The following is a 50,329-nucleotide window of genomic DNA, read 5'->3' on the forward strand; positions in this document are numbered from 1 at the left end:
CTCCCCCTCCCCCCCCACCTCCTCCCTCTCCCGCACTCCAAGAACCCAGCGCGCCTGTAGAACAGAGCACCACACCCAAAGAACCCAACGCTTTGAGTAAAAGGACGCGTGGAATCCGCATTGTCAAGCGCACCGATCAAGAGGAAGCGGCGTTGGCTAGGGCAGCGGCATTAGCCTCTATGATGAAAGAGGCGGGCGAGAAAAAGGCTAAAAAACCCTCTAAACCTAAGAGTGTGGCTAAACCCAGCGCGAAAAACCGCGCCCAAAGATTGGATTTCTCCCAAAATCGCGATTTTAACGATCTCTATGAGGACGAACAAGACGAAATCGTGCTATTTGACTTCCATGCCCAAGATTTAGAGATCAAAGAAGAAGCCCCCCAAAAAGCCCTTACAGATAGACTCAAAATCCAGCGTAAGACCCCATGGGTCAATGAGGGGGGGATTAGGCGTTCTAGCCGTAAAAAGCGCGTGTATCGTAGCGATAACACACAAAAAAGCGTGCAAAGCACCATTAGCATTTCTGAAGAGGTGCGGGTTTATGAATTTGCCCAAAGCGCAAACCTCAATCTAGCCGATGTGATCAAAACCCTCTTTAATTTGGGCATGATGGTAACCAAGAACGACTTTTTGGATCGCGATGCCATTGAGATTTTAGCCGAAGAGTTCAAGCTAGAGGTGCAGATTGAAAGCGCGCAGGTGTTTGTGGAGGAGGCTCAAGAGGAGGAGAACCAAGTTTTGATCGAACGCCCCCCTGTAGTAACCATTATGGGGCATGTTGATCATGGCAAAACCTCCTTGCTAGATAAAATCCGCAACCAGCGCGTAGCTGGGAGTGAAGCTGGGGGGATCACCCAGCACATCGGGGCTTACATGGTGCAAAAGGGGGATAAGTGGATTTCCTTTATTGACACCCCCGGGCATGAAGCCTTTAAGCAGATGCGCGAACGAGGAGCTAAGGTTACTGATATTGCCATCATTGTGATCGCCGCTGATGATGGAGTCAAGCCCCAAACCATTGAAGCGCTCAAACAGGCTAAAGATGCCGGGGTGCAAATCATCGTAGCGATGAATAAAATGGACAAAGAAAACGCCAATGTGGATAAACTCAAGGCTGAGTGTGCGGAGTTAGGCTTTAGCCCACGCGATTGGGGCGGGGAGTTCGAATTTATCCCCATTTCGGCTAAGACTGGAGAAGGCATTGACACCCTATTAGAAACGATCTTGATTCAAGCTGAGATCATGGAGCTTAAAGCCTCTAAAGAGGGGAGCGCGCGCGCGGTGGTGTTGGAGGGGAGTGTAGAAAAGGGGCGCGGGGCGGTAGCAACGCTGATTGTGCAACAAGGAACGCTTAGAGTGGGCGATTCGGTGGTGGCTGACATCGCCTTTGGTAAAATTAGAACCATGACAGACGATCAGGGCGTGGGTGTGAAAGAATTAAAACCCTCCCAAGTTGCGCTCATCACGGGTTTAAGCGAAGTGCCCATGGCAGGCTCCACCTTGATCGCGGTGGAAAATGAAAACACCGCTAGGAGTTTGGCGCATAAAAAGGCGACCTATTTACGCCAAAAAGCCTTGAGCAAGAGCACCAAGGTGCATATTGATGAGCTTGCCTCTATGGTGGCAACTAAAGAGATCACCCAGATTCCTATCGTGCTCAAAGCCGACACTCAGGGCAGTTTGGAGGCGATCAAGCACAGCCTGCTAGGCTTGAATAATGAGGAAGTGGGTATCCAAATCATTGGCGCGGGTGTGGGGGGGATTAGCGAAAACGATCTAGCTTTAGTAGCCAATAGTGCGCACGCGCTCGTGTTAGGCTTTAATATCCGCCCCACAGGCAATGTGCGCACGCGCGCAAAAGAATTGCGCGTGGAGATCAAAACCTATAGCGTGATCTACGCGCTTTTAGATGACATGAAGGCTCTAATGGGTGGTTTGATGAGTCCGGTGATCCATGAAGAAGACACAGGACAAGCCCAAGTGCGTGAAACCTTTGTGATCCCCAAAGTGGGCACGATCGCTGGGTGCATGGTGGTTGATGGGGTGATTAACAAGGGCATTAAGGTGCGCTTGATTAGAGAGGGCGTGGTGGTGCATGTAGGTAAAATCGTGTCTTTGAAACGCTTTAAAGATGACGCTCAAGAGGTGTCTAAGGGGTATGAGTGTGGGATCATGCTCGATCATTACAACGATGTGCGCGTGGGCGATGTCTTTGAGAGTTTTAAAGAAGTCCAACAAACAAGGATTCTCTAATGGAAAATATCCATGCCAAACGCCTAGATGCAGGCTTACTAGAGTATATACAGGAGGCTTTAAGCGCGCTGGGCGATCCTAGATTGCAAAATCTCACGCTCACGCGCGCGCATTGCTCTAAGGGCAAGCACCACGCGCATGTTTATTTAGACGGGCATTTGCTAGAAACACAGGAGAGGACCTCCATTTTCAAAGCCCTAAAGAAAGCCACGCCCCTACTCAGAGCGCATGTCTTGCAGGTGAGTGGGTGGTTTAAATGCCCCCAGTTGAGTTTTCATATTGATGAGTCCTTAGAGCAGGAGGCGCGCATGGAACGCCTCTTTGCGCGCATCGCCCAACCCAAATGCTAGAGAATTTAGAACCCCTCTTGGAGCGCACTTTACAGGGTATGGGTTGTGCGCTCTACGATGTCGCCCTTTTGAAGGAAAACCAACGCGACATTTTACGCATCAGCATTAAAGCCCTGCAAGGTCCCACGACCCTAGACACCTGCCAAGAGGCTAGCCTACTCATCTCCCCCTTGCTAGATGTGCATGCCAATATGCCCGGCTCTTACTGCCTAGAAGTGAGTTCTATGGGCTTAGAGCGCACTTTGAGCAAGCTTAGGCATTTTGCGCTCTCTATTGGGGATTTAGTGGAGGTGCGCACTGTGCAGAACGAACGCTTTAGGGGGGTGGTTGGGACACTAGAGGGCGAGGTCATTGTCTTTGAAACTCAGGGCGCATTAAAACGCGTGCCCCTAGCGCACATCAAAAAAGCTAAAACCATCTTTGAATTTGGGAAAGCCAATAGCTAGATGGGGTGTAGGGTGGATTTGGCAATCTAGTTTGACTCTGCTGTGCCTAAACACTCTTGCAAAATGGCTTGTTGTTGTGCTTGCAGGTTTGGACTTTGTGCCTGCAAAAGGGCGATTTTAGATTCTAGTGCCTCCACCACGGCTAGGATCTGCTCTTGGGCTTTTAAGGGCGGGAGGGGGATTTTAAGGTTTCTAAAATCCTCAGTGTTGAGGCTAGGGTAAGAGGCTTTAGGCATCTTTTCCTCCATTTGGCGCATTAAATCGCTTGAAAACATAAAAAGGGCGTATAAAAAGGGTGTTTTTAGGCTCTCTTTGCCTTGTAAAATGGCAAAGCCGGTAGAAAAGAGCGTAGTTGGCATGCTCTCTTTGATGTAGGCAAAGCCTTTTAAATTAGGGCGTACGCTTGAAATGGCTAGGCTATTGGCGGGGGCTATGCGGCGTGCTCTTGTGGGGAGTTGGTTGCCCGCTATGGGGGGGTTTAGGCGGATTTTGCCCGTGCCCTTTTCCACACAATCTATATCAATGTAGTGGTATGCTTGGCTCTCAAGGCTGGGGGTATTCTAGCCGTATTCTCCTGCGCGCTTCTGAGCTTGAGCGCGCTTAAGTTTTTTGCGTCCTCTATGGTCTGGTTAGTGGTCTTGCCCTTGTTCATCGCGCGCGCTAGAGAATAGATGTATTGGTTAATGGAGTTATCTGTCTGGGCTAGCTCTGGGTCAATGCCTACCACTCCCCCGGTTTTTTGATTAAGCCACCTTTTAAAGCCATTCCACTTCCCGCTATTGTCCTGCACCTTGTGGATAATATCATCCCCGCGTTCTAGCCCCTGCAAACTCTCGTGAACCGCCCCTCCCTAAAGGGAGGAGCTTCCTAACTAACAGAAACTAGCGTTTCTTAAGCTCGAAAGGCTTTGCTGTTTATAGTCCGCAAGGCTAGTTTCAGTTCCCAAAAGACTTACAGAAGTGTGCACTTACATCTCCGCCCTAAAGGACGGAGTTTTACGCGCGTTCAGATAAAATCACCCTAGTTAATAGCGGGAGTGTGGGGAGTTGTTTTTACCACCCCTATCCCTTTGTGGCATCTGATCATTGCATGGTTATTTGGCTAAAAGAAAGAGAGCTTAACCGCCAAAGACTCCTAGAAGGAAATTTTTATCTGCGCATTGATCCAAAAGGGCATATCGCCTACGATCACATGGAAAATTTTATTAGAGCCCTAGAAAAACAACAGATTGAAAAAGTTAAAACGATGTGGGAGCAGAGATTAAAAGCGTACGAGAATGTGGTGAGTGGGGCGCATTAGAGCAGATTAAGGCTTAACACTGCCTACAAAACAGCCTATCCATTGCCTAATGCCCTTCATCGTGATAAAACCATCCTTTTTTACTCAAGGGTTTTAACAAGCTTTGGCACAGCCTGCTAGCAGAACCCAAGCCCTTAATTTGCTTTTGCTCATCTAAATACAAGCAGGGCACACCCTGCATGCTCACCATAATATAATTTTGCAAATACGCCTTCAGGGTGGCTACATCGTATCTTTCACTCCTAAATATCTGGGCGCACTGGCTTTGGGTGCTTTTACGCAAATACTCCGGGCGCAAACACGCCCCGGGGTATTTGGAGAAGAAAGTCAAGCTATTGTACAAAACAGAGGTGTTGTAGAGATCGTCATTGCGATCGATGTCCAAAATCCCCTGATCTTCTAAAAACTGGGCAACTCGCCTTAAGGCAAAGAAATTTACCGGGCGTAGGGGCTTTTGTTGGTCCATCATGGTAGCAATACCCTCTTTAGAGAGATCAAGGGCTTGATTGTCATTTGTAGAGCCTAAAAAATGCATATCCAAATTTTTATCCAAAGAAAAGATAAAAATATGATCTCTCTGGTCGTTTTGTTGGTGGGGCGCGGTGCGGGCTACTTTGAGCGCGTTGAGTAGATTGTAGCCTAGATGGGGGTTAGGCTTGCCCATGATGAAGTCGTAAATCAAGGAGATAATGTCAAAGTCTTGGTAAATGGTGTAGGCGATACGCCCATCATAGATATTTCCGGACACTGAACGATCGTTGGCAACACCTTGCATTCTTTTGCCCAAACCCTCGCAACCCCCAGCGCATTGAAATTCTTGAATGCGCGCTAGAGTATGCACATACCACCACGCATCTAACCCCTGTGTGTGGGCACGCATGAGTGGCTGGTAGAGAAAATTCAGAGCGCGCATGAAATTTTGGGCGATTTCTTGTGTGGGGACGGGGGGGCTTTTTTGGCAATTATCCTTAGAACCCCCCTCTAAGAGGGCAAAGAGGAGCGACATCGCTTGTTGTTGGATACGCTTTAATAACGCCTTTTCTTTGTCATTGTTGGGTTTAAAATTAGCCAGTAAGGGCAGAGATTCTAGCGCGCTTTGGGCTTGTTGTTCTAGCTGAGGTAACACGCCTTGTAAAAAGTACGCGCGATCGCGCTTACAGATGGAGTCTTGTTGGTACGCCTTTTGTAAAGTCTCTTCTAGGCGCGTGCGCATCGTCTCTAGGGATTGTAAAAATAGGGGGGGCAGGGCGATCTCTTTGGGAGGAGAGTAGAGTGCCCATGCTTGCAGGGCTTTACAGAGGGGAGTTTTAGGCTTAAAGCCGCGTAATTGATCCTTAGTGTGCAGATACAAACAGGGGCTATTGCCAACGCTTAAGAGTCTAAAATTTGTGAGATAATCGCGATACGCCGAGGGGCTAAAACTTTGGGAGTTAAAGATTTGTTGGCAATTTTGCACGCTGGCTGGGCTTAAATATTGGGGAGCAAAGCAGGGGGTGAGGTTGGTGCGCAACCACCATGCAGAGAGGTTTTCGGGGTGTTTTAGGGTATCTACATAGTAATCTTTGCTGTAAAAAAAGGCTTCTGCGCGTTTTGTATAGTGCAAATCCCATAACTTAAAGGCTTGCTGTTGGTTAGCCGGAAGGCTCTTATACCACACATCCGCATGAAACCAATCAAGCCCAAAACTTCTGTTATGCGTTACAAAGTCCATCGCCAAATCAGCGCTTTTAAAGTCCTCTAGCCATAAGCTAGGGGGGATATCAGGGGGCAAAGTGCAATAATCTTGAGTAGCACAGGGGTTGATGGCGTGGAATTGGGAGTCTTTAAGATTTTTCAAATAAAAGCTAGGATCAAGCCCCTGTTTAAAGGCTTGGATTAGGGGGGTGTAGATAAAATCTAACAAGCGCGCATACTTTTGAGCTAGTAGGGGGGCAGGGGCTATGCCCTCCAAGAGAGCTAAGAGGTGCCAACTCTCATAATCTAGCAAGTAAGCCCACTTAGAGCCTGTCAAAGAGGCTAGGGGGGTGGCTTGTAAAATGGCGTTAAAATATGCTTTGGCAGTGGGCAACCACTCTTGAATATCATCGCGTGTGGACGCGGTATTTGTTAAAAAATCTTGGGCGTTTTGAAAAGCCATGACCAAGTCTTTAGACACAGGCGCGCCCATGTTAGGGGGGTGGGCTTGCAACACACGGCACAGGGGGTTTTTGGAGCGAAAAGTTTGGATCGTGTTTTGGGGGGTGAGATAAAGGCAGGGTTGGTTATTAAAGCCTATGAGTCGCACACGGCGCAAATACTCTTGTAATTTGGCATTGGGGCGCGCTAGCACCCCTTGACAAGCCACCTTAACCTCCTTAGATAAAGCCATGCCAAAACAAATATGGGGGAAATTCTTAAGGGTTTGCTCTAGGGGTTGGCTTGCACTAAGGAGTTTAGCCACACCATAAACACGCCAAAGCACGCTAATATAATACAGATTCAAAGCCCTAATAAAACCTAAATCCAAGTTTAAGGGCTTATAAATCTCCTTAACATAGGCTTTGGAACTGTAAGCCCCTAGATCACTAGCAAAAGCAATGGTAGGAAAAAGATAGGAATTTGTGCTAAAGTGCAAGGCTTTTAACTGGGCAGCGGCTAAAGGATTTGTAGAAGGGCTAATGTCATAATTTCTGTCATTTCTGAGCTCAAGGGGTGTGTCATCAAGCGCTCTTTCCAAAAAGTGCAAGTAAGCACGAATATCTAGCCCTCGTTTAGCACTTTGGATCAAGAGCGCATACACAAGCTCCAGACTTGTAGAATAATCTTGTAAAAATTCTTCTTTTTTAAGCGCATAGGGGGTAAAGGAATCAAATTGCTTATCCACAGTGTCATAGTCCGGGGGTCTGCGATCGCCATAACAATCTACATCTGGAATCTTGGCGCGCACTAAAGAGAGGGCATGCAAGATTTCAAAGTTTCTAATGCGCGCAGCTAGGGGTTTGGGCAAGTTAGCTTGAATCTGTTTGATAGTGGGGAGCGTGTCTACCATTTGCGTAGCCAATTTGATCCAAGTGTTGGCATGGTGCTTGATCATCTCTATAGAATTGTAATCAGGGTCTGTGCCACCATCACAGCGGGCATTTTCAGAGGCTTTTCTATGGGCATTTAGCATGGAGTCATAGAGATTTTGCAGGGCGTTGTAAAAGGCATCTTTATTTAAGGATAATGGCGCGCTTTTGTGGGGCGTGTGCTGGGCGCGCGCGATGAAATAAAAACTAAGCACAAAGGTTGCCAAGAAAGCTGGGATTACAAACCAAGTCCAAGAATGTTTTTTCATCGGTTATAAAGTGTCCTTTTTATATGGCTTGGGGGAGAGAAATTAGGGGGTCGTGTTTGCAGGGCTTGACAGAGGGGGTTTTTAGAGTTAAAAGCGCGTAATTGCTCTTTGCCGTGCAGATACAAGCAAGGACTACCATCCACGCTTAAGAGTCTCATGCTTTTTAAATAGTCGCGGATTTTAAGCGTGTTAAAACTTTGCTTCTCTAGGATTAGCTGGCAGTTTTGCACGCTAGCTGGGCTTAAATATTTAGGGGTAAAGCAGGGGGTGGGGTTGGCACGCAAACGATCTAGCGAAATTTTTTCTGGGTGTAATAGCGTGTCTGTGTAAAAGTCTTTGTTGTCAAAAAACGCCTCAATGCGTCTTTTATAGTGCAAATCCCATAGCGGGGCCTCTTTAGGAGTCCATCGTTTTGCTAAATCTCTATTGGCTAAAACCCCTCGCTCGTAATCCATTATTGAAAAATCCCACTCTACAAATGGCTTATTAAAAACATCATACTCATATCTTTTTACAAGGCTACTGCCCAATTTAGTGCTTCTAAAATCTTCAAGCCACGCACTCTCTGGGGTATTATCAGGGCGTGTGCAGAGTTTTTCTTGTGCGCAGGGGTAGGTGGCATTACGAGCGGATTTTTTAAGGTCTTGTAAATACACACTAGGACTTAAGCCTTGCTTAACGGCTTTAATTAAGGGGGTGTAGAAAAAATCAAGCAGGTGGAGGTAATGGTATGCCAACACAGGGATGGAAGTGTTGGCGGGGGGGTATCTATCATCAATACCAGAAAAAGAGCTCACAGAGCCTCTCAAAAGGGCTAAAAGATGGAGGCGTTCGTAACTAAGCACATGATGCCACTCAGCACCTCGCAGAGAGGCTAGGGGGGTGGCTTGCAAAATGGCTTTTAGGCGTTTTTTAAGGGGTTTGGGGTCATGGGGGGGCGTATCTAGCATGTATATTAAGGTATCTTGAGCCTCTTGAAAGGCTTGGATCAAATCAGAGGACACGGGCGCGCCTATTTTTGGAGGATGTGCCTGCAGGGTTTGACAAAGGGGGTTTTTAGAGGGAAAAGTTTGGATCGTGTTTTGGGGGGTGAGATAGAGGCAGGGTTGATCATTAAAAGCGATGAGGCGGGTATACCGGAAGTGGTCGTAGAAATGTGCATCGGGGTGCTTTAATAAGGCTTGGCATGCAGGAATGTCTTCTTTAGAGGCATGGAAGCAAGCAAAGAGATTAAGAGGAGCAGGAGGTTGAGAGGCACTCAGCGTGCGCACACCATACAACCATGTATTAAAGCGGTAAGCGTAATATTTTCTCCAAAGGTATATATCTTGCAGACTCAAGCCTAAAGTTTTTTTGACCTGTTTGTAGAGGGCCATTTCTTCTCGAACATCCAACTCAATCTCATCTCCGTATGTATTTAAGAGGAAATTATCTAAACCCGCTCTTAGGGTTTTAAGGCGCAAATAGTAGGCGAGGAGTCTTTGGCTAAGATTTCCTTTAATTCCTTGAGCTTGGCGGAGTCTTCTTTTGAAGAGAAGCGCAGTTGTGAGAGTAGGGTGTATTGGTAAGTGTATGTGCCGAATAATGTGGGTGATTTATATGCAGTTCCCCAAGTTAAAGTATGCAAAAAAGATTCTAAGGGCAAGCCCTGTTTAGAGGCGTTGAGTAAAAGGGAGTAGAAAAATTCTAGGTTTTGTTGCAAGACTTTTAAGAGTTTTTGCTCTTCAAGGGGCTTTGGAGGGGGCACTTCGTCGTGCCAAAACACATTCGCACAATTTACCCAATTATTAATCTTAGCGCGCACCAATCCAAAGGCGTGCAAAGCCTCAAAGCTCCTAATTTGGTTATAAAGTGAGAGGCTTTTTAAGCGTGCCATAAAAGGCACATGATCTATCATTTGGGTAGCTAGGCTAATCCATGTTTTGTAATGCCGTGCTACTGCCTTTGAAGCCATCAAAGATTGATCCGTTTGGCTTGGATCACACTCCGCTTTAATGGCAGCTTGCAAGGCACTCTCTTGGGCATTTACGAGCGAATCATAGAGGTCTTTAGCCGCCTTGAAAAAGGCTTGCTCTTGGGGATTTGTAGGCGTGTGTGGCGCGCCCAAGCCAAAACTAGGTACAAAGAAGAATAAGAAAATAGAGATTATAACCCAAGAATGTTTTTTCATCTGTTTTGATACCACCTATACACTTGCTCAATGCCCTCTTTGAGGGGGATACTTGCCCTCCAACCTAAGCGTGCGATTTTACGCACATCACTACACTTTAACAAAGTCCCATCGGGCTTAGAGGTGTCAAAAACCAACGCCCCCTTAAAGCCCACAATCTCTTTAATCAAGTTGGCTAAATCTCTAATGCTAATATCCTCCCCCGTGCCAATATTCGTATGATTGAGCGTAGTAGTGGCTTGTTGGTGTTGCAAGAGAAAGACACATCCCCGGGCTAAATCTTGCACATGCAAAAACTCGCGTCTGGGCGCACCACTGCCCCAAATGCGCACCCCCTGCGCGCTCACCCCGTGTTGTTCTAAAATGCTCAAGGCTTTTTGCTGGCTAGACACTTGCAAATCTTGCAACACTAAATCTAGGCGGTTGTGCTCTAGCAAATGGGCTAGATGCATTTTTCTTAAAAGGGCGGGCAGGACATGGGAGTTTTGCAAGTCAAAGTTATCATACTCTCCGTATAAATTGGTGGGCATCGCAGAAATAAAATGCGTGCCATATTGGGCGTTGTAGGCTTCGCACATCTTAAGCCCAGCGATCTTAGCGATGGCATAGGGCTCGTTGGTGGGCTCTAGGGGGCTAGTGAGTAGGGCTTGCTCTTTAATGGGCTGGGGGCATTCTTTAGGGTAAATGCAAGTAGAACCTAAAAAGAGGAGCTTTTTCACCCCGTATTTATGGGCATAGTGAATCGTGTTGGTTTGGATGGCTAAGTTTTGGTAAATAAACTCCGCGCGTAGGTGTTATTGGCTAAAATCCCCCCCACTTTAGCCGCCGCTAAAATGACAATGTCGGGGCGTTCTATCTCAAAAAAATGTTCGACCGCATTTTGCTGTGTTAAATCTAATTCAGAATGGGTTTTTAAAATTAAGTTGTCAAAACCTTGTTCTTGCAAACACGCTACAATCGCGCCCCCCACCAAGCCCCTATGCCCGGCTATGTAAATTTTATCGCCCTTTTGCATGCACTCTCCTAGTCTTTAGCAACTATGATAGCAGGGCAGGGCGGGCATGTCAAGGCGGGGATAGCACCCTCATCATGCGCCCTATTTTTTTTGAGCAGGGGCTTAGAGTTTTAGCGTTTTAAGCGCGACACCAACGGGGGAGGGTTGTTGGGGCGGGGCGACTTAAGGTTCTCACGCCTTAGATACTTTTCCTAAAACGCCTCACTTTATACCAAGCTGGATAGTATTTAAAGCTAGAGCAATCCCTAAACATGTCATCTAAACCACACTGGACACTAGACACACTCCAAACGCTTAAGTCTTGGTTAAAATTTTCACATTCTTTAAACATGAAAGTCATATCCACGACTCCAGACACATCCCAGTTGTGCAAGGGTTGATCAAAATCCTCACAACCCAAAAACATATGGCGCATATTTGTAACATTAGACACATCCCAACTATTCAAGGGTTGGTTAAAAAGTCCGCATTTTTTAAACATCCAACCCATATGCCTAACCCTAGACACATTCCAACTAGAAATGTCGTGGTTAAACAAAATTGCCCGACAAAACATGCCCCTCATGTTAGTTACATGAGAAGTGTCCCAAGTTTCTAACCCTTCAAAGTTCCTTCGCATAAAAGCGGGTACTTGCTCCCCTGCCTTCCCAGTTGAATGCGAAAACACGAAACTTAAATCCGTAATCTTGCTAATGTCAATCTCCCCTAAATGGATACTCTCATCAGCGACTAATTTTTTAAGCTCCTCCTTGCTTTGGGGGACATATTTTTTAGCTCTCTTGGAGATAGCAAAATTTTGGGGTGCGGACTGGCTGGGCTGGGATTGTAGCCCCTCTAGCACACCCTCTAAACCTGTAATACTACTTTGCAAGCCCTCTAGCACCTCTAAGACCTCTTGGGCATTGGCGGGTTTTTCTAGCGCGCTTAAAGGTGCGCTAATTTTAGCTTGGGCGTGTTTGAGCTTAGTTACAAGTTTTTCTAGCTCTAAGTCATCCTCTTTTAAGCGCGCATAATGCTCTCTTAAAGTCCTTAGCACACCGCTTAAACTTTCAGCAAACGCGCTAAAGCTAGCATGCAGTTCCTCCGCTTCTTGTTGCACTTCTAAGCCCTCTTCTAAGGCACTCTTGCCCAAACGCATCGCCCGTTTAAGTTTTTTAATCTCTTGTTCTAATGTTTCTAGTGCTCGTTGCATAAAAACCTCCTAGTTAAAGTGGAGGTTCATTGTAACATAGTCAATATGTTTCTCTTTTGGGCTGGAAAACCAAGGTCGGCATATTCTTTATAGCTAAGCTAGGGGCTTTAGCGCGCAAGCCCCCAAAGAATCTATGATGCGATCACAAAGCGTGATCGCGCGCGTTTTGTGCGGGCTATGAGGTGTTGCACGCCCGCCCTTTTCATCAATCGTTGTGGTTTTTTAAATCGATCCACTCTTCTTTGCTTTCATCATTCCCACCCCCACAGAGTTTGTAGACACCATAGGTGAGAGCACCCGCCAACACGGGCGCAACAGCCACCGCACCCAGCCCAATAGCCATATCTCCACCCACAACAGAGCTTATAGCCGCTAAACCACTCGTGATGCCCGCATCAGACAAACCAGCCACCGCACCGCCTGCAGCCACTGCCCCCACAGCTCCAGCAGCCCCAGCCGCTGCACCCACTCCTGCTACAACCACACCCTTTTCATCTTTGTTTTCGTTGTTTTCAGTCATTGCTATCCTTTCTTCTAGATTTTTGAGAGGGCATTATGCCTAACTTATGCCTAACTTATGCTTAACTTATGCCTAACTTATGCCTAACTTATGCCTAACTTATGCTTAACTTATGCTTAACTTATGCTTAACTTATGCTTAACTTATGCTTAACTTATGCGCTACCGCGCATAAGTATTACTAAATGCTACCAAATATTCCTTAAGACTTTTTAAACAAGATCAATTCGTAAGAGGTTTTTTCAAGGCGTTTGACCTCTGGTTTCACCGGAGCATTTTTTTGCATGTGGGTTTGGAGTTCTTCATTGAGGCGATCGAGTTCATCTAGGCGATCTTTGAGACGCAAGATAATATCCACCCCGGCTAAATTCACACCCATGTCCCTAGTGAGGCGCAAAATCGTCTTGATCTTGTCCACATCTCTTTGGGAGTAGAGACGCATTTTCCCATCGGTGCGCTTGGGTTCTAATAAACCCTCCTTTTCGTATTGGCGTAGAGTCTGGGGGTGCACCCCTAAAATCTTAGCCACCACACTGATCAAGTAAAGGGGTGCGTCATAATCTAGCATCATCAATCCCTTAGGGCAATTGTTCTTGTAGCACTTGTTTGCATTGCGCGCTCATGTGATCGGTATGGGGCAAGACCACATTGGCTTTCAAATACAAATCCCCCATGCCATTGCTCTTGCGATTCTTCACTCCAAGTTCTTTAAGGCGGAATTTTTGTGCGTTCTTGGTGTTGGGCGGGATTTTAAGACTCACCTCCTTATAAAGGGTTTGCACCTCCATTTTGCCCCCAAAGAGCGCGATTTTCAAGGGCACATCAAAGGATTTGATGAGATCATCGCCCTCTCTAGTGTATTCATTGTCCTCTAAAACATGCACTCTTAAGAGCACATCGCCACGCATACCCCCCTGTTGGTGTCCACGCCCACGCGCGCGCAACACCTCACCCTCTTTGATCCCAGCGGGAATCTTGAGATCAAAGCTATCATCATGGCTTAATTGCACTTCACGCTTACCCCCTAAAACCGCTTCTTTAAAACTAATTTGGATATCCACCTGAATGTCTAAATCCACTCTAGGGCTAAACCCCCCTGCAAAATTCGCGCCAAAGGCACTCCCAAAGCCCCCCCCCAAAGCCATACCCCCCGCTCCCAAAAATCTGGGAGAGAATGTCATCAAAATTCCCCCCCCTTGCGCGCGCAAAATCGCTAAAATTCTGCCCCCCAAACATGCTATCGCCCAAGCGATCGTATTGCGCGCGTTTTTGGCTATCGCTCAAGATTTCATAAGCGGCGTTGATCTCCTTGAACTTCTCCTCAGCTTCCTTACCCTTATTGAGATCGGGATGGTATTTGCGTGCCAGACGGCGGTAAGACTTCTTGATCTCCTCTGGACTAGCCCCCTCGCTCACTTCTAAGGTTTCATACAAACTCTTTCCCATAGTGTTCCTTTGTCTAAAATTAGTGCATTATAGCATAAAACTTTAGTCTTATTGTATCAATTTTATTTAGACTCATGACTTGTTACTTGCTCTAAACTGGCTAACGCAAAATTAAGCTTATTGCGCTAGAATCCAAGCCTATACCACTAATAAGAGTCCTACATGGGGTCGTTAAAGCACTGACATTTTTCTTAGCCCTCTTTGGATACGCGCAAGCTTATGTCTTAGAGAGCTCGGGTTCTTTTATCGCCATTGGTTTTTACCGCCTGCCCTCCGATATTTCCAAGAGCATGCGCCCTAAAAAGATGAGCTTGATGGAAACGATCTTGGGCGTTTTGGTTTCCGGGAAAATCTCTCCCACCTTGCAGAATATCGCCATTTACGAGGCGCGTTCCATGCACTTAGGGCAGTATGAAAACTTCATAAAGAAGTGCCAAAAACATGTCCAAATAGAATTGCCCCAACTAGGGAGCCACAATAATTCCTATGCCTCAGGTCCCTACCATGTCAATTTCCACTGGAAGTTTTAAGGCGCGCAACTCTTGGTGATAACCCCCCCGCCTAGCACGCGATCTCGATCGTAGATGACTAGGGCTTGTCCGGGGGCTACGCCATAGACGGGTGCGCTGAAACGCGCGCAAATGGTGTCCTGCTTGAGGCTGATGCGCGCGCTGGTGGGGTTGCTCCTGTAGCGCACCTTGACTAAATAATCGCCCTCTTGAAAATTAGGGGGCAGGGACATGTTACGCGCTTCTAGGGTGTAAACCGCTAGGGCTTGTCTATCCCCCACAATGATCTCATTTTGCTGGGCGTTGATTCCCACGACAAAATGGGGTTCATGCGCGCCTCTGATAGAAAAGCCCTTGCGCTTGCCAATAGTGTAGTGCATATAACCCTTGTGCGTGCCCACTACAGCCCCCTCAAGATTACGCACCAAACCCTCTTGATCCACCTTAATGTGCTGTTTTAGCGTGTCAATGTAGTTAGTCTCAACAAAGCAGATCTCTTGGGATTCCTTGTAAGTTTGCAAACTCCCTAAAAAGGGCATTTTCTCTAAAGCCAAGGGCTTGACCTCAGATTTAAGCAAATCGCCTAGAGGGAAGAGGAGGCGATCAATAGCCCTTTGGGGCAGGGCGTAGAGAAAGTAACTTTGATCTTTGCTGGTGTCTTTGGCTTCTTTGAGGCGCAACACCCCATTGAACTCCTCTAAGCGCGCGTAATGCCCGGTGGCGATCTTTTCACAGCCCCTCTCTAAGGCAAAATCTAGGGCTAGTCCAAATTTCATCAGAGGGTTACACAGCGCACAGGGATTAGGGGTTTGACCTTGTTTGTAACCCTCTATAAAGGCATCGTAAACGCTTTTTTTAAAGGCGGCTTGCAAATCCACCACTTCAAAGGGGATTTTCAAAAACCTTGCCACCTCTTGGCAATTCTTGATATACAAGGCGTGTTTGTCCTCTTTGGCATGCAATTTAAGATAAATGCCTAGCAATTCATGCCCGGCCTCTTGCAAGAGATAGGCACTATAAGAACTATCCACCCCCCCACTCATCAAAACCGCGACTTTCATTTAGCTTCTTTGCACTTAGGATGCAAAAACCTAGTGTGTTTTCTTTTAAAAAAGCCTTAAACTCCAAAGACACGATCAAAGATACGCCCGACATTTCTCAAATAGTAATCTGTTTCAAAACAGGCTTTAAGTAGCGCGCGATCCACCTGCGCCAAACGCGCATCGCTTAGAAGTTGCGTGAGAAAATCAGCCTGCAAACCCTCTTGCAAACGCGCCCACACCCACATAGCGTTCTCTTGCACGATCGCATAGCTCTGTGCCTTGCTAAAGCCCAATTTTGGCAATTCCAACAAAACGCGCTGGGAGAAAACCAACCCCCCCGTGCGCTCCAAATTCTTACGCATATTCTCCGGATACACAAGCAGATTTTTTAGCAAGGTCGCAAGACGGTGCAAGAGAAAATCTAGGGTGATAAACATGTCTGGGAAGACAAAGCGTTCTACAGAGCTGTGGCTAATATCTCTCTCATGCCAAAGGGCGACATTTTCCATCATCGGGATCGCATAAGCGCGAATCATCCTAGCTAACCCGGTGATGTTCTCACTCAAGACTGGGTTGCGTTTGTGGGGCATGGCTGAAGAACCCTTTTGCCCTGCACTAAAAGCCTCTTCGGCTTCGTAAACCTCAGTGCGCTGGTAGTGGCGGACATTGATCGCGATTTTCTCACATGTGCTCACCAGCAAAGCCACTGCATTGCACAAGCGCGCATGCTTTTCTCTTGGGATCACCTGATTGCTCACACGCGCCACGCCCAAGCCCAATTCTTGGCAAACTAATTCTTCTAACTCAAAGGGGCTATGCGCCATGTTTCCCATCGCCCCACTCACCATTCCCACGCACACCTCTTTAGCCGCTTCTTGCAAGGCTTGCCAATGGGCGTGTATATCCTCATACCACAACGCCCACACCAGTCCAAAGCTAGTAGGTTCGCCATGCACCCCATGGCTACGCCCCACCATCACCACTTCTTTAAACTCTAAAGCGCGCGCTTTGAGCACATCTAACAAAACGCGCAAATCCTCAAAGATAATTCCCAAACTCTCTTGGATCAATAAAGCTAGTGCCGTGTCAATGCAATCGCTAGAGGTGATCCCATAGTGGAAAAAGCGTTCGGCATCGCCCAAGCTCTTGCTGACAGCTTGGATAAAGGCGATCACATCGTGCCTAGTTCGCTTCTCAAAGGTGTGTATGTCCTCTAGGCTGAAGTTAGCCTGTTCTATTTGGGCTAAGGTTTTTGCGTCCAATAGCCCCAAGGTGTGCCATGCTCTAGCCACCGCCTGTTCTACGCGCAAGTAGGTTTCAAATTTATGCGACTCGCCCCAAAGGCGCGCCATTGGCTCTCGCGCGTAACGATCTAGCATTAAACCTTGGCCTCTTCTCTGCGTTGCAGGTATTCCCACCTCGCATCCACATCTTTTTGCAATTCCTCAATGATGTGCTCGTTTTCCTTTTTAAATAGGTGAGCAAAGCGTTTTTGGGGACCCAGATAATCGCGCACGGGCAAGATATTGCGCGGACGGTAGGTGATCTTGAGTTCTTGACCGTGGAAAATTTCAAACAGAGGAAAAATGAGGCAATCCACGGCTAAGTCTGTCATCTCAATGGCTAGACTGGAGTGGTATTTCCACTCAGTAGGGCAAGGGCTCAAAGCGTTGATAAAGCATGGTCCCTCAGTGTCTAAGGCGGTTTTGATCTTCTTGTTCATGTCCTTCCACTTGTTGGGGGCTAGCTGGGCGGCATAGGGGATTCCATGGGCAGCCATAATGAGAGTTAGATCTTTTTTGCGCTCTTTCTTACCAAAGCTCACTTTGCCTGCGGGAGTGGTGCTTGTGCTAGCCCCCATAGGCGTGCTCCCACTTCTTTGTCCGCCCGTGTTGGCGTAATTCTCGTTGTCTAGGCAGATGTAGGTCATGTCATGCCCGCGTTCCATGCAACCGCTGATGAACTGGAAACCAATATCATAAGACGCGCCATCGCCCCCAAAAGCGACAAATTTAGGTCGCTGCCCGGTGTATTTGCCCTTGCGCGCCAGAGCCTTATACATGCTCTCCACCCCGCTTAACGCGGTTGAGCCATTTTCAAAACCCACATGAATCCAAGGCACATCCCATGAAGTGTGGGGATAAACAGCCGAGCACACTTCTAAACAGCCCGTGGAATTGCCTAGCACAATGGGTCCTTCTAGGGCGTTTAACACTTCGCGCACAATAATGCCATGCCCACAGCCCGGACACAAGAGATGGGAGCCTTCAAACTTCTCTGCTGACTGGCTGAAACTCTTGAGCGTTTTGACTTCTTTAACCATGTGTTGCCTTTAAAAATAGGATAGTTGGGGACCATTTAGCCCGATGAATTGTTGGGTGGGGTGGGTCAAAACCCCTTTTTTAGCATCTTGCACCAGCGACTCAAAGATGCTCTCTAAATCTGCTTGGGTTACATCCCTACCCCCTAAGCCATAGATGTAATTGCTCAACACCGGGCGTTTGGACCCAGGGGCTTGGTACAAGCTAGCGGCGATTTCGTTGAAAAGCGCGCCAAGCGCTCCAGAGGGCGAACTCTTGTCCATCACGGCGATCGCCTTGGCGTTTTTCAAGGCGTTGGCGATGGCTTCAAAGGGGAAGGGACGCAAGACATGGGTGCTAACCACCCCGGCCTTAATGCCTTTTTCGCGCGCTCTTGTAGCCGCTACAATGGCTGACTCGTAAGTTGTGCCTAGCGCGAAGATCAAAACCTCCGCGTCCAAAGTTTGGAAAGTTTCTACTAGGTGGTATTGTCTCCCGGTGATCTTGGCAAAGTCGTTGAAAATGCCCTCTAAGATCGTGCTAGAGTGCATGATGGCATGGTGCAACTTGGCTTTATGTTCGAAATGCCACTCCTCTTCTGCCTGCGCGCCAAAGCTTACGGGTTTGTCAAAATCCAGCAGAGGGTGCACACTCACATAGTCACCTACGAATTTATAAGCCACCCGGTCGCTTAAAGGGCGCACATTTTGCACGGTGTGCGAAGAGAGGAAACCATCTTGGTGCACCATCACGGGCACGCGCACCTCTGTGTGTTCGGCAAGCCTGAAAGCCATTAGGGTGAAGTCATAGACCTCTTGGGGGTTGCATGTGCACAGGCTAATCCAGCCACTATCCCTACCTAGATACATGTCTGAGTGATCGCAGTGGATATTGAGTGGGGAAGCTAGCGCGCGGTTGGCTACATTGAGCACGATGGGCAGGCGCATCCCAGAGGCTTGGTAAAGCACTTCCACCATCAAGGCAAAACCCTGCGAACTGGTGGCGGTGCTAACCCGCCCCCCCGCTGCTGCTGCGCCCACACACGCGCTCATGGCGGCATGTTCGGATTCCACAAGGACAAATTCCCCTTCAATGTAGTCATTGTCCTTGAAAGACCCGTAATTTTGGATAATAGGCGTGGAGGGGGTGATCGGGTAAGCAGCCACGACATCCACTTGGGCTTGTCTTAGCGCGTGCGCGCTAGCTGTGCATCCATCCCAAGCTTCCACTTCGTTGAGCGTGTAACTAGAAGCCATTGTAACCCCCTTCTGTGCGGTAACTTTTCTTTTTAAGCCCCTCGGCTTTTTGGGGCCACTTGGTGAGCGCTTCTTCTAGGGGCTCTAAATTGTCAAACATCAGCAAAGATTTGGGGTTGGTGGGGCACACATCCACACACACCCCGCAACCCTTGCAGTGTTCGTAATCCACCCCGCTCATCTTGCCCTCGCGCGACAAAATGGATGCATCAGGACAGTAAACCCAACAGTTGAAACAGTTGATGCAGACATCTTTGTTGTGCACGGGTTTTTCCACCCGCCAATGCGAAACGCTGGCGGTAAAAGAACTCTCAGGCGTGTAAGTGCGCTCGTTATTGTGTTTGCCCAACTCGTCCTGCCCTTGTTTCTCAAAGGGGAAGAGCACCGCCCCAATCTCGAATTCTTGCCAATTTTTCATGGATTTCCTTTCTCTACTGGACTTGCTCGTAGGCTTGATCGATGGCTAACATGTTCGCATCGATCAAAGCTTGGGGCATTTTCTTACCCAAAACAGCCTTGAAGGTATTTTTAAAAAGCTCCAATTCCAACATGTTGGAAACTTTCATCAACGCCCCTAACATGGGGGTATTAGGAATGGGGCGCTTGATCGTATCCATGGCGATTTTAATGCAATTGAGAGTGTAGAGTTTTTTGTCTGCCAAATTGGGCTTTTTTTCAAACAGCTCTTCTTTGCTAAGGTGGGTGGTAACGATGTAGGTGGTGTCGGGTTTTTCATTCTCAGTGATGTCAGTGATGAAAGTCAACCCCGGGTCGATCACAAGCACATAATCAGGGCGCATGAACTTTTCGTGATTCAAAATAGGCTCTGAATCGATGCGGTTGTAAGCCGTCATAGCCGCCCCGCGTTTAGCCGAACCATAGAACGCAAAACCCTGCACTTCTTTACCCGTAGTGGTGAGGACATCAGCTAGACCCTTAGCGCCTGTAACCGCGCCCTGCCCGGCTCTAGCATGCCATCTAATTTCTAACATTACATTCTCCTTGTCGCATTATCATGTGATAAGTGCATTATACAGGATTTTTTGTAAACCACGATACACGCGACCCACCCGCGCCCCTTATACCAATGAGATCAATAGCAAGTTAACAAAAATGCCAAATTTTGCTTGGAATGCTTAAGGTGGAGTGTAAGCGCGCGTTTTTATGCTACAATAGTATTACTAAGAACGCTTATTAACGCTTTTTTAGTGTTTAACTCCTTCATAAAGGTGGGTTGTGATTAAGATTTTGATGATAGAAGATGACATTGAATTAGCCGAGATCCTGAGTGAGTTTTTTCTCCAGCATGGGGTGGAAGTGGTGAATTACGATGAACCCTATACGGGTATTAGCGCGGCTAACACCCAGCCCTACGATCTCTTGCTCTTGGATTTGACCTTGCCTAATTTAGACGGCTTGGAAGTGTGTAAAAAGATCTCCAAGCAAAAGGGCATCCCCATCATCATCTCTTCAGCGCGCAATGACATCGAGGACAAGATCAAGGCTTTAGAATACGGGGCTGATGACTACATCCCCAAGCCCTACGACCCTAAGGAGCTCTTGGCGCGTATCCAATCTCTCTTGCGCCGTTACAATAAGAAATCCCCCCAAGAGGACACCCAAACCCCCCCCAAAAGTGCCCTATTTAAAATCGACAAGGACGCGCGGGAGGTTTACATGCACAATAAAAGATTGGATCTCACGCGCGCAGAGTATGAGATTTTAACTTTGCTCATTAGCAAGCGGGGCTATGTGTTCTCTAGGGAGTCTATTGCCATCGAATCCGAATCGATTAACCCAGAAAGCTCCAATAAAAGCATTGATGTGATCATTGGGCGTTTGCGTGCCAAAATTGAAAAAGACCCTAAAAAGCCCCAACACATCATCTCTGTCCGGGGGGTGGGCTATAAATTAGAATACTAGCCCGCATGCCCTTGTCAATTTTTAGCAAGATCGTTTCTCTCTTTATTGTGTCCTTGGCGAGCTTTGGGGCGTTTTCTTATTATTTTATCCGCTCCCAAATTGACCATGAAAATTTCCAAACCCAGATTCGCCACCAGCAGTTTGTAACCACCATCAACCAAGTGCTAGCCGACAAGCACAACCGCTATTCTGCAGAAGTCTATTTGCACGAATTGGGCTTTAAGGAAATTAGCGCTGAAGAACTCAAAGAAGTGCTAGCCTTACAGAAAAATAAAAATGAGATTGAGCGCAGTGAAAACCCCTTGGCGAGCATCATCAAGGTGGGTAATAAGATCTTCATTTCCCTAAAAAGCAATGGGGACATCGTGCTGTTCAAGGAGATTCAAAAGACTTCTTACCACAACTACTACTTTGCGATTTTCATTGGGGGATTTTTGATCGTGATGATCTTTGTCTTCATGATTCGTGGGTTTATCCCTATCAACGAATTGCGTAAAAAAGTGCACCTGTTTTCTAAGGGCGAGATGGATATTGAGTGCAAGATCGACCAACAAGATGAGATTGGGGATTTAGCCGCCGCTTTTGACTCCGCGATCAAAAAGATCAAGGGTTTAAATGAGTCGCGCATTTTATTTTTGCGCGCGATCATGCACGAGTTACGCACCCCCATTACAAAGGGCATTATTGTAGCAGAGATGGTGGACAACCCCTTGCAAAAAGAACGCTTATTACGGACTTTCCAAAGATTAAACGCGTTGATCGAACAATTCGCGCGCATTGAACAACTCTCTTCTAAGAACTACAAGATCGCCAAAGACATGTTTATGATGGACCAACTCTTGGAACGCGTGGAGAACATGCTCTTATTAGAACACAATAATACCTCCATCCACGCCGATGTACCAAATTGCGCTTTCCACACCGATTTTGATCTCTTCGCGTTGGTGCTAAAAAATCTCTTAGACAACGCGCTCAAATACAGCCCCAACAAACAAGCCCATGTCAAGATCACAGGCAAAGACCTTGTGGTTTCCAACCAAGGTCAACCCATGCGCGCCGATCTCACCCATTACTTCAAACCCTATTTCCAACAAGAGAGTCAAAGTGATGGGCATGGCTTTGGGTTGGGGATGTATATCATCAAAACCGCCCTAGACACTTTGGGCTTTAGACTCACCTACGCGCACAGCGAGGGGGTGAATTTTTTCAGCATTGAAGATTGTGTTCTCAAGGAATTCAAATCCATATTTTCCACTAAAGATAGTTAAAGGATTGGTATGTTTAAACGCTTTAGACGCTTACGCGCCCACGAGGTTTTGCGCGATTTGGTGCGCGAAACCCGCCTACACCCCCAAGATTTTATTACACCCCTCTTTGTGCGTGAGGGGCAGGGGATTGAACGCCCCATTGCTTCCATGCCCGGAATCGCCCAGATGAGTATAGATGTGCTCTTGAAAGAATGCGCGTTATTGCAAACTCTAGGCTTGCAAGCCGTGTTGCTATTTGGGATTCCCAGCCATAAGGACGCGCAAGGTAGTGCGGCTTTGGATGAGAGGCACCTCATCGCCCAAGCCACGCGCGCGATCAAGGAGAAATACCCCAACATGTGCGTGATCGCAGATTTGTGTTGCTGTGAATACACCGATCATGGGCATTGTGGGGTGCTCAAAGAGCGCCAAGTAGACAATGACGCGACTTTAGAACTACTTAGCCAACAGGCTTTAGTCTTAGCCCAAAGCGGGGTAGACATGCTCGCCCCTAGTGCGATGATGGATGGGATGGTGGTGCACATCAGGCATGCCCTAGATAGCCATGGCTTTAGCATGCTACCTATTATGAGCTATTCTAGCAAGTTTGCTAGCCACTACTATGCCCCCTTTAGAGATGCAGCCGCTAGCGCGCCCAGCTTTGGGGATCGCAAGGGCTACCAAATGGATTACGCCAACCGCCGAGAGGCGATTTTAGAAAGTGTCAATGACGCTTCAGAGGGCGCAGACATTCTCATGGTCAAACCCGCCCTAGCTTACCTAGACATTGTGCGCGCGATCAAGGAACGCACTTTATTACCTCTTGCTCTCTACAATGTCAGTGGGGAATATGCCATGTTTAAGCTCGCCCAAGCCCACCATTTGATGGACTATCCCAGTGTGCTCTTAGAAACCATGATCGCTTTTAAGCGCGCAGGCGCGGACATCATCATCAGCTACCACGCTAAAGAAGTCGCACAACTCTTACTAAAGGAACACCATGGGACGCGCCTTTGAATACCGCCGTGCAGCTAAGGAAAAACGCTGGGACAAGATGAGCAAGATCTTCCCTAAACTTGCTAAAGCCATCACTTTAGCGGCTAAAGGCGGGAGCGATCCAGCCAGCAACGCTAAATTACGCACCGCTATTCTAAACGCCAAAGCCCAGAACATGCCCAAAGATAATATTGACGCAGCCATCAAGCGCGCCAGCGCTAAAGAGGGACAACTTGTGGAGGTGAGCTATGAAGGTAAGGCAAATTATGGGGTTTTGCTTTTCATGGAATGCATGACAGACAACCCCACTAGAACGATTGCCAACTTGAAAAGTTATTTTAACAAGAGCCCGGGGGCTAGCATTGTGCCCAATGGCTCGCTAGAATTTATGTTCATGCGCAAAAGTGTGCTCGAGAGCGCGTTAGATGAGTTGCAAGCTTTGAAACTCAGTATAGAGGATGTAGAATTGACTCTCATTGATTATGGTTTAGAGAGCTTAGAGGTGGATCAAGATCGCCTATTTGCCATTGGGGATTACCAAGATTTCAAACAACTTGGCGAGGGTTTTGAAGCCTTGCAATTACCCATTTATAAAGCCTCTTTACAACGCCTCCCCACCACGCCTATTAGCCTGAGCCCCCAAGCCCTCATAGAGATAGAAAAACTCCTGGATCGCATTGAAGAAGATGAAGATGTGATCGCTCTTTACAGCAATATTGGGGGATAGCGTGCGCTCGATTTTAAGCCCAATTTGAGGATGAGAATGCTTGAATTTGTCTATATCAAACACCAAAGTCGCCTAGATGTGCCCTTGCATGATCACATTGAGGTGTTAGACCAAGTGGGCGATGGGGTGGAGTGCGTGGTGGCTAATGTGCCCTTGCAGGGGGCTAAGAGGGTGGCTAGAGAGGTTAATTTTTTGCTAGAAAATAGCACCCAAGACCCCTTAGACTTAGCCAGTAGCCTCTCTTTGCTCTACGAGGCGCACGGCTTGCAATTTGACTTTGATTCGACTAAGAGGACTTATGAGGGGGAGGTGGTTGAGTTTTTTAGTTATGACTCTAATATTTGCCAATACCACCAACGGCGCGTAGAATGCTGTGGGAAGTGTAGCGAAGTCTGCCCCACTGAGGCGATCACTAAGTTAGACCCCCAGATCGCCCAAGAAAAGGGCATAGAATGTGCAGATAACCGCCATTTGGTGATTAACCACCAAGCTTGTATTGATTGTGGCAAGTGTATTAGCGTGTGTCCTAGTGGGAGTCTGCGTTATTCTAGCTTTAGCTTGGAGTGCGTCCAAGAGGTGGCTAAACTCTATAGGGGCTATATCCCCCTACTCTTAGATCACAAAGCAGAGCTACCCACTATCCCACTTAAAAAAGAAATCTTGCCCCTCTGTCTTAACCTCAACACTTTAGAACAAGTCGCCCTACTCACACTTTTGCAAGAGAGTGGCGCGCAGGTGGTGATCTATGCCCCCCAAGAGTTAGGTATTGGCACTCTGCAGAGTATTGCCCTACTCAATGGCATTTATGCCCAACTCCACCAACAAGAAGCGATCTTGTTAGCTAGCGATCTTGAGAGTTTGCAAGGGTGTTTGCAGCGCGCCCAACGCCTAGAATCCACCCACTTCACCCCCCCCAGCATCCCAGCACACACCAAGCGCGATCTCTTTGCCCAACGCTTAAAACACGCCATAGCTCAAGGGGATTATGGGCGCGTGCCCTCAGCAAGCTTTATTCGTTACGGGCACATAGAGATCAACTCTAATTGCACCTTATGTCTCTCTTGTGTGGGGGCGTGCAACACCAACGCGCTGAGTGTAGATGGCAATACCTATACCCTGCTTTTTAATCCCAGTCTTTGCACCACTTGCGGGTATTGCGAGGCGACCTGCCCTGAAAAGGATTGTTTGCATTTGGAGCGCGATGGGATCGCCCTAAACCCCTCTTATTTTGCGCCCAAAATCATGGCACAAGATAGCCTATTTGGCTGTAAAATGTGTGGTAAGCCCATTGGGACCACTAAAAGCGTGCAAAAGATCGCCCAAATGATGACCCCTAGATTTCAAGGCGATGCGCGCAGGATCGCTACGCTGTATGCCTGCCCGGATTGCAAGGTCAAAATCATGCTAGAAGACATGCTAGACATCAATTCTATTTTAAAATGAATATAGATTCCAATCTCACCTATGCGCGCGCGCTCTATTACCGCCTATGGCATTACATGGTGGTGTTTGTGCATGATGAAAGCGTGTTTAGTGAGTTAAAAGCTTTGGTCAATCACTTAAAAGATTTCCCCTTTGATCCCAGCACAGCGCACAGCTGGGAAGAGTTGCATGCCTTTTTGGAACAAGGACTAGAAGCCTTTAAAGAGGAGCAAAACGCCCTACTCTTTGCCCCCGGGGAGGGTTTTATCCCTATGAGCGCGTCTTATTATTTAGAGGGACAAGACAATGGCAAGAAACGCCTAGAGGCGATCGCGCTTTTAAAGCAATCAGGCTTGCGCATTGAGAGCCACACGATCACAAGCCCCGTGGCTGAGGACGATCTAGCCTTTTTAACCTTGATGATGAATGCCTTTTTACAGCAGTTGTTAGAGGATCAGAGCTTTTTTAGCCTGCATGAAAAACTCTTTAAAGACTTTTTCCACCTCTTTAGCGATGCTTTTATAAAAGCCATTGCTAGCCATGAAAAAAGCGCGTGTTATCTAAACTTCGCTACAATCTTAGGTGCATTTATCCAGCATGAAAGGTTGTTTTTCAACCTGGTTTAGGAGGTTGTATGGAGAACAGACGCGAGGCACTCAAAAAGCTAGGCGTATTAGGAGCGGGGGCATTAGCCGGGCAAAGCCTGCTAGCAACCATGCCAGAAAGACACTTCCCGGACACGGACAAGGGTAGCAATGGCGTGGTGGTGGGCAAGAGCAATAAAAAAGAGATACTTTATCACAAAACCCCCGCTTGGGAGATTTTTTATAAAAGCGTGTGGTAATTTGAGAAAGGAAGTAACATGGGAAAATTAAGTCGGCGCTCTTTTTTAAAAATGGGCGCAATCGGGGCAGGGGCAGGGGCAAGCCTTGCCTTTGCCAACACCAAAGTGAGTAAAAAAGAAAACACCATTGACCCCAATGAGGGGGTCAAAAGGGTTAAAACCATTTGTAGCATTTGCTCAGCTGGGTGTGGAATCATCGCTGAGGTTAAAGACGGGGTGTGGATTCGCCAAGATGTCGCTCAAGATCACCCCATTAGCGCGGGTAGCCACTGCTGTAAGGGCGTGGATCAAATTGACTTAGTCAAGTCTAAAATGCGTCTTAAATACCCGCTCAAAAGAGAGGGGGGCAAGTGGAAACGCATTAGCTACGATCAAGCCATCGATGAGATCAGCCAAAAAATGCTCAAAATGCGCGAGCAATACGGACCAGATAGCATGATGTTTATGGGGAGTGCTAAAATGAACTCCCAGCAAGCCTATTATTGGCGCAAATTTGCCGCCTTTTATGGGACAAACAACATAGACCATGTAGCCCGCATTTGACACAGCACCACAGTCGCCGGTGTGGCGAATACATGGGGGTATGGTGCGATGACAAACCACTTTGGGGACATTGTCGGGCATTCTAAAGCGATTTTGATGATTGGGCTTAATACGGCGGTGAGTAACCCCATTGGCTTTAAGCACTTTTTGCAGGCAAAGGATCGCAATAACGCTAAGTTGATTGTGATCGATCCAGTCTTTACCAAGAGTGCGGCTAAGGCAGATATTTATGTGCGCATCCGCTCGGGCACCGATATTGCCTTTATTTATGGCATGTTGCATTTGATCTTTAAGCATGGCTGGGAGGATAAGGAGGTTATTAAAACTCAAGCTTACGGGATTGAGGAAGTTAAAAAAGAGGCACTCAAATACACCCCCGAAGTGGTGGAGGACATCACGGGCGTGCCCGCAGATTTGCTCATCCAAACCACGCGCGTATTTGCTACAGCTAAGCCCGCCACTTTGGCGTGGGCACTAGGGATCACCCAGCATAGCACGGGCAGTGGCAACACGCGCATGCTCTCTATTTTGCAGTTGGTGCTAGGCAATATGGGCAAAAAGGGCGGGGGTTGTAATATCGTGCGCGGGCATGACAATGTGCAAGGCTCAACAGACATGTGCTGTTTGGCGGATAATTTGCCCGGCTATTATGGGCTAAGCGAGCCTAGTTGGCGTTATTATGCCAAATGCTGGGGGGTGAGCTTTGAGAGTTTGCAAAAACGCTTTTTTGCCCCTGAATGGATGCACAAAAAGGGCTTTAGTATCTCGCTTTGGCATGAGGGCGTGTTGCAAGAGGCTAAAACCCACTCTAGCGCGCCCATTAAAGGCTTGTGGGTGCAGGGCAATGGGGTGAGCTCCCTAGCGCACAATGTCAAAATGGCAGAGGCGATTGAAAAGCTGGATTTAATGGTGATTGCTGAACCTTTCTTAAATGAGGGGGCGATTTTAACCGACAAGCAGGATAATTTGTATGTCCTCCCCATCGCTACCCAATTTGAATGCGAGGGAATCGTGGTGGCGACTAATCGGGCTGCGCAGTGGCGATCCCAAGTGGTCAAACCCTTGTATGAAGCCAAGCAAGATCACGAGTTGATGTTTGAAATGGCTAAAAAGTTTGGCTTTTATGAGGAATACACCAAAGCCCTGCTTTGTGATTTTGATAAAAATGGGGAATTGGTGCAGGTGCGAAAAAGTTTTAGCTGGCCCGAAGATGCCACTAGAGAGATCGCGCGCACGGTGAAAGTGATAGGTCTTGGGGGTTGGACTCCCGAGCGGCTCAAAGCCCAACAAGAAAACTGGCACATGTTTGATTACATCAGCCAAGAGGGCTATGGTCCGATGAAGGGGCAGTATTATGGCTTGCCCTGGCCAGCTTGGACTGCAGAGCACCCGGGCACGCCCATTTTATATGATATTAGCACCCCCACCAAAGAGGGGGGCATGGGCTTTAGGGCGCGCTTTGGGGAGGAATACAAGGGGCAGAGCTTGTTAGCCGATAAGAGCGTTACGATCAAGGGATCGGCAATCAAGGGCGGTTACCCTGAGATCACTAAGGCTAACATTGAAAAAGTGCTAGGGATTAAGCTTAGCGATCACGAAAAAGCCATTATGGGGGATAATTGGAAGGTGGATACCAGCGGGCTTATCCAAAAGAAATGCGATGAAAAAGGCGTGTGTGTCTATGGGAATGCGCGTGCGCGTGCTATTGTGTGGAATTTCATCGATCAAATCCCGGTGCATAGAGAGCCCATCCACTCCCCGCGTCCGGATTTGGTGCAAAAATACCCCACCATTAAAGACCAAGTGAATAACTTTAGGGTGGATGTGCGCTACGCCAGCGAACAAAACAAACAAGAGTGGGCTAAGCAATACCCCATCGTGATCGCCTCCATGCGCTTGGTGAATTTGAGCGGGGCGGGGATGTTGGAGCGCACCAGCAAGTATCTATCCCACATCACGCCCGAGATGTTTTGTAACATCCACCCCGATCTAGCCCTCAACCATGGCATTAAAGACGGGGAGATGATGTGGATTCACTCCCCTGAGGGGACTAAAATTAAAGTCAAGGCGATTTTTAGCCACGCAGTTACTCCCGATCGCATTTGCATGCCTTATAGCTTTGCTGGGATTTTACAGGGCGTGGATTTGTCTCATCGCTACCCTGAGGGCACCAAGCCCTACACCACAGGAGAGAGCTCCAATACGATCACCAATTACGGCTTTGATCCGGTCACGCAAATTCCTGAGTTTAACGCCGGGCTTTGCCGTATAGAAAAGGCTTAACATGGCAAATCTAGCACCTGCTAAACAAATCCCCAATGCCAACCGCATGAAGTTTTATTGCGATGACAACCGCTGTATTAGTTGCTTTGCCTGCTCTGTGGCGTGCTCGCACTCTAACGAGCTAGAAGTGGGGCTTAATCGGCGCAAGGTCATCACCCTTTATGAGGGCGTAGAGGGCAAGGAAAAATCCATCTCCATTGCCTGCCAGCACTGTACGGATGCGCCCTGCGCGCAAGTGTGCCCGGTGGATTGCTTTTATATCCGCGAAGATGGGATCGTGCTCCACAATAAAGAAACTTGTATTGGCTGTGGTTACTGCCTGTATGCCTGCCCCTTTGGCGCGCCCCAATTCCCTAGAGATGGGGCATTTGGGGTTAGGGGCGTGATGGATAAATGCACCATGTGTGCGGGCGGTCCTGCACCCACCCACTCCAAAAAAGAAATGGAGCTCTATGGGGTCAACCGGATTGCCAGCGGACAAGTGCCCATGTGTGCAGCCACCTGCTCCACCAACGCCCTTTTAGTGGGCGATGCGCTGAGCATCGCCGACATTTATAGACGGCGTGTGATGGCAAAATACGCCAACGCCCAAGACTTCCAAACCAAGAGGGCGCACCAAGTGCAGGGTGCGACACCTTAAGGGGGGCTGATGAAAAAACTTGTGCTTTTTATGGGTCTTTTGGCGGGCTTGGGTGCGCAGAGCACCCCACTAGATCAAGAACGCATTTTAGGTATTCTGCCCTATGGGCAGAGGGACACGGGCAAGCTAGGCGAGCTTTGGACGCTTTGGCAGGGGCATTATTTTTTATGGCTCTTTTTAGCCGTTGTGCTGGGTGTGAGTTTGGGCTTTTTAATGCACTATTTAGTCATTGGTCCTAAAGAGTTTAAGCATAGTGGGCAGAAAGTGCCTTTTTTTAGTCTGTTTAACCGCATCATCCACTGGATCGCCGGGATCAGCTTTATTTTACTTGTGCCCACCGGGCTGATCATGATCTTTGGGGATTTCTTTGGGGGTGGGGCGTTTGTGCGTGCGTGCCGCATTTTACACAGCGTGGGCTGTGTGGTGTTCATGGTGGCGGTGTTGCCCATGTTGTTCATGTGGCTTAAAGACATGTTCTTTAGGCTAGCAGACATCAAATGGCTAGTGATCATGGGAGGCTATCTCTCCAAAGAGAAAAAACCCGTGCCGGCTTATAAGTTTAATGCGGGGCAGAAGATGTGGTTTTGGATCGCCACTTTGGGGGGGTTGGTGATGATTGCTAGTGGGGGGGTTTTGTATTTCAACACCGCGGATTTGAGCGCGATCGCTAACTTTTTGGGGCTTTATCAAATTTCTTTGTTGCGCTTGAGCGCGCTGGTGCATAATTTCTTTGGTTTGGTCTTGGTGGGCTTTTTCATTGTGCATATTTACATGTCCTTGTTTGCGATCAGGGGGTCTTTGCAATCCATGGTTGATGGGCATAAAGAGGAGGAGGAAGTGCAGATTTTGCATAGTTTGTATTACCAAGAGCGCATGAGGGCTTAGGTTTTGGAGTTTTTAAGTGGATTACAAAGGGTGTTGTGTTAGAAGTGAGGGGCTTTGGCACACATTAAAACAAAAGGAGAGTTTATGCCATACATCAATATTCGTGTTTCTAAGGAGCATGGGGGGGCTAGTGCGGAGCAAAAGCGCGCGCTCATCAGCGGGGTAACCGATTTGGTGGTTGATATCCTAGGCAAGAAAAGAGAAGCCACCATTGTGATCATTGATGAGCTCCCCACAGATAATTGCGGTTTGGGCGGAGAGACCATCACACGGCTAAGGCACACCCCCCCTGAACAAAAACAAGATTGAGTTTGAGCCCTCTGAAGATACTCTTCAATGCCTCTGTGTTGTTAGGTGAGCTCACAGGGATCGGGTTTTATACCCTCACCTTTGCTAAGGCTCTAGAGGCTCACTTTAAAGGGCGCAAGGATGTCCAGTTATATTGGTGGGCGCGGGGTAAATTTTATGAAAACCTCGAGGAATTACAACAAGCCCGATCTCTCTCTCTCTCTCTCTCTCTCTCTCTCTTTGCTATCGTCTAAAAATCCCTACCGCCGGTGGCTTTTAACAGGTGTAAAAACCATTTTTGGTGAAAAACTCTACATCCACCTCAAACACCGCTTTTTGTTGCGATGGATGGTCTGGCGGGTTAGCGAGCCCTTTGATCTCTACATTGAACCCGGAGGGCAGTATGCCCCTAAAGTAAAAGCCACGCAGATTTTAGGTTGTATCCATGACATACCCATTTGTGATCCAACAGGATGGGCTCTTCTCGACAGCTATTTAGTGGTTTGGAAATACCAAATGTTCCCCCAAATGCAACGCTACACAGAGGCTATTTGCTTTAGCAAGGTGATCAAAAAAGACATTTTAAAAACCTTTGGCTGGTCTAGCTCTAGAGTGCATCTGATTTACCATGGACTAAGAGACTATTTAGAGACCCCTTTGGAGGGTTTGCCACCCAGTATTACCAAAGACTTCATTTTAGTGGTGGGGGCTAAGGCTAGGCGGCGCAATGTGGGTAGACTCATAGAGGCTTTCAAACTCTTGCCCACACACCTACAAGAAACCCACCAAATTGTGCTAGTAGGGGCTCCTATTGACTTGCTCAAAGAAGATGTATTTGCCCACCAACAGCCCTTTGTCCAAAACTTGCACTATGTCAAGGATGCTTTGCTGAAAACTCTCTATGCTCGTGCCAAACTCTTATGGTGGGGCTCTACGGCTGAGGGCTTTGGCTTGCCCATGTTAGAGGCTATGCAGGCAGGTTGTGTGGTGTTGGCTAGTGATGTCTCTTGTATGCCTGAGATTTTGGGAGATAGTGGGATTTATTGTAACCCTTATAATGTAACAGACATTGCCAACGCCCTAGAACAAGCCCTCATAGATGAAACCCTGCGCGCAGAATGTCGGATTAGGGGTCTAGAGCGGGTCAAATCCTTTAGTTTTGAAGCAAGCATGGCTAAACACATAGAAGTGGTGGAGGGGATGTTGGGGGCATTCCGGGACCCTTCCCATTTGGCTTAGACGCTCTTTGTCTCAAGATTTTAGCGTTGGGGTGTAGCCATGCCCAAGCCCCGACTGCGTTATAAAATTTGGTTAACTTAATCCAACTTCCGGCTAAGATTTACAAAAGAGTTTAGAGACGCACCCAAATGCCTCAAAGTGTAGGCATACGGATTTTGTGCTCTTTTAGAGAGCGTTGCATGGGCGTTGACGATGTGTTGAGTGCCCCTAACTCTGCAATTCCTCAGGTGAGAGTTCCTCATAGAAGCGTTCCACATCTAAATGCGCGCCTAGGTATTGCGTGATTTCCTTAGCGTCTGTCAAGGCGTTTTCTAAACAACTGGTTGCACCCGGAGAGGGAGTCATGTTAAAGGTGATGCCCTGATGGGTGATGATTTTGCGCTCACCTAAGATGAGCTTTTTCTTGGAGCGATCCAACACTTGGGGGCGTGTATTTTCTCCATGGAGATTTCTGTGCAAGTAACCTTGTGTTGCTTCATATTCCTCGCATGGTGCATTTTTAGGGGGACTCTTTGCGCGGAGAATAGAAAGACGCAAACACCCTTTTAAAAACCAGCAGGCAATATGGGGCAATTATTTGACTCTATACCAAAAGCTCGAATTTAAATATATTGCTGATTCTCTGTCCCACAACACAAAAAAGACAAGACTTTTGCTGTATCAGGGAATATCACAAATTCTTACATGCATTGTGAGTGGAGGTGTGGAATCGTTATTTATGGAACAAAAGCACCCTAATACCACGCACACTCTTTTTAAACCACTCCATGTGTCCACTTAAAGTCCAAAGCCTAATTCTAAAGCACACGCCTGAGCTTTATTTAAGAACACGCCTATTTGAGCTAAACAAAAGCAATAGAGGCCACTACAGAGGCATCGCCTCTTCTAATAGCCACTCTGTGGATGCTGGTATAACCCCCATTGCGGGTTGCGTATTTAGGGGCTAATTCCGTAACTAGCTTGTGGGTGGCGTGTTTGTCTTGTAGATAAGAAAACACATGGCGATGCGCGTTAAAATCCCCTTTTCTAGCCACACTGACAAGCTTTTCAATGTAGGATTGTAATTCCTTTGCCTTGAATACACCAGTTTGGATTTTCCCATGCTCAATGAGAGAAATGGCAAGGTTTTTAAGCAATGCCTTTCTGTGCGCGCTGGTCCTGCCTAATTTTCTAAAGCGATTCTTGTGCCGCATTAACGCTCCTCATGTTTTAATTTCTCTAACTTGGCTTGCAAGGAAGCCTTGAAATCTGGTGCGAGATCCGCGCCCACAGGGTAACCCAACCCTTCTAGTTTTTCGGCGATCTCATCGTAGGATTTTTTACCCAAATTCTTGATGTTCTTGAGTTCGTAAGCGTCCATCAAGACCAATTCTCCCACATATTTAAGCCCGACTTTATCTAGGCAATTAAAACAACGCGCGCTCAAACTCAAGCTTTCGATCTCCATCACAAGGTCTTTTTCCAAGCCTTCTTCTAGGTGAGCACTCCCCTTGCAATCGGCAATATTGGTGTTGAAAATATGCATTTGGGCGTTCATGGTTTTGATAGCGTCTTGGAAAGCGCGTTGGGGGTCTACTTGCCCATCACTCTCAATCTCAAAGATGAGCTTTTCAAAATTGGGATTGCCATCTACAAGCATGTTTTCAATGTTGTAAACCACCCTTTTAACAGGGGTAAAATACGCATCCAAGGGGATATAACCGCTGGTGATGTGCCCCCGGATACTCTCAGAGGGGACATAGCCCATGCCCTTTTGCACGATGAGAGAAAACTCTAAGTTCACATCTTCATTAATCGTGGCTAAATAGGCATCGTGGTCGATCACGCCAATTTCTTCATTTTCCAAATCGCGTCCGCTCAATTTGGCTGGTCCCTTAAAAGCATAATGCACCACCACTTGTTCGTTCTGGGTGTTCTCTAGGTGTTTGCCAACCAGGCGGATATTTTTCAAATTAGCGATGAACAAGGTCATGTCCTCAGAAACCCCGCGCAAAGAGTCGAATTCATGGTTAGCCCCTTCAACCTTGATTCCAATGGGTGCGTAGCCCACAGAGCTTAAAAGCAAGAGCCGTCTTAGGGGGTGGGCTAGGGTGATGGCATAGCCCGCTTCAAAGGCAGAAACGCAAACCCTGATATGCCGATCGCTAATCCTCTCTACACTAATATCCATGGGGACTTGTGGCGCTACTTTAATCACTTTCATGCTTCCCCCCTACTATTTAGAATAGAGTTCGACAATCAATCTCTCTTCAAGAGGCAAACTCACTTCATCTCTTTCAGGATAACGGGTAAAGATGCCAAACTTCTTGTCCTTATCCACATCGATCCAAGGCACAAGCCCCACTTGATTAGTGAGTTCTACCGCGCGTGTGATTTGGGGGTTTTCCTTGCTCTTTCCTTTGATCTCAATTTTTTGCCCGCTTTTAATGAAGGCAGAGGGGATGTCCATGCGCTTGCCATCCACTAGGATATGCCCATGCGTTACAAGTTGGCGCGCAAAAGATCGTGTGGTGGCAAAACCCATGCGATAGACCACATTGTCTAAACGCCTCTCTAGCAAGCGCACCAAATTTTCCCCTGTATTGCCTTCCATGCGGTTAGCCTCTCTAAAAATCGAGCGAAACTGCTTTTCTGAAATGCCATACATCGCCTTAGCTTTTTGCTTTTCGCGCAATTGCAAACCATAATCTGAAATTTTTCCGCGTCTTTGCCCATGTTGCCCGGGACCATAGGCGCGTTTATCCAACGCGCTCTTGCCACTCAAACGGCGCTCACCCTTGAGGGACAAAGAAACCCCAAAACGGCGCTCTAATTTCTCTACTGCACCTCTATATCTTGCCATGTGCGCTCCTTACACTCTTCTTCTTTTGGGAGGACGGCAGCCATTATGGGGCAGAGGTGTGATGTCCTTGATCCAAAGCACCTTGATTCCCTCAATGCTCCCCACACTCTTAATGGCTGTCTCGCGCCCACTTCCCGGACCTTGCACTTTAATACCCACTTCTTTAATGCCATGCTCTTTGGCTTTGCTCATCGCGCTCTCTACAGCTTGCTGGGCAGCGTAGGGGGTGGATTTTTTAGACCCCCTAAAGCCCAAGCCCCCAGCAGTTGCCCAACAAATCACATTGCCCATCTCGTCTGTGATTGTGATATTGGTGTTATTGAAAGAAGCTCCGATATAGACCACCCCCCTAGCGATATTCTTTTTGACAATTTTCTTCTTAATGCTGCTGCGTTTTGCCATGCGCTCTCCTTACTTGCTACCCACGGTTTTCTTTTTGCCCTTGCGGGTGCGCGCGTTGTTTTTGGTGGTTTGTCCGCGCACGGGCAAGCCCTTGCGATGGCGAATACCCCGATAACTCCCCAAATCCATCAACGCCTTAATATCCATCTGCACTTTTTTGCGCAAATCCCCTTCCACGACATAGCCCGCTTGGATTGCCTTAGTAATGCTAGAAATCTCGTCCTCACTGAGCTCATGCACGCGTTTATCCAAAGAAATCCCCACCTTGTGTAAGATATCCCTAGAGCTCTTCAAGCCCACGCCATAAATGTAGGTTAGGGCGTATTCTACGCGCTTTTTCTTGGGTAAATCAACCCCTGCGATCCTTGCCATGTCTATCCTTGTCTTTGTTTATGTTTGGGGGTGGTGCAGATCACACGAATCACACCCCGCCTTTTAATCACCTTGCACTTATCACACATCTTTTTCACAGAAGGTCTAACTTTCATGCTATCTCCTATATAGTCTTTAGGCAAAACCCCTATTCTAGCCACCTTTGGTTAGAACTAACTTAAATCACTTGTAGCGAAAGGTGATCCGCCCCTTGTCCAAGCTATAGGGCGTGAGCTCTAAGCGCACCCGATCGCCTAGGGCTATGCGGATATAGTGCATGCGCATTTTCCCCGAAATGCGGCATAACACAATATGCTTATTGTCTAATTCCACCTTGAAAGTGGCGTTGGGCAAACACTCGATCACTTTCCCATCTACTTCTATCACATCATCTTTTGCCATCAAGCCTCCGTTAAAATTTGCGCCTTTTTGCCCACCATCGCGATGGTATGCTCATAATGGCTGGTGCGCAAGCCATCCACAGACACCACACTCCATTTATCTGCTAAAATTTTAGGCTCCCCTTGTTTTTGGCAGATCATAGGCTCTATACAAAACACCATGCCCTCTTTGATCTTAGGACCACTATTGGGCTTACTAGAGGGTTCTAGGTAGTTAGGGATAGAGGGTTCTTCATGAGGCTTGCGCCCAATCCCATGCCCGCAAAATTTTTCTAAAGGCACAAAGCCCTTTTGTCTAATAAGAGTTTCTAAAATATGGCTAAACTCTTTAAAACGCATCCCCACCTCTAGGCAAGCAATCCCCTCATAAAGCGTGTCCTTAGCGCAAGCAATCAGAGCTTGATCCTCTTGGGCAACCTCTCCCACGCCTAAAGTGATCGCTCCATCACCAAACCACCCCTGCATTTGTGCGCCCAAATCCAAGCCTACAATGTCCCCACTTTGTAATCTGTAGTCTGTGGGAATGCCATGAATAGCCACTTCGTTAAGCGAGGTACAAAGCGTGTTAGGAAAACCATATAACCCTTTAAAAGCGGATTTTGCATTGAGTTTATGGAGGTGTTCTTCAGCCAAAGCGTCCAGCTCCAACAAGCTCATGCCCACTTGGATTTTTTCACGCAATAATGCGAGAGTTTGCCCCACCACAGCCCCCGCTCTGCGCAAAGCCTCAATCTCCTTAGAGTTGCGGATGGCGATCGCCATCAAAAGCCCACTGCGCTCAAGGTTTTATACTTACTCATATACACCTGTGCCTCGATCTTTTTCATCGTGTCAATGGCTACTTGCACCACAATGAGCACCGCCGTGCCCCCAAAATAAAAGGGCACACCCATCGCCTTGACTAAAATCCAAGGCAGGGTAGAGATAATTGCCAAATACAAAGAGCCCCAAAAAGTCAAGCGACTAGCCACGGTGTTTAAGAAATTTGAAGTCCCCTCTCCGGGTCTAAGCCCTGCGATAAATCCGCCATTGCGCTTTAAATTATCCGCGATGTCTTTAGCGTTAAAGACAATGGAGGAATAAAAGTAGGCAAAGAAGATAATGAGCAAAAACATTAAGATATTGTAGGCGTAACCATGCGGGTTGAGAAAATCTGCAACAGCCTGTAAAATCTTATTGGAGGAGGCTTGCAAAATGGTAGAGGGAAAAACCAGCAAGGCAGAAGCAAAGATGGGAGGGATCACTCCGCTTAAGTTGAGTTTAATGGGGATGTAATTCATGATGCGCTTGTTTTGGTTTTGCATCATCACTTTACGGGCGTAAGAGATGGGAATGCGTCTTTCAGCCAACTCTACATAGATGATCGCAAAGATAGTCGCTAGGACAATCACCACAATCCCAATTAAGACTAAAATATTGATAACCCCCGTATTGACCAAGTTAAAAGTCCCTGCAATAGCAGAGGGGATGCCAGATACAATGCCTGCAAAGATGATAAGACTAATCCCATTACCCACGCCCCGCTGGGTGATCTGCTCGCCAATCCACATTAAAAGCATTGTGCCCGTGAGCATGGAAAAGGTGGCTAAAATCAAAAAAGTTTGCATGGACACCATGATCGCCCCATTAGCCCCATGCCCAATGCTACGCAAGCCAAAGGAAACACTAATGGCTTGGATAATGGTGATCCCAATAGTCGCATAGCGCACGATCTGCATGTATTTTTGCATCCCATCGCGCTCTTTTTTCATCTTAGCCAAATTAGGAAAAGTCGCGCTCAAAAGCTCCATAATAATAGAAGCCGTGATATAGGGCATGATCCCCAAAGAAATAATGCTCAAGCGCGAAACCGCATTCCCACTAAACATGTTGAAAAGCCCTAGCGCGTTGCTAGAATTGCTATCAAAAAAGGATTTAATGGCGGCTAGATCCACCCCGGGGATGGGGATGTAAGCTAACACCCTATAGAGAAACAAATACCCTAGGGTGATAAAAATCTTGGTGGCGATGGCTTTTGTCATTTTTGGTCGCTGGTGCGAATTCTCTCATCTTGGATTTTAGAGGCAAGCTCCTTAGCTCCCGCCCCAATGAGTTTAACTTTCTCAATGTAAGAGGGAAATGGATGCACTTTTTTAATGAGTTCCAAACTCAAGGTTTCCAACTCAAAAACCTCTTTGTGCTTTTCCACATTGATCGCATACACAACCCCCCTAGTGCGGCTTTTAAAGCCCACCTTAGGCAAACGGCGTTGCAAGGGCTGTTGCCCCCCTTCAAACCCGCGTTTTTGTTTGTAACCTGTGCGCGCAGTTTGTCCCTTACCTCCCCTTGTGGCAGTCTTGCCCATTCCAGAGCCCTGCCCTCGACCTACGCGCTTGGTGTGCTTGACACTCCCCTTTGCGGGGTGTAATTTTTCCAATGCCATAAAAACTCCTATCCCTTGATTTTAGAAAGCGCATCAAAGGTAGCGCGCACCACATTATAGGGGTTGTTAGACCCTAAAGATTTTGTCAAAATATCCTTAATACCGGCTAACTCGATCATGGGGCGTGTCGAACCTCCAGCGATCACGCCCGTCCCCTCAGAGGCAGGTTTGAGCAAAATGCGACTCGCATTGTATTTGCACTCGATGTCATGGGCGATGGTTGTGCCCTTGATCTTGACTTCAATGATGTTTTTAAACGCGTCATCAATAGCCTTTTTGATCGCATCGGGCACTTCCTTAGCCTTACCCAAGCCAAAGCCCACAAGCCCATTTTTATTACCCACAACCACCAAAGCGTTAAAACGAAAACGCCGCCCGCCTTTGACCACTTTGGTAACACGCCCGATATTCACCACCACTTCTGAAAACTCTTCTTTGTTGATCTGCATGCTAATCCTTAAAGCGCGATTTCTTGCTCACGCAAAGTTTCTGCAAAAACAGCCACCACGCCATGGTATAAATACCCATTGCGATCATAGACCACCTTATTGATGCCCTTTTGTTTCAGACTTTCTGCAAAGATGAGCGCGAGTTTTTTGCTATCCTCTACATTTTTCCCCAGCCCTAATTTTTTGCCATCTACATGCGCTAAAGTCGCGTGCGCGTTGTCATCAATGGCTTGGGCGTAAAGGTGTTTGTTGGATCTAAAAATGCTCACACGGGGACGCTCCTGCGTGCCAAAAACTTTAGAGCGCACCCGCATTTTGCGCTTGGCTCTTTGGAGTTTTTTCTTTGCTAAAATGCTTGCTGTCATGCTCACTCCTTATTTTTTAGCCGTCTTACCAGCTTTGCGTAAAATCACTTCATCACTGTATTTAATGCCCTTGCCCTTGTAGGGTTCAGGGGGGCGGTAAGCACGAATATCTGCGGCAAGCTGCCCGATTTGTTGCTTATTGCTCCCTTTTAGGGTGATGGTGTTTTTATCCACTACCACCTCCACGCCTTCAGGGATGGGGTGTTTGACTGGATGGCTAAAACCTAGAGTGAGCTCTAAGACCTTGTGCCCTAAAGCCGCTTTATAGCCTACGCCATTGATCTCTAGAGTCTTGCTAAAGCCCTTGTCTAGTCCCACCACAATATTATTAGCCAAAGCGTTGTAAGTCCCCCAAAACGCCTTGCTCTGCGCGCCCTCTCCTATGGGTTCAAAGCGCAAAGAATCGCCCTCTAGCACAATCCCCACACGCCCGTGTGTCTCTAAAGTTTGGCTGGTTTTATTGTTCTTAAAATGCAAGCAAGTCCCCTCTGCACTCACCTGCACCCCGCTAGGGATTTTGATCACTCTCTTACCAATTCTTGACATGCCACACTCCTACCAAATGCTACAAAGCACCTCACCGCCTACATTTTGCTTGTAAGCTTCCTCATTGGTGATCACGCCCTTAGAAGTGCTGACCACAATCACACCATACCCATTTTTAAAGCGTTTGAGTTCGCTAGCCTGTTTGTAGAGTCTGCGCCCCGGTTTGCTCAAGCGTTTAATCTCACTAATGAGCGCACGCCCCTTGTCATCATAAGCCAATTCCACAGAGATGAAGTCTTTCCCTTCTTTTTGCACCACTTGGTAATTAGCGATGAAACCCTTATTTTTGAAAATTTCTAAGATAGACACCACGATTTTGGCATAATACAACTCTGTAACCTCTAAACGGCGCATACTCGCGTTCCGAATGCGTGTTAAAGAATCCGCAACAATATCATTCACCATGACGACCCCTTACCAACTAGCTTTTCTAAGACCGGGAATCAAGCCCTCACTGCCCATTTTCCTCAAGCAAACCCGGCATAAACCGAAGTCTTTGTAGACAGAGCGAGGTCTCCCACAGATATTACAACGGGTATAAGCGCGCGCCTTGAACTTTGCCTTTCTGTGGGTTTTTGCAATCATTGATTTTTTAGCCATTAGCGCCCTTTTGCAAAGGGCATTCCGAGCAACTCTAGCAACTTAAATGCCTCCTTATCGTTATTTGTAGAAGTGATGATGGCGATGTTGAGTCCATGGGTTACCATGATGTCATCATAAACCACCTCCGGGAAAATTAACTGCTCATTTAAACCAAAACCATAATTCCCCCGCCCATCAAAACCATTCCTAGACACCCCTCTAAAGTCTTTCACTCTAGGCAGAGCGATCACGATCAATTTCTCCAAAAAGTTAAACATAACCCTATTTCTAAGCGTTACTTTTACACCCACTGCCATATTTTCACGGATTTTAAAGCCCGCTACGGATTTTTTGGCTTTGGTGATCACTGCCTTTTGTCCGGCGATGAGCGAAAGAGTTTGGGCGATGTTTTGCATGATCTTAGCGTCTTTAGCATAATCCCCCGCCCCTACACTGAGCACAATTTTTTCCAGCTTAGGCAAGAGCATGGGATTTTTGATCCCTAACTCCTCTGCTAATTTCTTTTTTACCTCTTTTTCATAGAAGTTTTTCAAGCCGTCCATCGCGCCTACTCCTTCTCTTTTTTAACATTGGAGATGTGCATAGGCATCTCTTTAAAAGTGTGCCCACCTTTAGGGTTATCGTCCGTGGGTTTGATGGCTTTTTTGACCAATTTACAACCCTCTACTACAAGTTGAGATTTCTTAGGGAACACGGCAAGCACCTTGCCCACCTTACCCTTGTCATCTCCGGCGATCACTTTAACCATGTCGTCTTTTTTAATTTTGCATTTCATTAGAGAACCTCCGGAGCCAGCGAGATGATTTTCATAAAGTTAGCATAACGCACCTCTCGACTCACAGGACCAAAAATGCGTGTGCCTACCGGGTCGCGCTTGGCATCCAAGATCACAGCAGCGTTATCATCAAAGCGAATCAGCGAACCATTAGGGCGTTGCACTTCTTTTTTGGTGCGCACAATCACCGCCTTAACCACCTGCCCTTTTTTGACTTTACCATTAGGGATCGCTTTTTTCACAGAAGCGACAATCACATCGCCCACGCTCGCATAGCGTTTATGACTCCCTCCTAAAACCTTAATGCACATAATTTCTTTGCCCCCGCTATTATCCGCAACGACCAATCTTGTGAAACTCTGTATCATGAAACTCCTTTCACCAAAATGTCTTTCAGCGCAAAGGTTTTGGTTTTAGAAACGGGCTTGCATTCCACCGCGCTCACAAAATCCCCCACTTGGCATGCGTTCTTCTTGTCGTCAATGGTGTATTTTTTAAAGCGTTTGACGATCTTGCGGTATTTGGCATGCAAGACTTTTCTCTCCACTAAAATCACGGCACTACAAGCATCAATCTTATTGATCACCTTCCCTTGAATGGTGCGCTTGTGGGGTTGTTTAGATTCCATACTCTACCTCTTTTCCACCAAATGCACACCCGCCTTCATTTGGCTTAAAGCGGTGTGGATACGCGCGACATCCTTGCGCGTCTTTCTGATCTCGCTTGGGTTACTCAGTTGCATGGTCTTGAGTTTGACACGCAACTCAAAGAGCTCCAGTTTTTTGTCCTTCAGCATTTTCTCTAACTCCTGTCTGCCCTTGCCCTCTAGCTCAGTAAATTTCATTTTCGCTCTCTTTGGTTACAATTTTTGTCCTAAAGGGGAGTTTGCGCTGGGCTAAAGCTAAAGCCTCTCTAGCCAAGCTCTCCTCAATTCCTAGCATTTCATAAACAATGCGCCCGGGTTTGATATTCATCACCCATTTTTCCACAGAACCCTTCCCCTTACCCATCCGGGTCTCTAAGGGTTTAGCGCTCAAGGGCTTGTCAGGGAAAACGCGAATCCACACTTTCCCCGCTCTTTTAATATGGCGCGTCATGGCTACCCGTGCGGCTTCAATTTGGCGCGAATCGATGCGTCCGTGTTCTACAGCCTTGATTCCAATATCCCCAAAGGCAAGCTTGACTCCGCGCGCACATTTGCCCCGATTTCTGCCCTTCATCTGCTTGCGGTATTTCGTTTTCTTAGGCATCAACATGGCTATTCTCTCCCTCTTCTAGGGCGTCTATTTACCCTCTCTTCGCTTTCTTCCTCGCGTTTTTCTGTTTGGATACCTTTTTGCAAAACCTCGCCTTTAAAGATCCAAACTTTAACCCCGATGATCCCATAAACCGTCATCGCTTCTGCAAAACCATAATCGATTTTAGCCCGCAGAGTGTGCAAAGGCACGCGCCCCTCCATATACCACTCTGTGCGCGCGATCTCAGCCCCAGCTAAACGCCCCGAAACGCGCACCTTAATGCCACGCGCCCCAGACTTCATAGCCGTTTGCATGACCTTTTTCATCGCGCGTCTAAAAGCTACGCGTTTTTCTAGCTGGGTGGCGACATTCTCGGCACACAACTGTGCGTCCGCTTGGGGGCGTTTCACCTCTTTAATATTCACAGAGATTTCTTTTTTAATCAACTCTTTCAAAGAGAGTTTGATCTTTTCAATATCCACGCCCTTTTTACCGATGATAAGCCCGGGTCTAGCAGCCACCACAGTGATACGCAATTTCTTAGCAGCGCGCTCGATGACGATCTCACTCACCCCCGCATAATAGAGTTCTTTTTTTAGGAATTTACGGATTTTGTAATCTTCTTCAATGTTACTCACCGTGTCCTGTGCTCCGGGAAACCATCTAGAAGCCCAGTTTCTATTGATCCCCAGTCTCAAACCAATTGGATTAACCTTTTGACCCATCTACTTCTCCCCTCCTTGCTTGCCCACTTTGACTAAAATGTGCGATGTAGGTTTTCTAATAGCTGTAGCTCTGCCTCTAGCACGGGGCATGTGGCGTTTGAGCACGGGACCTGCATCCACACGGCAACTTAATACAGACACAGATTTAGAATCATACCCGCCATTATAGACCGCCGCGCTAATCACCCTAGAGAGAAGCCTAGCAGCTTTATTGGGGGTGAACTCCAAGCGCGCAATCGCTAACTCTGCATTCATACCCTGGACTTGTCTAGCTAACAGCCTAGCCTTAGTGGGCGAGAGCCTGCTGTATCTAAGTAACGCCGTGCTCATTTGTTTTCCTTTGTGTGGTGGTGTGCCATGCTACTTGCCTATCTTCTTTTGCACTGTGCCCTTGTGCCCTTTGAAAGTGCGTGTGGGCGCAAATTCACCTAATTTATAGCCAACATGGTTTTCTGTGATATAAACGGGGATAAAAATCCTGCCATTATGCACGCTATAAGTCAAACCAATCATTTCGGGCAAAATGGTGCTACGGCGCGACCAAGTTTTAATGGGCTTATTGTCTTTTTTGGCTTTGTGTTTTAGCGTTTTTTCCATGAGGTGTTTATCAATAAAGGGACCCTTTTTAATCGACCTTCCCATCGCTACTTACCTTTCTTTCGTGAAATAATCAGGCGATCACTGGCTTTTTTGCGTCTAGTTTTATAGCCTTTAGTGGGCATGCCCCATGGTGATACGGGGTGTCCGCTAGAGCCAGTTTTGCCCTCCCCACCCCCATGGGGGTGATCGACTGGGTTCATGGCACTTCCGCGCGTCTGGGGGCGCACGCGTTTATAGCGGTTGCGCCCAGCTTTGCCAATGCTAGTGTTAATGAAATCCTCATTGCCCACTACACCAATACTTGCCATGCATTCGCTCAAGATGTAACGCATTTCACCACTGGGCATGCGCAAAATCGTGTATTTGCCCTCTCTACCCATGATTTGCGCGCTCATCCCAGCACTGCGTGCCAGCTGTCCGCCCGCTCCCGGGTGCATCTCAATATTATGCACGATGGTCCCAATGGGGATACTCCTAAGTTTCATCGCAAAACCCACTTTAATGTCTAAGCCCTCCTCTGCAGCTACAACCACATCTCCCACTTTCAAACCACTAGGTTGTAAAATATAGCGTTTGTCTCCATCGGGATAAACCACTAAGGCGATACGGGCGTTACGGTAAGGATCGTATTCAATGGTTGCCACCTTGCCCTCTATGCCAAATTTATTGCGTTTAAAATCGATGATACGATAGAGCCTCTTAGCTCCCGCCTCTTTATGGCGGCTGGTGATCTTGCCACTGTGGTTTCTACCCGCGTGGGCGGGGAGTTTGATAAGAAGCTTTTTGACACTGGGTTTTGCGCTGATGTCTTTAGAATCCAAACCGCTCATAAAGCGGCGGCTGGGGGTGTAAGGTTTGTAAGTTTTAATTGCCATGCTCTATCCTTATGCGCTCAAAGCGGTGATATTGGCATCTTTAGGGAGCTTGACATAGAATTTCTTCGTGCCAACGCGTTGCCCCAATCTGCCCCTAAAGCGTTTGATTTTCCCTTGTTGCCTCAGCGCGTTGATCTTTAGGGGCACAAACCCAAAGTAATCTTTGAAGATAGCTTTGAGTTGGTTTTTGCTCACCCCCATTGCGGTTTGCACTACAATCACCCCGCTTTCTTGCATGGATAAAGATTTTTCTGTATAAAGAATGGATTTGATGTCAGTGATGTCTGCCATGCACTCTCCTTTAAGCTGTTACAAGCGTCTCAAACGCTGCTTTTTCCACCACAACCGCGCTGTAGGTTGCAACAAGATAGGCATCAACTTCGCTTGTTTCTACTACATAACAGTTGCGTAAATTCCTAAAAGCTAGGTAGTTATGCTCCTCTAGGCGTTGTGTGATCACCAACACATCCCTTTGTTGCAAGCTTTGCAAAAACGCGTGCGCGTCCTTAGTCTTTTGGCTAGGGACATCAATCTTATCTACCACGAGCAATTTCTCTGCTAACGCCTTTTGTCCTAAGGCGTATTCTAGAGCCAGTTTTTTCTGCTTTTTGTTGATCTTGAGATCATAATTGCGCGCGTTAGTGGCTCCGTGGGACACGCCACCGCCCACAAAGATAGGAGAAGTGATACTCCCAGCGCGCGCACGCCCCCCACCTTTCTGATTCCAAGGTTTTCTACCCCCCCCACTCACTGCGCCACGATTTTTAGTTTGCGCGTTATTAGCCCTAGCTTGGGCGCGGTAATATTTGACATACAGATACAAATTGTGCTCTTTAATCTCTTTAAAGCGCGCGGGCAGGTCTAATTCCCCTATCTGCTGGCATTTTTGATCCAACACTCTTGCTTTCATGCTCTCCCTTTCTATTTAATGGCGATCCTGCCATAGGCTCCGGCATAACCCACCACAGAACCTTTTAACACCAAAATTTTACTTTCTTTATCAAAAGAGAGCACCTCATTGTGGCAGGTTACTTTTTCATTCCCATAATGCCCTGCCATTTTCTTGCCCTTTTGCACGCGTCCGGGCCACTCTCTATTCCCAATAGAGCCCAAACGACGGTGAAAACGGCTTCCGTGTGCGGCAGGTCCGCCTTGAAAATTCCACCGCTTCATCGCGCCACTAAACCCGCGCCCCTTAGTGTAAAAAGTCGCCTTAACGCGCTTGGCATCTTCTAAGGGCTCTAGAGGTAGATCGCCCAACTCGGCTACTTGGGCGTTAAGAGTGGCAAAATGGTTAAATTCCTTGCTTAAATTGTATTTTTTCTGTTGCCCGGCAATAGCCTTATTGTGAGTCTTGTGCAAGGGATAGGCGACTAAAACCTGCTGATCCTTGATTTCACACACCTTGCTATCTAGGACTTTGAGTAGGGTTACTGCCATACTCTGCGTCCCCACAACCCTACTCATGCCAATTTTTTGCACCAAATATTCCATCTGTATCCTTTACTTACCCTCTATGGAAGTTACTTCTACATCCACCTCAGGGGCTAAATCCAATTTCATCAAGCTATCCACAGTTTCAGGCGTAGCTGACATAATGTCAATTAAACGGCTATGCACGCGGATTTCAAATTGCTCTCGAGAATCTTTATTGATGTGGGGGGATCGTAAAACGGTGTAGCGTCTATTGCGCGTGGGTAGGGGAATGGGACCCCTAATCTCTGAACCCGATCGCTTCACGGCCTCCACAATCGCCAGCACCGATCGATCCAACACCCTATGATCGTAAGCCTTGAGTTTCAAGCGTATCTTTTCCATGTTTCCTCTCTGTGGGCTTTCAAATTAAAAGCTCCGATTCTAAACAAAAAGTGTTCACAAGTCAAGCACTAAGCCTATTTCTAGGCATTTCTTACTCTAATATTTTCCTTGTTAAAAGGAAAATATGCTAGGATTGATGCCATGTTAGATGCGATTTTGCAAGAGGGCTTTAAGCATGCCCTAGCCCAATCACCAGCTAGGTCTTTTGCCACCACTTCTGCTAAACTCTTGCTCTATGGGAGTGCTAAAGTGGGTAAGAGCGCGTGCGCGTTGGGACTAGCGCGGGGCTTCAAGCACCCCATTTATGTAGATGGACATGACACGCGTCTAGAAATGCCCCAGCTTGAGGACGCGCTTTTAAAGCTCTATTTGGAAAACAAAATGGACATTTTGATCGCCAAGCACTGCCCTAGAGACCTTCGTTTACCCCCTTTGGCACGCACTATTTTGATCCAATTTACCCCCACACCCCTGCCCCAGGGTTTTAGCGCACAAGCGATTTCGCCCTTGAGTTTCACGCAATACATGCAAGCCCACAAGGGCGAAGCCCTAAGTTCCCTATTTGCGCGCTTTCTCAAGGCGGGTAATTGCCCGGCTACCTTGCACTTGAACCCCTCTCAAAATCTCTACCGCACCCAAGAGATTTACAAACTCTTCTTGGGGACGCAATTCCCCCTTTTTAAAGCCCTGTTGCGCTTCCAAGCCTTAAATATCACCACGCATCATCTCTATACCCAGCTTAAAAAAACTCTCAAACTCTCTAAGGACACCTTTTATGCTTTCATGCATTTCTTGCAAGAGAGTCAGAGTATTTTTCTTATTCCCCACTACAACGCTCCCACAAAACCACGCAAACTCTATTTTGGTAACTTCGCCCTGCCCTACGCTCTAACCCCCACCCACCACCTCCCCTGTATCTTTGAAAACATGGTTGCCCTAGAGTTAATGCGCCACTTCAAGCAACTTTACTACCAACACCCCTTTTTAATCGCCCACTCTTTTTACTTTTTCCCTCTAGCCTTCCCCTCCCAAGAACACCTAGATCACAAACTTACCTCTCTTTTAAAACTCACCCCTCCTAAACATCTCTTTATCATCACGATCAATTTTGAAAAACTTGGCAGGGTGGGCACATTGCCCTACCACGCTTGCAGCTTTAGCCGCTTTGTCTTAGAAATTTTGCCCACCCTAGGGGCAAATTAGCTATAATGCCCCAAAAAGTTAAGGATATCTTTTGCGCCCGCGTGTGCCAACCAAACAAATTTCTATTGGGTCTGTAGCCATTGGGGGTAATGCCCCCATTAGCACCCAAAGCATGACCTTTAGCAAAACGCATGATCTTAGAGCAACCAAGAGCCAAATCGATCGCTTGAAATTAGCCGGGGCGGATTTAGTGCGCGTGGCTGTGCCCCATAAAAAGGACGCACTCGCACTCAAAGAGCTAAAAAAGCTCTCTTGCTTGCCCCTCATCGCGGACATTCATTTTCATCACCAATTTGCTTTGATCGCCGCTGAGAGCGTGGATGCAATCCGCATCAACCCGGGCAATATTGGATCGCATGAGAAAATCAAGGCGGTCGCTCAGAGTTGCAACGCGCGTAATTTGCCCATTCGTATTGGGATCAATGGGGGGAGCTTAGAAAAACAATTTGAAATCAAATACGGGGCGACCCCTGAAGGGATGGTGCAATCTGCCCTATACAATATCAAGCTTTTAGAAGACGCGGGCTTTAATAATATCAAGGTGTCGCTAAAGGCTAGTGATGTGGAGCGCACCATTCTAGCCTACCAGCAGCTGCGCCCCCTAGTGTCCTACCCTTTTCATTTGGGGGTTACGGAGGCGGGGAGCTTGTTTCACTCCAGCATTAAAAGCGCGATGGCTTTGGGGCAGTTATTGCGTGAGGGGATTGGAGATACGATTCGCGTCTCTATCACTGGGGAGCTAGAGGAGGAGATTCGCGTGGCTAAGGCGATCTTGCGCTACAGCGGACGGCAAAAAGAGGGCATTACCTTTATCTCTTGTCCCACCTGTGGGCGTATTGAGTCCGACCTAGTGGCTTTGATGAGTCAAGTGGAGCAACGCCTAGCCCATGTCAAAATCCCTCTAGATGTGAGTGTGATGGGCTGTGTGGTCAATGCCTTGGGCGAAGCCAAGCATGCTGACATCGCGATCGCCTTTGGCAAAAAAAGCGGACTGATTATCAAAAAAGGCAAAGTGATCCACAAACTCCCCGAAGATCAGTTATTAGAAACCTTTGTCAGCGAAGTGCAAAATCTTGCTCTAGAAAAACAAAAAGAGGATATATATGCAGAAATTTAAACTATTTGTGAGCGATTATCAAAACTCCCCTAACTACAGAAAACCCCTAGCCTTTGGGATCGCTAAGATCGCGCGCGGGCAAAAGAGCGCTAAACCCCTATGTGCCACCTTTCCGGTTTTAAATTGGGGTGAGGAGTGCTTGGGTTCTTATGCGGTTTTCATGGAGGCTATTAAGCACGCTAGCCCCTTATACGCGCAAGAAGAGGGCAAGATTAGCGAGGTGGTTTATGGGATTGACAAGAACTTTATTTACAAAGCTCTAGAACTCTACGCCCCTTTTTTGCAAGAGGTGTTGCACAATAAAAATAGCCACAAGAATATCAAGGTGGTTTTAGAATTAGCCCGCGCGCTGGATCGCCATCAACTCTACACTACTAAAGTGCATGAGGTACATCCTAGTTGTGAGATCGCCACCAAAGAGCACACCCCAACCCTAGCCACACACTACCACCACAATTACCATTTGGTGGTGATCTATGAGGATAAACCTTGTGCTAGCTTGGAGAGTGCTTACATGAAATTGCTAGCCCTCTCTTTGGGTAAAGCCCCTTTGCGTTCTTTGAATTTAGAGGGCATTTTCTCCCTCCTGCCCAATGTAGCTTGGAGCGCTAATAGTGCCTATGAATTAGAGTGGCTCAGAGAAGAAGAAATCACTTTGAAAATGCAAGATCAATACCCCTGCATTGATTTCATAGACAAATTCCCCCGCTACTTGATGCAAGTTTTGCCCCAAGTAGATAGCATCCGTCTGCTAGACAGCGCAAAAACGCGCTTTGGAGCGTATTTAGGCAAGGGGGGTTATACCCAAATGCCCGGAGCCAGCTATATTAATTTCAATGCCGGCGTGGAGGGGGCTTGCATGAATGAGGGGCGCATTAGCTCCTCTGTGTTGGTAGGGGAGGGAACAGACATTGGCGGGGGGGCGAGTGTGCTAGGCGTGCTCTCTGGGGGTAATAGCCAGCCCATTAGCATTGGTAAAAATTGCCTATTAGGGGCTAATTGCGTGCTGGGCATTAGCTTGGGAGATGGTTGCATTGTGGACGCGGGAATCGGGATATTAGCAGGAACTATTTTTGAGATCAACCCTAAGAGCGCGCAGGAACTCCAGAAAATTAACCCCCATTTCACTCCCAAGCCTGAGGGTCTTTACAAGGGCAAAGAACTTTCCGGGTTACACGGCTTGCATTTTAGACAGGAGAGTCAGAGTGGGAAAATGCTTGCCCTAAGAAGCGTGCGCAAGATCGCCCTCAATGAAAGTTTACACCGCTAGTTTTATGTTAAAATGGGGACTTGAAGTCATCTAAGGGGTTTGCATGAAGGCGTGGATTTTCAAGGCGTGGTTGGGCTATTTGGCTTGTGCGCTTTTTCTCTATGGGGCTGATCCTACCCCTAGCCAAACCCCCCCGGTAGCTCCCCCTTTGCCCCC

General features: G+C 47.5%; 63 protein-coding genes and 3 pseudogenes. 20 read left to right on the forward strand and 46 right to left on the reverse strand.

Annotated features, from left to right (window positions below):
• From infB to EAO33_RS04490, 3 genes are all read left to right on the forward strand, one after another.
• Nucleotides 1–2,252, forward strand: a 2,252-nt coding sequence (gene infB / locus EAO33_RS04480; protein ID WP_120945385.1) for a translation initiation factor IF-2, incomplete at its 5' end; no start/stop codon positions are given.
• Nucleotides 2,252–2,602, forward strand: a complete 351-nt coding sequence (rbfA, locus tag EAO33_RS04485) for a 30S ribosome-binding factor RbfA (RefSeq protein WP_120945387.1) — start codon at nt 2,252–2,254, stop codon at nt 2,600–2,602. The genes infB and rbfA, both read left to right, overlap by 1 nt.
• A complete protein-coding gene (locus tag EAO33_RS04490) occupies nt 2,596–3,048 on the forward strand; it encodes a ribosome maturation factor RimP (RefSeq protein ID WP_120945389.1) in 453 nt (150 codons plus the stop codon). The genes rbfA and EAO33_RS04490 overlap by 7 nt, the downstream gene beginning before the upstream one ends.
• Before the next feature lie 26 nt (nt 3,049–3,074).
• Here the strand turns inward: EAO33_RS04490 and EAO33_RS04495 are convergent, their stop codons facing one another.
• Entirely contained in the window at nt 3,075–3,557 is a 483-nt protein-coding gene (locus EAO33_RS04495) for a restriction endonuclease subunit S (protein ID WP_120945391.1), read from the reverse strand.
• 5 nt (nt 3,558–3,562) lie between these two features.
• Nucleotides 3,563–3,877, reverse strand: a complete 315-nt coding sequence (locus EAO33_RS04500; protein ID WP_120945393.1) for a hypothetical protein — start codon at nt 3,875–3,877, stop codon at nt 3,563–3,565.
• Between the two features lie 209 nt (nt 3,878–4,086).
• Here EAO33_RS04500 and EAO33_RS04505 point away from each other — a divergent pair, with 209 nt between their 5' ends.
• Entirely contained in the window at nt 4,087–4,347 is a 261-nt protein-coding gene (locus EAO33_RS04505) for a hypothetical protein (RefSeq protein ID WP_120945395.1), read from the forward strand.
• A 46-nt stretch (nt 4,348–4,393) separates the two neighbouring features.
• On the opposite strand, the gene EAO33_RS04510 is transcribed toward EAO33_RS04505, so the two are convergent.
• The 8 genes and pseudogenes from EAO33_RS04510 to EAO33_RS04545 form a co-directional block, all read right to left on the reverse strand.
• Entirely contained in the window at nt 4,394–7,663 is a 3,270-nt protein-coding gene (locus EAO33_RS04510) for a hypothetical protein (RefSeq protein ID WP_120945396.1), read from the reverse strand.
• Nucleotides 7,660–9,057, reverse strand: coding sequence for a hypothetical protein (locus tag EAO33_RS09455; protein WP_235853056.1), 1,398 nt, complete (start codon nt 9,055–9,057; stop codon nt 7,660–7,662). The genes EAO33_RS04510 and EAO33_RS09455 overlap by 4 nt, the downstream gene beginning before the upstream one ends.
• Before the next feature lie 50 nt (nt 9,058–9,107).
• Complete coding sequence (locus tag EAO33_RS04520; protein ID WP_205589503.1) at nt 9,108–9,833, reverse strand: hypothetical protein; 726 nt, start codon at nt 9,831–9,833, stop codon at nt 9,108–9,110.
• Nucleotides 9,830–10,848 (reverse strand): annotated as a pseudogene (locus EAO33_RS04525) (GDP-L-fucose synthase family protein). Before EAO33_RS04525 ends, EAO33_RS04520 begins: the two are co-directional and overlap by 4 nt.
• Before the next feature lie 178 nt (nt 10,849–11,026).
• The gene (locus EAO33_RS04530; RefSeq protein ID WP_120945398.1) at nt 11,027–12,040 is read right to left on the reverse strand and encodes a BspA family leucine-rich repeat surface protein; all 1,014 of its coding nucleotides are present in this window, start codon (nt 12,038–12,040) and stop codon (nt 11,027–11,029) included.
• 205 nt (nt 12,041–12,245) lie between these two features.
• Nucleotides 12,246–12,560, reverse strand: a complete 315-nt coding sequence (locus EAO33_RS04535; RefSeq protein WP_205589504.1) for a hypothetical protein — start codon at nt 12,558–12,560, stop codon at nt 12,246–12,248.
• Nucleotides 12,561–12,761: 201 nt separating this feature from the next.
• Nucleotides 12,762–13,127, reverse strand: a complete 366-nt coding sequence (locus EAO33_RS04540; RefSeq protein WP_120945400.1) for a heat shock protein transcriptional repressor HspR — start codon at nt 13,125–13,127, stop codon at nt 12,762–12,764.
• A 10-nt stretch (nt 13,128–13,137) separates the two neighbouring features.
• A pseudogene (locus tag EAO33_RS04545) lies at nt 13,138–14,005 on the reverse strand (DnaJ C-terminal domain-containing protein).
• A gap of 311 nt (nt 14,006–14,316) precedes the next feature.
• Between EAO33_RS04545 and EAO33_RS04550 the strand changes: the two are divergent.
• Nucleotides 14,317–14,535, forward strand: a complete 219-nt coding sequence (locus tag EAO33_RS04550) for a hypothetical protein (protein WP_162982208.1) — start codon at nt 14,317–14,319, stop codon at nt 14,533–14,535.
• Here the strand turns inward: EAO33_RS04550 and mnmA are convergent.
• Genes mnmA through EAO33_RS04580 form a run of 6 tightly spaced genes read right to left on the reverse strand, consistent with a single transcriptional unit; the run spans nt 14,532 to nt 20,105 of the window.
• Entirely contained in the window at nt 14,532–15,575 is a 1,044-nt protein-coding gene (mnmA, locus tag EAO33_RS04555) for a tRNA 2-thiouridine(34) synthase MnmA (protein WP_120945404.1), read from the reverse strand. The two genes, EAO33_RS04550 and mnmA, sit on opposite strands and share 4 nt — an antisense overlap.
• Before the next feature lie 56 nt (nt 15,576–15,631).
• Nucleotides 15,632–16,936 carry an adenylosuccinate lyase gene (gene purB, locus EAO33_RS04560; RefSeq protein WP_120945406.1) on the reverse strand — a complete coding sequence of 435 codons (1,305 nt, stop codon included), beginning with the start codon at nt 16,934–16,936 and terminating at the stop codon, nt 15,632–15,634.
• Nucleotides 16,936–17,880 carry a thiamine pyrophosphate-dependent enzyme gene (locus EAO33_RS04565; RefSeq protein WP_120945408.1) on the reverse strand — a complete coding sequence of 315 codons (945 nt, stop codon included), beginning with the start codon at nt 17,878–17,880 and terminating at the stop codon, nt 16,936–16,938. Before EAO33_RS04565 ends, purB begins: the two co-directional genes overlap by 1 nt.
• 9 nt (nt 17,881–17,889) lie before the next feature.
• The gene (locus EAO33_RS04570; RefSeq protein WP_120945410.1) at nt 17,890–19,113 is read right to left on the reverse strand and encodes a 2-oxoacid:ferredoxin oxidoreductase subunit alpha; all 1,224 of its coding nucleotides are present in this window, start codon (nt 19,111–19,113) and stop codon (nt 17,890–17,892) included.
• Nucleotides 19,103–19,531 carry a 4Fe-4S dicluster-binding protein gene (locus EAO33_RS04575; protein WP_120945412.1) on the reverse strand — a complete coding sequence of 143 codons (429 nt, stop codon included), beginning with the start codon at nt 19,529–19,531 and terminating at the stop codon, nt 19,103–19,105. The genes EAO33_RS04570 and EAO33_RS04575 overlap by 11 nt, the downstream gene beginning before the upstream one ends.
• A 13-nt stretch (nt 19,532–19,544) precedes the next feature.
• Entirely contained in the window at nt 19,545–20,105 is a 561-nt protein-coding gene (locus EAO33_RS04580; protein ID WP_120945414.1) for a pyruvate flavodoxin oxidoreductase subunit gamma, read from the reverse strand.
• A 244-nt stretch (nt 20,106–20,349) separates the two neighbouring features.
• Between EAO33_RS04580 and arsR the strand changes: the two genes are divergently transcribed.
• The 12 genes from arsR (at nt 20,350) to EAO33_RS04645 (ending at nt 32,150) form a co-directional block, all read left to right on the forward strand.
• Nucleotides 20,350–21,036 (forward strand): acid response regulator transcription factor ArsR, encoded by a 687-nt coding sequence (gene arsR, locus EAO33_RS04585; RefSeq protein WP_120945416.1) that lies wholly within the window; start codon nt 20,350–20,352, stop codon nt 21,034–21,036.
• Nucleotides 21,037–21,041: 5 nt separating this feature from the next.
• Nucleotides 21,042–22,304, forward strand: a complete 1,263-nt coding sequence (locus tag EAO33_RS04590; RefSeq protein ID WP_120945418.1) for an ArsS family sensor histidine kinase — start codon at nt 21,042–21,044, stop codon at nt 22,302–22,304.
• A gap of 9 nt (nt 22,305–22,313) precedes the next feature.
• Nucleotides 22,314–23,300, forward strand: coding sequence for a porphobilinogen synthase (hemB, locus tag EAO33_RS04595; RefSeq protein ID WP_120945420.1), 987 nt, complete (start codon nt 22,314–22,316; stop codon nt 23,298–23,300).
• Entirely contained in the window at nt 23,284–24,006 is a 723-nt protein-coding gene (locus EAO33_RS04600; RefSeq protein ID WP_120945422.1) for a YebC/PmpR family DNA-binding transcriptional regulator, read from the forward strand. The genes hemB and EAO33_RS04600 overlap by 17 nt, the downstream gene beginning before the upstream one ends.
• Before the next feature lie 36 nt (nt 24,007–24,042).
• The gene (locus EAO33_RS04605) at nt 24,043–25,449 is read left to right on the forward strand and encodes a 4Fe-4S binding protein (protein ID WP_120945424.1); all 1,407 of its coding nucleotides are present in this window, start codon (nt 24,043–24,045) and stop codon (nt 25,447–25,449) included.
• Nucleotides 25,446–26,054, forward strand: a complete 609-nt coding sequence (locus tag EAO33_RS04610) for a molecular chaperone TorD family protein (RefSeq protein WP_120945427.1) — start codon at nt 25,446–25,448, stop codon at nt 26,052–26,054. Before EAO33_RS04605 ends, EAO33_RS04610 begins: the two co-directional genes overlap by 4 nt.
• Nucleotides 26,055–26,062: 8 nt before the next feature.
• Nucleotides 26,063–26,272 (forward strand): hypothetical protein, encoded by a 210-nt coding sequence (locus tag EAO33_RS04615; RefSeq protein ID WP_120945429.1) that lies wholly within the window; start codon nt 26,063–26,065, stop codon nt 26,270–26,272.
• Between the two features lie 18 nt (nt 26,273–26,290).
• Entirely contained in the window at nt 26,291–29,098 is a 2,808-nt protein-coding gene (locus EAO33_RS04625; protein ID WP_268877464.1) for a formate dehydrogenase subunit alpha, read from the forward strand.
• A gap of 1 nt (nt 29,099) precedes the next feature.
• A complete protein-coding gene (gene fdh3B, locus EAO33_RS04630; RefSeq protein WP_120945435.1) occupies nt 29,100–29,738 on the forward strand; it encodes a formate dehydrogenase FDH3 subunit beta in 639 nt (212 codons plus the stop codon).
• A 9-nt stretch (nt 29,739–29,747) separates the two neighbouring features.
• Nucleotides 29,748–30,623, forward strand: a complete 876-nt coding sequence (locus tag EAO33_RS04635; RefSeq protein WP_120945437.1) for a formate dehydrogenase subunit gamma — start codon at nt 29,748–29,750, stop codon at nt 30,621–30,623.
• 84 nt (nt 30,624–30,707) lie between these two features.
• Nucleotides 30,708–30,932 carry a tautomerase family protein gene (locus tag EAO33_RS04640; RefSeq protein WP_120945439.1) on the forward strand — a complete coding sequence of 75 codons (225 nt, stop codon included), beginning with the start codon at nt 30,708–30,710 and terminating at the stop codon, nt 30,930–30,932.
• Between the two features lie 120 nt (nt 30,933–31,052).
• Nucleotides 31,053–32,150, forward strand: a complete 1,098-nt coding sequence (locus EAO33_RS04645; RefSeq protein ID WP_235853057.1) for a glycosyltransferase family 4 protein — start codon at nt 31,053–31,055, stop codon at nt 32,148–32,150.
• A gap of 207 nt (nt 32,151–32,357) precedes the next feature.
• Here the strand turns inward: EAO33_RS04645 and EAO33_RS04650 are convergent.
• The 30 genes and pseudogenes from EAO33_RS04650 to rpsJ all read right to left on the reverse strand — a co-directional run.
• Nucleotides 32,358–32,579 (reverse strand): annotated as a pseudogene (locus EAO33_RS04650) (FAD-dependent oxidoreductase); the annotation flags it as partial.
• 413 nt (nt 32,580–32,992) lie between these two features.
• Nucleotides 32,993–33,343 carry a 50S ribosomal protein L17 gene (rplQ, locus tag EAO33_RS04655; protein WP_120945441.1) on the reverse strand — a complete coding sequence of 117 codons (351 nt, stop codon included), beginning with the start codon at nt 33,341–33,343 and terminating at the stop codon, nt 32,993–32,995.
• A complete protein-coding gene (locus EAO33_RS04660) occupies nt 33,343–34,353 on the reverse strand; it encodes a DNA-directed RNA polymerase subunit alpha (RefSeq protein ID WP_120945443.1) in 1,011 nt (336 codons plus the stop codon). Before EAO33_RS04660 ends, rplQ begins: the two co-directional genes overlap by 1 nt.
• A gap of 12 nt (nt 34,354–34,365) precedes the next feature.
• Nucleotides 34,366–34,992, reverse strand: coding sequence for a 30S ribosomal protein S4 (gene rpsD / locus EAO33_RS04665; protein WP_120945445.1), 627 nt, complete (start codon nt 34,990–34,992; stop codon nt 34,366–34,368).
• 9 nt (nt 34,993–35,001) lie between these two features.
• A complete protein-coding gene (gene rpsK / locus EAO33_RS04670; protein WP_120945447.1) occupies nt 35,002–35,394 on the reverse strand; it encodes a 30S ribosomal protein S11 in 393 nt (130 codons plus the stop codon).
• A gap of 9 nt (nt 35,395–35,403) precedes the next feature.
• Complete coding sequence (rpsM, locus tag EAO33_RS04675; protein ID WP_120945449.1) at nt 35,404–35,766, reverse strand: 30S ribosomal protein S13; 363 nt, start codon at nt 35,764–35,766, stop codon at nt 35,404–35,406.
• A 2-nt stretch (nt 35,767–35,768) separates the two neighbouring features.
• A complete protein-coding gene (gene rpmJ / locus EAO33_RS04680; RefSeq protein WP_013469758.1) occupies nt 35,769–35,882 on the reverse strand; it encodes a 50S ribosomal protein L36 in 114 nt (37 codons plus the stop codon).
• 67 nt (nt 35,883–35,949) lie between these two features.
• Complete coding sequence (gene infA / locus EAO33_RS04685) at nt 35,950–36,168, reverse strand: translation initiation factor IF-1 (protein WP_104752187.1); 219 nt, start codon at nt 36,166–36,168, stop codon at nt 35,950–35,952.
• On the reverse strand, nt 36,168–36,929 hold the full coding sequence (map, locus tag EAO33_RS04690; protein ID WP_120945451.1) for a type I methionyl aminopeptidase: 762 nt from the start codon (nt 36,927–36,929) through the stop codon (nt 36,168–36,170). Before map ends, infA begins: the two co-directional genes overlap by 1 nt.
• The gene (secY, locus tag EAO33_RS04695; protein WP_120945453.1) at nt 36,929–38,188 is read right to left on the reverse strand and encodes a preprotein translocase subunit SecY; all 1,260 of its coding nucleotides are present in this window, start codon (nt 38,186–38,188) and stop codon (nt 36,929–36,931) included. Before secY ends, map begins: the two co-directional genes overlap by 1 nt.
• Nucleotides 38,185–38,589, reverse strand: coding sequence for a 50S ribosomal protein L15 (rplO, locus tag EAO33_RS04700; RefSeq protein WP_120945455.1), 405 nt, complete (start codon nt 38,587–38,589; stop codon nt 38,185–38,187). Before rplO ends, secY begins: the two co-directional genes overlap by 4 nt.
• A gap of 8 nt (nt 38,590–38,597) precedes the next feature.
• Nucleotides 38,598–39,038: a 30S ribosomal protein S5 gene (gene rpsE, locus EAO33_RS04705; RefSeq protein ID WP_120945457.1), complete on the reverse strand. Its 441-nt coding sequence runs from the start codon at nt 39,036–39,038 to the stop codon at nt 38,598–38,600.
• Between the two features lie 8 nt (nt 39,039–39,046).
• The gene (rplR, locus tag EAO33_RS04710; RefSeq protein WP_120945459.1) at nt 39,047–39,403 is read right to left on the reverse strand and encodes a 50S ribosomal protein L18; all 357 of its coding nucleotides are present in this window, start codon (nt 39,401–39,403) and stop codon (nt 39,047–39,049) included.
• A 9-nt stretch (nt 39,404–39,412) separates the two neighbouring features.
• A complete protein-coding gene (gene rplF / locus EAO33_RS04715; RefSeq protein ID WP_120945461.1) occupies nt 39,413–39,949 on the reverse strand; it encodes a 50S ribosomal protein L6 in 537 nt (178 codons plus the stop codon).
• Between the two features lie 9 nt (nt 39,950–39,958).
• A complete protein-coding gene (gene rpsH / locus EAO33_RS04720) occupies nt 39,959–40,354 on the reverse strand; it encodes a 30S ribosomal protein S8 (RefSeq protein ID WP_120945463.1) in 396 nt (131 codons plus the stop codon).
• Between the two features lie 9 nt (nt 40,355–40,363).
• Nucleotides 40,364–40,549 (reverse strand): type Z 30S ribosomal protein S14, encoded by a 186-nt coding sequence (locus EAO33_RS04725; protein WP_120945465.1) that lies wholly within the window; start codon nt 40,547–40,549, stop codon nt 40,364–40,366.
• Nucleotides 40,549–41,094 carry a 50S ribosomal protein L5 gene (gene rplE / locus EAO33_RS04730; RefSeq protein WP_120945467.1) on the reverse strand — a complete coding sequence of 182 codons (546 nt, stop codon included), beginning with the start codon at nt 41,092–41,094 and terminating at the stop codon, nt 40,549–40,551. The genes EAO33_RS04725 and rplE overlap by 1 nt, the downstream gene beginning before the upstream one ends.
• A gap of 5 nt (nt 41,095–41,099) precedes the next feature.
• Nucleotides 41,100–41,327: a 50S ribosomal protein L24 gene (rplX, locus tag EAO33_RS04735; protein WP_120945469.1), complete on the reverse strand. Its 228-nt coding sequence runs from the start codon at nt 41,325–41,327 to the stop codon at nt 41,100–41,102.
• A complete protein-coding gene (rplN, locus tag EAO33_RS04740) occupies nt 41,327–41,695 on the reverse strand; it encodes a 50S ribosomal protein L14 (RefSeq protein ID WP_120945471.1) in 369 nt (122 codons plus the stop codon). Before rplN ends, rplX begins: the two co-directional genes overlap by 1 nt.
• Nucleotides 41,692–41,955 (reverse strand): 30S ribosomal protein S17, encoded by a 264-nt coding sequence (gene rpsQ, locus EAO33_RS04745; protein ID WP_120945473.1) that lies wholly within the window; start codon nt 41,953–41,955, stop codon nt 41,692–41,694. The genes rplN and rpsQ overlap by 4 nt, the downstream gene beginning before the upstream one ends.
• Before the next feature lie 3 nt (nt 41,956–41,958).
• Nucleotides 41,959–42,171, reverse strand: a complete 213-nt coding sequence (gene rpmC, locus EAO33_RS04750) for a 50S ribosomal protein L29 (protein ID WP_120945475.1) — start codon at nt 42,169–42,171, stop codon at nt 41,959–41,961.
• Complete coding sequence (gene rplP, locus EAO33_RS04755) at nt 42,158–42,583, reverse strand: 50S ribosomal protein L16 (protein ID WP_120945477.1); 426 nt, start codon at nt 42,581–42,583, stop codon at nt 42,158–42,160. The genes rpmC and rplP overlap by 14 nt, the downstream gene beginning before the upstream one ends.
• A gap of 2 nt (nt 42,584–42,585) precedes the next feature.
• On the reverse strand, nt 42,586–43,290 hold the full coding sequence (gene rpsC / locus EAO33_RS04760) for a 30S ribosomal protein S3 (protein ID WP_120945479.1): 705 nt from the start codon (nt 43,288–43,290) through the stop codon (nt 42,586–42,588).
• Nucleotides 43,291–43,620, reverse strand: coding sequence for a 50S ribosomal protein L22 (gene rplV / locus EAO33_RS04765; RefSeq protein ID WP_120945481.1), 330 nt, complete (start codon nt 43,618–43,620; stop codon nt 43,291–43,293).
• A gap of 30 nt (nt 43,621–43,650) precedes the next feature.
• On the reverse strand, nt 43,651–43,932 hold the full coding sequence (rpsS, locus tag EAO33_RS04770) for a 30S ribosomal protein S19 (protein WP_120945483.1): 282 nt from the start codon (nt 43,930–43,932) through the stop codon (nt 43,651–43,653).
• Between the two features lie 2 nt (nt 43,933–43,934).
• The gene (rplB, locus tag EAO33_RS04775; protein ID WP_120945485.1) at nt 43,935–44,765 is read right to left on the reverse strand and encodes a 50S ribosomal protein L2; all 831 of its coding nucleotides are present in this window, start codon (nt 44,763–44,765) and stop codon (nt 43,935–43,937) included.
• Between the two features lie 9 nt (nt 44,766–44,774).
• Nucleotides 44,775–45,056 (reverse strand): 50S ribosomal protein L23, encoded by a 282-nt coding sequence (locus EAO33_RS04780; RefSeq protein ID WP_120945487.1) that lies wholly within the window; start codon nt 45,054–45,056, stop codon nt 44,775–44,777.
• A 10-nt stretch (nt 45,057–45,066) separates the two neighbouring features.
• Entirely contained in the window at nt 45,067–45,675 is a 609-nt protein-coding gene (rplD, locus tag EAO33_RS04785; protein ID WP_120945489.1) for a 50S ribosomal protein L4, read from the reverse strand.
• 11 nt (nt 45,676–45,686) lie between these two features.
• Nucleotides 45,687–46,259: a 50S ribosomal protein L3 gene (gene rplC / locus EAO33_RS04790; protein WP_120945491.1), complete on the reverse strand. Its 573-nt coding sequence runs from the start codon at nt 46,257–46,259 to the stop codon at nt 45,687–45,689.
• Between the two features lie 9 nt (nt 46,260–46,268).
• Entirely contained in the window at nt 46,269–46,583 is a 315-nt protein-coding gene (gene rpsJ / locus EAO33_RS04795) for a 30S ribosomal protein S10 (protein WP_120945493.1), read from the reverse strand.
• Nucleotides 46,584–46,724: 141 nt separating this feature from the next.
• Between rpsJ and EAO33_RS04800 the strand changes: the two genes are divergently transcribed.
• The 3 genes from EAO33_RS04800 to EAO33_RS04810 are packed head-to-tail and all read left to right on the forward strand — an operon-like array spanning nt 46,725 to nt 50,173.
• Nucleotides 46,725–47,786: an ATP-binding protein gene (locus EAO33_RS04800; RefSeq protein ID WP_120945495.1), complete on the forward strand. Its 1,062-nt coding sequence runs from the start codon at nt 46,725–46,727 to the stop codon at nt 47,784–47,786.
• A 31-nt stretch (nt 47,787–47,817) separates the two neighbouring features.
• The gene (ispG, locus tag EAO33_RS04805) at nt 47,818–48,903 is read left to right on the forward strand and encodes a flavodoxin-dependent (E)-4-hydroxy-3-methylbut-2-enyl-diphosphate synthase (RefSeq protein ID WP_120945497.1); all 1,086 of its coding nucleotides are present in this window, start codon (nt 47,818–47,820) and stop codon (nt 48,901–48,903) included.
• Nucleotides 48,890–50,173, forward strand: coding sequence for a 2,3,4,5-tetrahydropyridine-2,6-carboxylate N-succinyltransferase (locus tag EAO33_RS04810; RefSeq protein ID WP_120945499.1), 1,284 nt, complete (start codon nt 48,890–48,892; stop codon nt 50,171–50,173). The genes ispG and EAO33_RS04810 overlap by 14 nt, the downstream gene beginning before the upstream one ends.
• Nucleotides 50,174–50,329: the final 156 nt, after the last annotated feature.

The sequence above is a fragment of the Helicobacter labacensis genome, assembly GCF_003660285.1.
In the GTDB taxonomy this organism is placed as follows: domain Bacteria; phylum Campylobacterota; class Campylobacteria; order Campylobacterales; family Helicobacteraceae; genus Helicobacter; species Helicobacter labacensis.

Coding starts and splice junctions, on each gene's coding strand:
- rpmJ (WP_013469758.1), bottom strand. CDS start 35,882: ATGAAAGTTAGACCTTCTGTGAAAAAGATGTGTGATAAGTGCAAGGTG.
- EAO33_RS04540 (WP_120945400.1), bottom strand. CDS start 13,127: ATGCTAGATTATGACGCACCCCTTTACTTGATCAGTGTGGTGGCTAAG.
- rpsQ (WP_120945473.1), bottom strand. CDS start 41,955: ATGGAATCTAAACAACCCCACAAGCGCACCATTCAAGGGAAGGTGATC.
- EAO33_RS04615 (WP_120945429.1), top strand. CDS start 26,063: ATGGAGAACAGACGCGAGGCACTCAAAAAGCTAGGCGTATTAGGAGCG.
- EAO33_RS04660 (WP_120945443.1), bottom strand. CDS start 34,353: ATGAAAGTGATTAAAGTAGCGCCACAAGTCCCCATGGATATTAGTGTA.
- rplD (WP_120945489.1), bottom strand. CDS start 45,675: ATGAAAGCAAGAGTGTTGGATCAAAAATGCCAGCAGATAGGGGAATTA.
- rplX (WP_120945469.1), bottom strand. CDS start 41,327: ATGAAATGCAAAATTAAAAAAGACGACATGGTTAAAGTGATCGCCGGA.
- rplE (WP_120945467.1), bottom strand. CDS start 41,094: ATGGACGGCTTGAAAAACTTCTATGAAAAAGAGGTAAAAAAGAAATTA.
- EAO33_RS04590 (WP_120945418.1), top strand. CDS start 21,042: ATGCCCTTGTCAATTTTTAGCAAGATCGTTTCTCTCTTTATTGTGTCC.
- fdh3B (WP_120945435.1), top strand. CDS start 29,100: ATGGCAAATCTAGCACCTGCTAAACAAATCCCCAATGCCAACCGCATG.
- EAO33_RS04810 (WP_120945499.1), top strand. CDS start 48,890: ATGCAGAAATTTAAACTATTTGTGAGCGATTATCAAAACTCCCCTAAC.
- mnmA (WP_120945404.1), bottom strand. CDS start 15,575: ATGAAAGTCGCGGTTTTGATGAGTGGGGGGGTGGATAGTTCTTATAGT.
- EAO33_RS04725 (WP_120945465.1), bottom strand. CDS start 40,549: ATGGCTAAAAAATCAATGATTGCAAAAACCCACAGAAAGGCAAAGTTC.
- rpmC (WP_120945475.1), bottom strand. CDS start 42,171: ATGAAATTTACTGAGCTAGAGGGCAAGGGCAGACAGGAGTTAGAGAAA.
- rplV (WP_120945481.1), bottom strand. CDS start 43,620: ATGAGCACGGCGTTACTTAGATACAGCAGGCTCTCGCCCACTAAGGCT.
- rpsD (WP_120945445.1), bottom strand. CDS start 34,992: ATGGCAAGATATAGAGGTGCAGTAGAGAAATTAGAGCGCCGTTTTGGG.
- rplR (WP_120945459.1), bottom strand. CDS start 39,403: ATGACAGCAAGCATTTTAGCAAAGAAAAAACTCCAAAGAGCCAAGCGC.
- EAO33_RS04535 (WP_205589504.1), bottom strand. CDS start 12,560: ATGACTGAAAACAACGAAAACAAAGATGAAAAGGGTGTGGTTGTAGCA.
- EAO33_RS04800 (WP_120945495.1), top strand. CDS start 46,725: ATGTTAGATGCGATTTTGCAAGAGGGCTTTAAGCATGCCCTAGCCCAA.
- rplO (WP_120945455.1), bottom strand. CDS start 38,589: ATGGCATTGGAAAAATTACACCCCGCAAAGGGGAGTGTCAAGCACACC.
- EAO33_RS04520 (WP_205589503.1), bottom strand. CDS start 9,833: ATGAAAAAACATTCTTGGGTTATAATCTCTATTTTCTTATTCTTCTTT.
- EAO33_RS04565 (WP_120945408.1), bottom strand. CDS start 17,880: ATGGTTAAAGAAGTCAAAACGCTCAAGAGTTTCAGCCAGTCAGCAGAG.
- rpsH (WP_120945463.1), bottom strand. CDS start 40,354: ATGGTGAATGATATTGTTGCGGATTCTTTAACACGCATTCGGAACGCG.
- secY (WP_120945453.1), bottom strand. CDS start 38,188: ATGACAAAAGCCATCGCCACCAAGATTTTTATCACCCTAGGGTATTTG.
- hemB (WP_120945420.1), top strand. CDS start 22,314: ATGTTTAAACGCTTTAGACGCTTACGCGCCCACGAGGTTTTGCGCGAT.
- EAO33_RS04570 (WP_120945410.1), bottom strand. CDS start 19,113: ATGGCTTCTAGTTACACGCTCAACGAAGTGGAAGCTTGGGATGGATGC.
- rpsK (WP_120945447.1), bottom strand. CDS start 35,394: ATGGCAAAACGCAGCAGCATTAAGAAGAAAATTGTCAAAAAGAATATC.
- purB (WP_120945406.1), bottom strand. CDS start 16,936: ATGCTAGATCGTTACGCGCGAGAGCCAATGGCGCGCCTTTGGGGCGAG.
- rplB (WP_120945485.1), bottom strand. CDS start 44,765: ATGGCAATTAAAACTTACAAACCTTACACCCCCAGCCGCCGCTTTATG.
- rpsS (WP_120945483.1), bottom strand. CDS start 43,932: ATGGGAAGGTCGATTAAAAAGGGTCCCTTTATTGATAAACACCTCATG.
- rplC (WP_120945491.1), bottom strand. CDS start 46,259: ATGGAATATTTGGTGCAAAAAATTGGCATGAGTAGGGTTGTGGGGACG.
- rpsM (WP_120945449.1), bottom strand. CDS start 35,766: ATGGCAAGGATCGCAGGGGTTGATTTACCCAAGAAAAAGCGCGTAGAA.
- EAO33_RS04600 (WP_120945422.1), top strand. CDS start 23,284: ATGGGACGCGCCTTTGAATACCGCCGTGCAGCTAAGGAAAAACGCTGG.
- map (WP_120945451.1), bottom strand. CDS start 36,929: ATGGCGATCGCCATCCGCAACTCTAAGGAGATTGAGGCTTTGCGCAGA.
- rpsJ (WP_120945493.1), bottom strand. CDS start 46,583: ATGGAAAAGATACGCTTGAAACTCAAGGCTTACGATCATAGGGTGTTG.
- EAO33_RS04530 (WP_120945398.1), bottom strand. CDS start 12,040: ATGCAACGAGCACTAGAAACATTAGAACAAGAGATTAAAAAACTTAAA.
- EAO33_RS04780 (WP_120945487.1), bottom strand. CDS start 45,056: ATGGCAGACATCACTGACATCAAATCCATTCTTTATACAGAAAAATCT.
- infA (WP_104752187.1), bottom strand. CDS start 36,168: ATGGCAAAAGATGATGTGATAGAAGTAGATGGGAAAGTGATCGAGTGT.
- EAO33_RS04580 (WP_120945414.1), bottom strand. CDS start 20,105: ATGTTAGAAATTAGATGGCATGCTAGAGCCGGGCAGGGCGCGGTTACA.
- EAO33_RS04575 (WP_120945412.1), bottom strand. CDS start 19,531: ATGAAAAATTGGCAAGAATTCGAGATTGGGGCGGTGCTCTTCCCCTTT.
- EAO33_RS04510 (WP_120945396.1), bottom strand. CDS start 7,663: ATGAAAAAACATTCTTGGACTTGGTTTGTAATCCCAGCTTTCTTGGCA.
- rpsE (WP_120945457.1), bottom strand. CDS start 39,038: ATGCAGATCAACAAAGAAGAGTTTTCAGAAGTGGTGGTGAATATCGGG.
- rplP (WP_120945477.1), bottom strand. CDS start 42,583: ATGTTGATGCCTAAGAAAACGAAATACCGCAAGCAGATGAAGGGCAGA.
- EAO33_RS04640 (WP_120945439.1), top strand. CDS start 30,708: ATGCCATACATCAATATTCGTGTTTCTAAGGAGCATGGGGGGGCTAGT.
- EAO33_RS04635 (WP_120945437.1), top strand. CDS start 29,748: ATGAAAAAACTTGTGCTTTTTATGGGTCTTTTGGCGGGCTTGGGTGCG.
- EAO33_RS04605 (WP_120945424.1), top strand. CDS start 24,043: ATGCTTGAATTTGTCTATATCAAACACCAAAGTCGCCTAGATGTGCCC.
- EAO33_RS04645 (WP_235853057.1), top strand. CDS start 31,053: ATGTCCAGTTATATTGGTGGGCGCGGGGTAAATTTTATGAAAACCTCG.
- rplF (WP_120945461.1), bottom strand. CDS start 39,949: ATGTCAAGAATTGGTAAGAGAGTGATCAAAATCCCTAGCGGGGTGCAG.
- rbfA (WP_120945387.1), top strand. CDS start 2,252: ATGGAAAATATCCATGCCAAACGCCTAGATGCAGGCTTACTAGAGTAT.
- rpsC (WP_120945479.1), bottom strand. CDS start 43,290: ATGGGTCAAAAGGTTAATCCAATTGGTTTGAGACTGGGGATCAATAGA.
- EAO33_RS04610 (WP_120945427.1), top strand. CDS start 25,446: ATGAATATAGATTCCAATCTCACCTATGCGCGCGCGCTCTATTACCGC.
- EAO33_RS04490 (WP_120945389.1), top strand. CDS start 2,596: ATGCTAGAGAATTTAGAACCCCTCTTGGAGCGCACTTTACAGGGTATG.
- rplQ (WP_120945441.1), bottom strand. CDS start 33,343: ATGCGGCACAAGAATCGCTTTAGAAAATTAGGCAGGACCAGCGCGCAC.
- rplN (WP_120945471.1), bottom strand. CDS start 41,695: ATGATACAGAGTTTCACAAGATTGGTCGTTGCGGATAATAGCGGGGGC.